At 65.0% G+C, this 53,751-nt stretch carries 50 protein-coding genes, 2 tRNA genes, 1 pseudogene and 1 riboswitch; of the genes and pseudogenes, 23 read left to right on the top strand and 30 right to left on the bottom strand.

Translation table 11 applies throughout. The features are described 5' to 3' along the window. Positions 1-170: pseudogene (locus tag RFN30_RS30285) on the top strand (succinate--CoA ligase subunit alpha); the annotation flags it as partial. Between the two features lie 164 nt (positions 171-334). Here RFN30_RS30285 and RFN30_RS30290 read toward each other — a convergent pair. Beyond that, positions 335-419, bottom strand: a tRNA-Leu gene (locus RFN30_RS30290). Positions 420-746: 327 nt separating this feature from the next. Between RFN30_RS30290 and lipB the strand changes: the two genes are divergently transcribed. Continuing rightward, positions 747-1,490, top strand: coding sequence for a lipoyl(octanoyl) transferase LipB (lipB, locus tag RFN30_RS30295; protein WP_320265673.1), 744 nt, complete (start codon positions 747-749; stop codon positions 1,488-1,490). Positions 1,491-1,500: 10 nt separating this feature from the next. Here lipB and RFN30_RS30300 read toward each other — a convergent pair whose 3' ends face one another. The 23 genes from RFN30_RS30300 to RFN30_RS30410 all read right to left on the bottom strand — a co-directional run bounded on the left by RFN30_RS30300 (position 1,501) and on the right by RFN30_RS30410 (position 26,506). Beyond that, the gene (locus tag RFN30_RS30300; RefSeq protein WP_320265674.1) at positions 1,501-2,751 is read right to left on the bottom strand and encodes a site-2 protease family protein; all 1,251 of its coding nucleotides are present in this window, start codon (positions 2,749-2,751) and stop codon (positions 1,501-1,503) included. Between the two features lie 690 nt (positions 2,752-3,441). After that, entirely contained in the window at positions 3,442-4,125 is a 684-nt protein-coding gene (locus RFN30_RS30305; RefSeq protein WP_192245380.1) for an ABC transporter ATP-binding protein, read from the bottom strand. Next, complete coding sequence (locus tag RFN30_RS30310; RefSeq protein ID WP_320265675.1) at positions 4,122-5,405, bottom strand: lipoprotein-releasing ABC transporter permease subunit; 1,284 nt, start codon at positions 5,403-5,405, stop codon at positions 4,122-4,124. Before RFN30_RS30310 ends, RFN30_RS30305 begins: the two co-directional genes overlap by 4 nt. Then, on the bottom strand, positions 5,405-6,730 hold the full coding sequence (proS, locus tag RFN30_RS30315) for a proline--tRNA ligase (RefSeq protein ID WP_320265676.1): 1,326 nt from the start codon (positions 6,728-6,730) through the stop codon (positions 5,405-5,407). Before proS ends, RFN30_RS30310 begins: the two co-directional genes overlap by 1 nt. Positions 6,731-7,306: 576 nt before the next feature. Then, positions 7,307-7,591 carry a DUF1467 family protein gene (locus RFN30_RS30320; RefSeq protein WP_320265677.1) on the bottom strand — a complete coding sequence of 95 codons (285 nt, stop codon included), beginning with the start codon at positions 7,589-7,591 and terminating at the stop codon, positions 7,307-7,309. Next, positions 7,588-7,992 (bottom strand): methylmalonyl-CoA epimerase, encoded by a 405-nt coding sequence (mce, locus tag RFN30_RS30325; RefSeq protein WP_320265678.1) that lies wholly within the window; start codon positions 7,990-7,992, stop codon positions 7,588-7,590. The genes RFN30_RS30320 and mce overlap by 4 nt, the downstream gene beginning before the upstream one ends. 106 nt (positions 7,993-8,098) lie before the next feature. Next, on the bottom strand, positions 8,099-9,769 hold the full coding sequence (locus RFN30_RS30330; RefSeq protein WP_320265679.1) for a ribonuclease J: 1,671 nt from the start codon (positions 9,767-9,769) through the stop codon (positions 8,099-8,101). 96 nt (positions 9,770-9,865) lie between these two features. Further along, entirely contained in the window at positions 9,866-10,687 is an 822-nt protein-coding gene (locus RFN30_RS30335; RefSeq protein WP_320265680.1) for a biotin--[acetyl-CoA-carboxylase] ligase, read from the bottom strand. 4 nt (positions 10,688-10,691) lie between these two features. Beyond that, entirely contained in the window at positions 10,692-12,128 is a 1,437-nt protein-coding gene (gene nuoN / locus RFN30_RS30340) for an NADH-quinone oxidoreductase subunit NuoN (RefSeq protein WP_320265681.1), read from the bottom strand. Between the two features lie 13 nt (positions 12,129-12,141). Then, on the bottom strand, positions 12,142-13,647 hold the full coding sequence (locus tag RFN30_RS30345) for an NADH-quinone oxidoreductase subunit M (RefSeq protein ID WP_320265682.1): 1,506 nt from the start codon (positions 13,645-13,647) through the stop codon (positions 12,142-12,144). Further along, complete coding sequence (nuoL, locus tag RFN30_RS30350) at positions 13,647-15,620, bottom strand: NADH-quinone oxidoreductase subunit L (RefSeq protein ID WP_320265683.1); 1,974 nt, start codon at positions 15,618-15,620, stop codon at positions 13,647-13,649. Before nuoL ends, RFN30_RS30345 begins: the two co-directional genes overlap by 1 nt. 11 nt (positions 15,621-15,631) lie before the next feature. Further along, a complete protein-coding gene (gene nuoK / locus RFN30_RS30355) occupies positions 15,632-15,940 on the bottom strand; it encodes an NADH-quinone oxidoreductase subunit NuoK (RefSeq protein WP_040969939.1) in 309 nt (102 codons plus the stop codon). 1 nt (position 15,941) lies between these two features. Beyond that, the gene (locus tag RFN30_RS30360; protein WP_320265684.1) at positions 15,942-16,562 is read right to left on the bottom strand and encodes an NADH-quinone oxidoreductase subunit J; all 621 of its coding nucleotides are present in this window, start codon (positions 16,560-16,562) and stop codon (positions 15,942-15,944) included. A 124-nt stretch (positions 16,563-16,686) separates the two neighbouring features. Continuing rightward, entirely contained in the window at positions 16,687-17,178 is a 492-nt protein-coding gene (nuoI, locus tag RFN30_RS30365) for an NADH-quinone oxidoreductase subunit NuoI (RefSeq protein WP_059185258.1), read from the bottom strand. After that, on the bottom strand, positions 17,178-18,221 hold the full coding sequence (gene nuoH / locus RFN30_RS30370; RefSeq protein ID WP_292112181.1) for an NADH-quinone oxidoreductase subunit NuoH: 1,044 nt from the start codon (positions 18,219-18,221) through the stop codon (positions 17,178-17,180). The genes nuoI and nuoH overlap by 1 nt, the downstream gene beginning before the upstream one ends. Positions 18,222-18,223: 2 nt before the next feature. After that, positions 18,224-20,305: an NADH-quinone oxidoreductase subunit NuoG gene (gene nuoG, locus RFN30_RS30375; RefSeq protein WP_320265685.1), complete on the bottom strand. Its 2,082-nt coding sequence runs from the start codon at positions 20,303-20,305 to the stop codon at positions 18,224-18,226. Between the two features lie 77 nt (positions 20,306-20,382). Further along, positions 20,383-21,063 (bottom strand): helix-hairpin-helix domain-containing protein, encoded by a 681-nt coding sequence (locus RFN30_RS30380; protein ID WP_320265716.1) that lies wholly within the window; start codon positions 21,061-21,063, stop codon positions 20,383-20,385. A 72-nt stretch (positions 21,064-21,135) separates the two neighbouring features. Continuing rightward, positions 21,136-22,440 (bottom strand): NADH-quinone oxidoreductase subunit NuoF, encoded by a 1,305-nt coding sequence (nuoF, locus tag RFN30_RS30385; RefSeq protein ID WP_320265686.1) that lies wholly within the window; start codon positions 22,438-22,440, stop codon positions 21,136-21,138. Positions 22,441-22,450: 10 nt separating this feature from the next. Continuing rightward, the gene (locus tag RFN30_RS30390) at positions 22,451-23,758 is read right to left on the bottom strand and encodes an NADH-quinone oxidoreductase subunit E (protein WP_320265687.1); all 1,308 of its coding nucleotides are present in this window, start codon (positions 23,756-23,758) and stop codon (positions 22,451-22,453) included. Then, the gene (locus tag RFN30_RS30395; protein ID WP_320265688.1) at positions 23,759-24,949 is read right to left on the bottom strand and encodes an NADH-quinone oxidoreductase subunit D; all 1,191 of its coding nucleotides are present in this window, start codon (positions 24,947-24,949) and stop codon (positions 23,759-23,761) included. It lies immediately after the preceding gene. Between the two features lie 9 nt (positions 24,950-24,958). Next, positions 24,959-25,564 carry an NADH-quinone oxidoreductase subunit C gene (locus tag RFN30_RS30400; protein WP_320265689.1) on the bottom strand — a complete coding sequence of 202 codons (606 nt, stop codon included), beginning with the start codon at positions 25,562-25,564 and terminating at the stop codon, positions 24,959-24,961. Between the two features lie 4 nt (positions 25,565-25,568). Next, positions 25,569-26,150, bottom strand: a complete 582-nt coding sequence (locus tag RFN30_RS30405) for a NuoB/complex I 20 kDa subunit family protein (RefSeq protein WP_013531090.1) — start codon at positions 26,148-26,150, stop codon at positions 25,569-25,571. Then, positions 26,141-26,506 (bottom strand): NADH-quinone oxidoreductase subunit A, encoded by a 366-nt coding sequence (locus RFN30_RS30410; RefSeq protein WP_027169002.1) that lies wholly within the window; start codon positions 26,504-26,506, stop codon positions 26,141-26,143. Before RFN30_RS30410 ends, RFN30_RS30405 begins: the two co-directional genes overlap by 10 nt. A gap of 336 nt (positions 26,507-26,842) precedes the next feature. Here RFN30_RS30410 and RFN30_RS30415 point away from each other — a divergent pair, with 336 nt between their 5' ends. The 8 genes from RFN30_RS30415 to RFN30_RS30450 all read left to right on the top strand — a co-directional run bounded on the left by RFN30_RS30415 (position 26,843) and on the right by RFN30_RS30450 (position 37,198). Continuing rightward, positions 26,843-28,042, top strand: a complete 1,200-nt coding sequence (locus tag RFN30_RS30415) for a winged helix-turn-helix domain-containing protein (protein WP_320265690.1) — start codon at positions 26,843-26,845, stop codon at positions 28,040-28,042. A gap of 29 nt (positions 28,043-28,071) precedes the next feature. Next, positions 28,072-28,278, top strand: a riboswitch (cobalamin riboswitch). A gap of 37 nt (positions 28,279-28,315) precedes the next feature. Further along, positions 28,316-28,750 (top strand): DUF1636 family protein, encoded by a 435-nt coding sequence (locus RFN30_RS30420; protein WP_320265691.1) that lies wholly within the window; start codon positions 28,316-28,318, stop codon positions 28,748-28,750. Continuing rightward, positions 28,747-29,784: a cobalamin biosynthesis protein CobW gene (cobW, locus tag RFN30_RS30425; protein ID WP_320265692.1), complete on the top strand. Its 1,038-nt coding sequence runs from the start codon at positions 28,747-28,749 to the stop codon at positions 29,782-29,784. The genes RFN30_RS30420 and cobW overlap by 4 nt, the downstream gene beginning before the upstream one ends. A gap of 16 nt (positions 29,785-29,800) precedes the next feature. Continuing rightward, entirely contained in the window at positions 29,801-33,559 is a 3,759-nt protein-coding gene (locus tag RFN30_RS30430; RefSeq protein ID WP_320265693.1) for a cobaltochelatase subunit CobN, read from the top strand. Then, positions 33,556-35,046: a precorrin-3B synthase gene (gene cobG / locus RFN30_RS30435; RefSeq protein ID WP_320265694.1), complete on the top strand. Its 1,491-nt coding sequence runs from the start codon at positions 33,556-33,558 to the stop codon at positions 35,044-35,046. Before RFN30_RS30430 ends, cobG begins: the two co-directional genes overlap by 4 nt. Before the next feature lie 3 nt (positions 35,047-35,049). After that, the gene (locus RFN30_RS30440; RefSeq protein ID WP_320265695.1) at positions 35,050-35,682 is read left to right on the top strand and encodes a precorrin-8X methylmutase; all 633 of its coding nucleotides are present in this window, start codon (positions 35,050-35,052) and stop codon (positions 35,680-35,682) included. Next, the gene (locus tag RFN30_RS30445; protein WP_320265696.1) at positions 35,679-36,437 is read left to right on the top strand and encodes a precorrin-2 C(20)-methyltransferase; all 759 of its coding nucleotides are present in this window, start codon (positions 35,679-35,681) and stop codon (positions 36,435-36,437) included. Before RFN30_RS30440 ends, RFN30_RS30445 begins: the two co-directional genes overlap by 4 nt. Continuing rightward, positions 36,434-37,198, top strand: coding sequence for a precorrin-3B C(17)-methyltransferase (locus tag RFN30_RS30450; RefSeq protein ID WP_320265697.1), 765 nt, complete (start codon positions 36,434-36,436; stop codon positions 37,196-37,198). Before RFN30_RS30445 ends, RFN30_RS30450 begins: the two co-directional genes overlap by 4 nt. Here the strand turns inward: RFN30_RS30450 and RFN30_RS30455 are convergent. Next, on the bottom strand, positions 37,162-37,929 hold the full coding sequence (locus tag RFN30_RS30455) for a cobalt-precorrin-6A reductase (protein ID WP_320265698.1): 768 nt from the start codon (positions 37,927-37,929) through the stop codon (positions 37,162-37,164). The two genes, RFN30_RS30450 and RFN30_RS30455, sit on opposite strands and share 37 nt — an antisense overlap. Before the next feature lies 1 nt (position 37,930). On the opposite strand from RFN30_RS30455, the gene cbiE reads away from it, so the two are divergent. From cbiE to cobT, 7 genes are read left to right on the top strand one after another with little or no spacing between them, the layout of a single operon-like run. Next, positions 37,931-39,172 carry a precorrin-6y C5,15-methyltransferase (decarboxylating) subunit CbiE gene (gene cbiE / locus RFN30_RS30460; protein ID WP_320265699.1) on the top strand — a complete coding sequence of 414 codons (1,242 nt, stop codon included), beginning with the start codon at positions 37,931-37,933 and terminating at the stop codon, positions 39,170-39,172. Continuing rightward, positions 39,169-39,555, top strand: coding sequence for a cobalamin biosynthesis protein (locus RFN30_RS30465; protein WP_320265700.1), 387 nt, complete (start codon positions 39,169-39,171; stop codon positions 39,553-39,555). Before cbiE ends, RFN30_RS30465 begins: the two co-directional genes overlap by 4 nt. Continuing rightward, positions 39,552-40,316, top strand: coding sequence for a precorrin-4 C(11)-methyltransferase (gene cobM, locus RFN30_RS30470; protein ID WP_320265701.1), 765 nt, complete (start codon positions 39,552-39,554; stop codon positions 40,314-40,316). Before RFN30_RS30465 ends, cobM begins: the two co-directional genes overlap by 4 nt. Then, the gene (gene cobA / locus RFN30_RS30475; RefSeq protein ID WP_320265702.1) at positions 40,313-41,128 is read left to right on the top strand and encodes a uroporphyrinogen-III C-methyltransferase; all 816 of its coding nucleotides are present in this window, start codon (positions 40,313-40,315) and stop codon (positions 41,126-41,128) included. Before cobM ends, cobA begins: the two co-directional genes overlap by 4 nt. Continuing rightward, positions 41,125-42,441 (top strand): cobyrinic acid a,c-diamide synthase CobB, encoded by a 1,317-nt coding sequence (locus RFN30_RS30480; RefSeq protein ID WP_320265703.1) that lies wholly within the window; start codon positions 41,125-41,127, stop codon positions 42,439-42,441. Before cobA ends, RFN30_RS30480 begins: the two co-directional genes overlap by 4 nt. Beyond that, complete coding sequence (locus tag RFN30_RS30485) at positions 42,438-43,205, top strand: adenosylcobinamide-GDP ribazoletransferase (RefSeq protein WP_320265704.1); 768 nt, start codon at positions 42,438-42,440, stop codon at positions 43,203-43,205. The genes RFN30_RS30480 and RFN30_RS30485 overlap by 4 nt, the downstream gene beginning before the upstream one ends. A gap of 24 nt (positions 43,206-43,229) precedes the next feature. After that, positions 43,230-44,255 (top strand): nicotinate-nucleotide--dimethylbenzimidazole phosphoribosyltransferase, encoded by a 1,026-nt coding sequence (gene cobT / locus RFN30_RS30490; RefSeq protein ID WP_320265705.1) that lies wholly within the window; start codon positions 43,230-43,232, stop codon positions 44,253-44,255. Positions 44,256-44,384: 129 nt separating this feature from the next. Here the strand turns inward: cobT and RFN30_RS30495 are convergent. Then, a tRNA-Lys gene (locus RFN30_RS30495) sits at positions 44,385-44,460 on the bottom strand. Between the two features lie 161 nt (positions 44,461-44,621). Then, positions 44,622-45,524 (bottom strand): PhzF family phenazine biosynthesis protein, encoded by a 903-nt coding sequence (locus RFN30_RS30500; protein ID WP_320265706.1) that lies wholly within the window; start codon positions 45,522-45,524, stop codon positions 44,622-44,624. A gap of 133 nt (positions 45,525-45,657) precedes the next feature. On the opposite strand from RFN30_RS30500, the gene RFN30_RS30505 reads away from it, so the two are divergent. Genes RFN30_RS30505 through RFN30_RS30515 form a run of 3 tightly spaced genes read left to right on the top strand, consistent with a single transcriptional unit; the run spans position 45,658 to position 48,866 of the window. Further along, a complete protein-coding gene (locus tag RFN30_RS30505) occupies positions 45,658-46,944 on the top strand; it encodes an efflux RND transporter periplasmic adaptor subunit (protein WP_320265707.1) in 1,287 nt (428 codons plus the stop codon). A 3-nt stretch (positions 46,945-46,947) separates the two neighbouring features. Then, the gene (locus tag RFN30_RS30510) at positions 46,948-47,652 is read left to right on the top strand and encodes an ABC transporter ATP-binding protein (protein WP_320265708.1); all 705 of its coding nucleotides are present in this window, start codon (positions 46,948-46,950) and stop codon (positions 47,650-47,652) included. Continuing rightward, positions 47,649-48,866, top strand: a complete 1,218-nt coding sequence (locus RFN30_RS30515; protein ID WP_320265709.1) for an ABC transporter permease — start codon at positions 47,649-47,651, stop codon at positions 48,864-48,866. The genes RFN30_RS30510 and RFN30_RS30515 overlap by 4 nt, the downstream gene beginning before the upstream one ends. Positions 48,867-48,907: 41 nt before the next feature. Here the strand turns inward: RFN30_RS30515 and RFN30_RS30520 are convergent, their stop codons facing one another. Further along, complete coding sequence (locus RFN30_RS30520; protein ID WP_320265710.1) at positions 48,908-49,384, bottom strand: Lrp/AsnC family transcriptional regulator; 477 nt, start codon at positions 49,382-49,384, stop codon at positions 48,908-48,910. Positions 49,385-49,531: 147 nt separating this feature from the next. Here RFN30_RS30520 and RFN30_RS30525 point away from each other — a divergent pair, with 147 nt between their 5' ends. Continuing rightward, complete coding sequence (locus RFN30_RS30525) at positions 49,532-50,605, top strand: 1-aminocyclopropane-1-carboxylate deaminase (RefSeq protein WP_320265711.1); 1,074 nt, start codon at positions 49,532-49,534, stop codon at positions 50,603-50,605. A 4-nt stretch (positions 50,606-50,609) separates the two neighbouring features. Here the strand turns inward: RFN30_RS30525 and RFN30_RS30530 are convergent, their stop codons facing one another. Then, the gene (locus tag RFN30_RS30530; protein WP_320265712.1) at positions 50,610-51,335 is read right to left on the bottom strand and encodes a hypothetical protein; all 726 of its coding nucleotides are present in this window, start codon (positions 51,333-51,335) and stop codon (positions 50,610-50,612) included. Further along, positions 51,335-52,450, bottom strand: a complete 1,116-nt coding sequence (locus tag RFN30_RS30535) for an endonuclease/exonuclease/phosphatase family protein (RefSeq protein ID WP_320265713.1) — start codon at positions 52,448-52,450, stop codon at positions 51,335-51,337. Before RFN30_RS30535 ends, RFN30_RS30530 begins: the two co-directional genes overlap by 1 nt. 165 nt (positions 52,451-52,615) lie before the next feature. Here RFN30_RS30535 and RFN30_RS30540 point away from each other — a divergent pair, with 165 nt between their 5' ends. Next, the gene (locus tag RFN30_RS30540) at positions 52,616-53,206 is read left to right on the top strand and encodes a BA14K family protein (RefSeq protein ID WP_320265714.1); all 591 of its coding nucleotides are present in this window, start codon (positions 52,616-52,618) and stop codon (positions 53,204-53,206) included. A gap of 166 nt (positions 53,207-53,372) precedes the next feature. Next, positions 53,373-53,657 (top strand): PilZ domain-containing protein, encoded by a 285-nt coding sequence (locus tag RFN30_RS30545; protein ID WP_320265715.1) that lies wholly within the window; start codon positions 53,373-53,375, stop codon positions 53,655-53,657. Positions 53,658-53,751 lie beyond the last annotated feature (94 nt).

The following is a 53,751-nucleotide window of genomic DNA, read 5'->3' on the forward strand; positions in this document are numbered from 1 at the left end:
CGAAGGGCCGCCGCATGGGCCACGCCGGCGCCATCATCTCCGCCTTCGGCGAGTCGGCGCAGGAAAAGGTCGAGATCCTCAAAGACGCCGGTGTGGTGATCGTGCCGACGCCCGCCGCGTTCGGCGAGGTCGTGGCCGAGACTCTGGCGCGGACGAAAAAGGCGGCCTGACCGCCGATTGGCGGCTGCGAGATTGCCAAGACACAAAACGGTGGTGTGGTCTCAGCGACCTGCCGCCGTTTTCGTTTTGGTCCTGCGAGAGCCAGATGACCGCGAAAGCAGCGCCTGCTGCCTCAGTCGGGCAGACCACTCGAAAGCGATTTTTCAAAGAGTTTTGGTGCGGTCGAGAAGACTCGAACTTCCACGGGTTGCCCCACAGCGACCTCAACGCTGCGCGTCTACCAATTCCGCCACGACCGCACGTGGTAGGAGCCGGAACCGTCCGGCCCGGGGCCTGTAGCAAATCGTTTCCGGCGAAACAAGTGCGCCGTGCGGAATATTCGCTAATGCATGTCGCCCAAAAGTGCGTAGCGGTTTTGGGCGAACGACATGCATCAGGCAAAGCTGCTGGCACAATGCTCCACAGCCTCGCCGCGAGCCGGCGGAACTGGACGTTTTTGTCGTTTGCCGCCATATGAAGGGCAATTGCATATCGCCCGAAGCCGCTGACGGATTTGGGGGTACGAAACACATCTGAGCCCGCCTGGATCCGGTTCCGATCATGGCGCTCCTCGGAAGAGACGCGCCATGACAGAACGCAGCCAGATCGCCACGTCGTTCCTGCCCCTTCCCGGTTCGGCGCCGGTCGAATGGGTGATCGAGCCCGGCCTTACCTCCTATCCGGATGCGCTTGCCTTCATGGAAGCGCGCGCCGAGGCGATTCGCAGCGGCGCCGCCAGCGAGATGGTCTGGCTGGTCGAGCATCCCCCGCTCTACACCGCGGGCACCAGCGCGCGTATCGAGGACCTGATCGAACCTGACCGTTTTCCCGTCTTTGCCGCAGGCCGCGGCGGCGAATACACCTACCACGGCCCGGGCCAGCGTGTCGCTTATGTGATGCTCGATTTGAAGCGCCGGCGCGAGGATGTCCGCGCCTTCGTCGCGGCGCTCGAAGATTGGATCATCGGCACGCTCGCCGCCTTCAACGTGCGCGGCGAGCGGCGCGAGGATCGCGTCGGCGTCTGGGTGGTGCGGCCGGATCGCCCAGCCCTGCCCGACGGCTCGCCCGCCGAGGACAAGATCGCGGCAATCGGCATCCGGCTCAGGCGCTGGGTGAGTTTTCACGGCATCGCCATCAATGTCGAGCCGGAGCTCGGCCATTTCAGCGGCATTGTGCCTTGCGGCGTCTCCGACCATGGCGTGACCAGCCTCGTCGACCTCGGCCTGCCTGTCACCATGGCCGACCTCGACCTCGCGCTGAAATCAGCCTTCAAGGGCGTGTTCGGGCCTGCGACGGTCCCGGGCGCCGAGCCGACCCGAAAGGCGGGTTAACCCGCTGCGGCTACATCAACTGGGCGGCTGCCCAGAGCACGCCATAGCCGTGAATGGCAAAGACCGCGAGCAGCGCGCCGGCCATGGCCAGGCGGTCGAAGGTTCGGATCGGCTTCAGCTCGTGACGCGGCTTCACACTGCTGCCCACGGTGAGCAGGCTCAGCATCGAAAACACCGCGCCGGCAATGAGCAGGAAGCTGGACGAGAAACCGGCGCGCCAGCCGAGCGCCAGCAACGCTGACAGCAGTAGGAAGGACGCCAGCGCGAGAGCGAGCGGCCCCGGGCAGATCTGGCGCAGCACCTGGCCGCCGTCGAACTTCCACACCGGCACCAGATTGGCGATGTTGAACAGCGACGCGCAGCCGGCAAGCGTTGCCAGCAGCAATGCCGCAAGGCGATGCCCTTCGCTGCCGGCGAAGCCGCTGGCGGCGATCAGCAGAGGTACCAGGAAGGCGGAGAAGCCCGCACCCATCAGCGCCACGAAGGCGACCTCGAAGCGGCTGTCATAGGGCCTGCCGCCCATGGCGATGCCGCCGAGCAGCGGGATGAAGATCATGCGCGCCCGGCGATGCCCCGTCAGCCGGAACGCCGCCATGTGGCCAAGCTCGTGCAAGGCGACCACCGAGGTCAGGATCACGGCCAGCGCCAGCCCGCCAAGGTTGAGGCCGAAGAACGGCCACAGGATGAAGGCCGAGAGCAGGGCAAAGCCGACCTGGCTCACCGGATGCTCGAACCAGCCGCCCCTGCGATATGTTCCGGTCTTCGCCCAGACCTTAAGCTTGGCGAGTTCGCGGCGCATGGCGAAGTAGCGGAACACCAGGAACGCGACGCCGCGATAACGATCGGTCTGGCTGAGTGTGATCCGCGTCGCATCGCCTTCCGGTGCGAGCTCGGTGGTTTCGCGATAGTCGGCCCAGAACGAGGGATCGAGCGCTGTATCCTCGATGACGCGCATCGAGAAGCGGCTGCCCTCCACCACATCGTCGAACCGCGCCCTGCGTTCTATCGGCCGGCCGTCGCGCCCTTCCCACGACAGCTTGATCAGCGCCGTCCCCTCGCCGTCCAGCGTTTCGGCGGAGAGGATTTCACCGGACCAGCCGGCATCGCTGCCGAACGGCCAAAGCGCCTGCCAGAGGCGTTTCCGATCGGCCTCTATCACACGGCTGACCGTAACCGTGCGCAGCCCGAGCGGCACGGTCATCAGCAAAAAGATCAGTCCGAGATTTCCGGCCACGAGAGTGACCGTGGCGATGACCGACACTGCCTTTGGCTCCCCGTCTTGAAGGAGCAGCCTAGCGGCGGCGCGGCCAAGAAAAGCTTAACGACACGGCGGGCTTTTTGCCCGCCCGAACAGTGGCGGCAAGGCCGCCCGATCACATGGCGCCAATCCAGATCGCCATGGAAATGAGAAAGGTGCTCATGCAAACCAGCGAGACGACATCCTGAACCAGATCGGCCATAACTCTCTCCTGTTGTTAGTATGTTCGCAATTTGTTCTAATTTTGTTCGAATGTCAACGATCAGGGAGTGACGCCTCGGGCGAATCCGGCGATCCGTTTAGGCAGGGTTAAGAAAGGTTGACGCCACGAGATGTGCGACTTTGAACTTAAGATGTGTGCCTCTGTCGAGAGGCAGTCGCTCCAGATTGAATTCCTTCCGGGCGTCTGCGCTGCCCCTCACCTGCCTGCCGGCATCCTCTCCCCGTATAGTGACGGGGAGAGGGGCGCTCTCATCGCCGATTTCGCCAATCGCCAGCGTTGCAGGAAGGGAACCGGCATCGCGGCCAGCCCCTTTCTCCCCGTTTACGGGGAGAAATGCCCGGCAGGGCAATGAGGGGCAGCGCCGACTTCGACAGCCCTTCCTTTGTTCGAAGCGAGTGCCCGGAAAGGCCTCGCTAAGGATTGCATAGGCTGCCGTCCGCAGGCCGGCCTCGTCGGAACATCGACTTGCCCTAAAGCGGCACGACCTTCCCCTCGGCCAACGTCACGCGCCTATCCATGCGGGCGGCCAGCTCGTGATTGTGCGTGGCGATGAGCGCCGCCAGCCCCGACTGCCGGACCAGCGCCTCCAGCGCATCGAACACGTAAGAGGCGGTCGCCGGATCGAGATTGCCGGTCGGCTCGTCGGCCAGAAGCACCAGCGGCGCATTGGCGACGGCGCGCGCGATGGCCACACGCTGCTGCTCGCCGCCCGAGAGCTCGGACGGCCGGTGCTGCGCGCGCTTGCCGATCTGCATGTAGTCGAGCAGCTGCGCCGCCCGCTCGGACGCTTCCTTGCGACCGAGCCCCTTGATCAGCTGCGGCATCATGATGTTTTCAAGCGCCGAGAACTCAGGCAGCAGGTGATGGAACTGGTAGACGAAGCCGACATCGTTGCGGCGGATCGCCGTGCGCTCGTCGTCGGAGAGCCGGCCGCAGGCGCGGCCGCTGAGGATCACGTCGCCGGCATCCGGCCGTTCGAGCAATCCCGCCGTATGCAGCAAGGTCGACTTGCCGGTGCCCGAGGGCGCCACCAGCGCCACCATCTCGCCGCGCCTGAGCGAGAAATCGGCGCCGTTGAGGATGGTGAGCTTGCGCGGCCCCTGGACATAGTGCCGCTCGACGCCCTTCAACTCAATAATGGCTTCGGCCATCACTCGTACCTCAGGGCTTCGACCGGATCGAGCCGGGCTGCCCGCCATGCCGGAAACAACGTGGCGAGGAAGGACAGGCTGAGCGCCATGATGACGACATAGGTGGTCTCGCGTGGATCCATTTTCGCCGGCAGCTGGCTGAGGAAATAGAGTTCGGGATTGAACAGTATCCTGCCCGTCATCCAGGAGAAGAACTGGCGGATCGATTCGATGTTGAGGCAGATGACGACGCCGAGCAGCACCCCCGCGATCGTGCCGGTCACGCCGATCGCGGCCCCGGTCATCAGGAAGATGCGCAGGATCGCCCCGCGCGAGGCGCCCATCGTGCGCAGGATGGCGATGTCGTGGCCCTTGTCCTTCACCAGCATGACGAGGCCGGAGATGATGTTGAGCGCCGCAACCAGCACGATCAGCGTGAGAATCATGAACATGACGTTGCGCTCGACCTGCAGCGCCGAGAAGAAGGTCTCGTTGCGCTGGCGCCAGTCGACGAGGTCGATTGGCCGCTGCGCCGCTTGCTCGACCAGCGGCTTCAGCGCATCGACATTGTCGGGATTGTCGACATAGATCTCGATGGTCTGCGCCCGCCCGTCCATGTTGAAATAGAGCTGCGCTTCGGAGAACGGCATGTAGACGATCGAGCTGTCATACTCAGACATGCCGACCTCGAAGATCGCCGCCACCTTGTAGCCCTTCATGCGCGGCGTGGTGCCGAGCGGCGTGACGTCGCCTTCGGGCGAGATCAGCGTGATCGTGTCGCCGAGCACCAAGCCGAGATTCTCGGCCATGCGCTTGCCGATCGCCACGCCCTCGCCGGTGTCGAAGCCGTCGAGCGTGCCCTGCTTGATGTTGCTGGACACAATCGAGATCTTGTTGAGGTCTTCGGCGCGAATGCCGCGCACCAGCGCGCCGACGCCGCCGCCGACATTGCCTTGCGCCAGCACTTGTCCGTCGATCAGAGGTATGGCGTATTTGACGCCGGCAACGCCGCTGATGCGGCTCGCCACCTGCGCATAGTCCTCCAGCGGCGAATCGAGCGGCTGGACGATGAGATGACCGTTGACGCCGAGGATGCGGGTCAGCAGCTCGGCGCGAAAACCGTTCATCACCGCCATGACGACGATCAGCGTCGCGACGCCCAGCATGATGCCGAGGAAGGAGATCGAGGCGATGACCGAAATCACCGTCTCCTTCCGGCGCGAACGCAGGTAGCGCCACGCCACCATGCGCTCGAAGCCTGAAAAGGCGCCTGCCGGCGATCGAGCTGCAGCCGCCTCGTTCATCAGGCGATACCCAGGCGTTTCTTGGCTTCCGCGATCGGCAGCGTCTCGCGCTCGCCGCTGCGGCGGTTCTTGATCTCGACCTCGCCCGCGGCCACGCCGCGCGGGCCGACAATCACCTGCCAGGGCAGACCGATCAGATCGGCGGTCGCGAACTTGCCGCCCGGCCGCTGGTCGGTGTCGTCATAGAGCACGTCCTTGCCGGCCGAAGTCAGCGACGCGTAGAGCTCATCGCAGACGCGGTCGCATTCGGCATCGCCCACTTTCATGTTGATCAGGCCGATGTCGAACGGCGCCACCGCTTCCGGCCAGATGATGCCGTTCTCGTCGTGGCTCGCCTCGATGATCGCCGCGACAAGCCGCGACGGGCCGATGCCGTAGGAGCCGCCCGAAGCGAAATGGTCCTTGCCGTCGGGCCCGGTGACTTTGGCATTCATCGGCTTCGAATACTTCTCGCCGAAGTGGAAGATGTGGCCGACCTCGATGCCGCGCGCCGAAAGCCTGTCGCCTTCGGAGACCTTCTCCCAGGCCGCTTCGTCATGCATCTCGTCGGTGGCGGCGTAAGGCGTCGTCCATTTCTTCACGATGCCGCCGATCTCGGTATCGTCGGCAAAATTCGTGTCCGCTCCAGGCACTTCGAGCGACAGGTAGGCGCGGTCGCAGAACACCTGGCTCTCGCCGGTGTCGGCCAGGATGATGAATTCATGGCTGAGGTCGCCGCCGATCGGGCCGGTGTCGGCGCGCATCGGAATGGCTTGCAGGCCCATGCGTGTGAACGTCCTGAGATAGGACACGAACATGCGGTTGTAGGCCGCTCTCGCGCCTTCGAAATCGAGGTCGAAGGAGTAAGCGTCCTTCATCAGGAATTCGCGCGAACGCATGACGCCGAAGCGGGGGCGCACCTCGTCACGGAACTTCCACTGGATGTGGTAGAGATTGAGCGGCAGGTCCTTGTAGGATTTGACGTAGGCGCGGAAGATTTCGGTGACCATTTCCTCGTTGGTTGGACCGTAGAGCATATCGCGGTCCTGCCGGTCCTTGATGCGCAGCATCTCCTTGCCGTAGTCGTTGTAACGGCCGCTTTCGCGCCACAGGTCCGCCGACTGGATGGTCGGCATCAGGATTTCCAGCGCCCCTGCCCGGTTCTGCTCCTCGCGGATGATCTGGCAGACCTTGTCCAGCACCCGCTTGCCGAGCGGCAGCCAGGAGAAGCTGCCCTGCCCCTGCTGGCGGATCATGCCGGCGCGCAGCATCAGCCGATGCGAGACGATTTCGGCCTCGCGGGGGTTTTCTTTGAGAATGGGCAGGAAGTAGCGCGACAAACGCATGGACTGGTCCGTGAATGAAAAAATTGCGGCGCGTGGAATCGGCGCGCACGAGGCTGCTTGCCCGGGCTTCATAGCCATTTCATGACAGAATGGAAACCCGAGCGCGCCAAAGTGTTGGGGTGTTCTGCGCATGATCAAAAAGGTGTGTTTGGCCGCCAAAGTGCCGCTTCCGGCTGTTTGATCGATTCACAAGCAAGCCTTGCCCCACTATTGTGCAGTGCAGCACGATATTGCCCATTTAGAGGCAAAATTCTTCGTGACATTGTCGCCTGCCTTGGTCTAGTGTGCGCCGATAACCGAGAGGGCGGAGAAAAATCTGCTCTCCTACGCGGTCAAAGTCTTGGGAGGATGCGATCTAGGCGCGGTAACTCGCTGCCGCCGGACACCGGAAACGGATCGGACGCGTTTAAATTGCAAGGCCTCGTGCCTTGCATTTTTTTTGTGCAATCATCTGCTTAGCACGACAGACTGCCAAACAGCATTACCCATCATTAGCCGCGAAAATCGGAAGCCGGCTTCCGATTTCAACCAAAGCGCGCGCCTGCGGCTCAATACTTGCGGAGACTGTGTAGGACTTTAGTGCCCGGCAGTATGACTAAAGTCTGGCACGATGTGCGGAATGTCGTCGAAGCCCAGGCCGAGCCCCCTCGTCAGGCCGTAGAAAATGCCCATCACGATGGCGGTCACGATCGTCGTGCGGATCGCCGCGCGCAGCATGTGCGGTCCCTTGGGAGCGCTCGAAACGGTGCCCAGCGTCACGTCCTTATCCTCGTCCTGGGTGCGCAGGCTGAACGGCAGCACTGCGAACAGCACCAGCCACCATGTGACGAAGAACAGCGCTACAAACGAAACCCAGTTCATGCCTGCTCCAGTTCCACCAGCGTGCCGAAGAAGTCCTTGGGATGCAGGAACAGCACCGGCTTGCCATGCGCGCCGATCTTCGGGTTGCCGTCGCCGAGCACGCGCGCGCCGCTCGCCTTGAGATGATCGCGCGCGGCCAGAATGTCGTCGACCTCGTAGCAGACGTGATGCATGCCGCCCGAGGGATTCTTCTCGAGGAATGCGGCGATGGGCGAAGCATCGCCCAGCGGCTCCAACAGCTCGATCTTAGTGTTGCCGACATCGACGAACACCACCGTCACTCCGTGCTCCGGCAGCGCCTGCGGTGCGCTCAGCCGCGCGCCCAGCGTGTCGCGATAGGCCGCAGTCGCCGCGGCCAGGTCCGGCACGGCAAGCGCGACATGGTTCAGGCGTCCGAGCATACTGCGCTCCGCTTTAGGGAAGTAAGGGAATAGGGAAAACAAGCCAGAAAAAACGCAAACTAATCATTCTTCCCCTACTCCCCTACTGCCTTACTCCCCTACTCCCTCATCTCGTCACAAACACCGTCACCAGCGGCTTCTTGCCCCAGGCTTCGTTGGCGGCGCCGCGCACCGCGCGGCGCACCGCCTCCTGCACCAGGTCGAGGTCTTTTCGGCGCTGGCGGGGGATGGAGTCCACCGCGCCGATTGCCGCATCGAGCATCAGGTCCTCCAGCATCTCGCCGCTGGCGTCGGTCTCGGCGACGCCGATCGCCACCAGATCGGGGTCGCCGGCAAGCTCGTATTTCTCGTCGAGCACGACGTTGACCGCGACATGCCCGGCATAGGACAGCTTGCGCCGGTCGCGTATGCCCATCGCCTGGTCGGAGCCGATCAGAAACCCATCCTTATAGAGGCGGCCGAACGGCACCTGGTCGATGATCGTCGCCGGCCCGGGCCAGAGCTTCAGCATGTCGCCGTCGCGCACTTGCGCCACCTGGCCGATGCCGGACATCGACATCAGCGAGCCCTGCGCCACCAGATGCGCCGCCTCGCCGTGCACTGGCACGCCGATCTGCGGCCGCACCCATTCATACATCTTGCGCAGCTCGCTGCGGCGCGGATGGCCGGAGACGTGCACCAGCGCGTCGCCGTCCTCGATGATCTTCATGCCGAGGTCGATCAGCCGGTTCTTGATCTCGAGGATCGCCTTCTCGTTGCCGGGAATGGTGCGCGAGGAAAAGACGACCGTGTCGCCGGCCGTCAGCGCCACCGATTTCATTTCGTCGCGCGAGAGCTTCGCAAGTGCCGCCAGCGGCTCGCCCTGGCTGCCGGTGCAGATGACCACTAGGTTCTCGCGCGGGATGTAGCCGTAATCTTCCTCGGCGATGAATTCCGGCAGGCCGTCCATATAGCCGAGTTCGGTCGCGACATCGATGACGCGCTTCAGCGAGCGGCCGAGCACCAGGCATTGCCGGCCGGCGTCGCGTGCCGCCTTGGCGATCGAGATGATGCGCCCGACATTGGAGGAGAAGGTGGTGACGGCGACGCGGCCCTTGGCTTTCTCGATGACGCCCTTGAGGCCCTCGCCCACCGCCACTTCCGACGGCGAGTCACCTTCCCTCAGCGCATTGGTGGAATCGCAGATCAGCGCCAGCACGCCCTTGTCGCCATAGGCGCGGAAGCGTGCCTCGTCGGTCATCGGCCCGATCGTCGGTGCCGGGTCGATCTTCCAGTCGCCGGTGTGGATCACCGTGCCCGCGGGCGTGGTGATCGCCAGCGACATCGGCTCCGGGATGGAGTGCGCCACCGGAATTGCTTCGATCTCGAAAGGCCCGATCGTGAACTTCTCGCCGGCCCGGTAGACCGTCGCCGGGATTTTGGGCGCATTCTGCTCGCCCTGCCGTTTGGCCTCGAGCAGCCCGGCGGTGAACGGCGTCATCCAGACGGGCACCTTGAGCTTCGGCCAGATGTCGAGCAATGCGCCATAGTGATCCTCATGCGCATGGGTGATGACAATGCCGCGCAAGCCGTCGAGATTCTCCTCAATGAAACGCGTGTCGGGCAGGATGAGGTCCACCCCCGGATGCGCGGTATCGGGAAAGGTGACGCCGACATCGACGATAATCCACTCGCGCGCGTCGGCCGGCCCGTAGCCATAGAGGGCGAAGTTCATACCGATCTCGCCGACGCCGCCGAGCGGCGCGAAGACGAGTTCGGCGTTGTCTCTATTCGCCATACATTCTTTCCTTCCTGGCCGCTCAGGCCAAGCCGTTGGCGCAATTCCAGGAAAAATGTGTCACGGTTTTCCGTCCGGAATTGTGCAAAAACAAAATTATACCCGCGCCGAGGCAACCGCGCCGAAATGCACGTCGCCGGCCGCGATCGTCAGAACAGAACCATCATCGTCGCGGATCACGAAACGGCAGTCTTCGTCAATGGTCTCGAAGACGCCGCGCACCACATTACCGTCAATTCTGACAGCAACCTCGCCGCCGAGCCCGGCCGCGCGCGCCAGCCAGCGCTTCCTGATGGCGGAAAGCCCGCGCCCCTCGTCCCACAACCTGGCGTTCTCGCTCCAGGCATCCGAAAGCGCCAGGAACAGCGTTTCGGCATCGCAATTGGCGCCCAACGCCTGCAACGATGTCGCCGGATAAGGCAGATCCTCGGGGTAAGCCACGACGTTGACGCCGATGCCGACCGCGACGGCAAAGCGTCCGCCGTCGAGCATCGTCGATTCCAGCAGGATGCCAGCAAGCTTGGCGCCTGAGGCGAGCACGTCGTTCGGCCATTTCAGCTCGAAGCGATTGCGTCCTTCGCTGGCGCCGTCCAGGGCAACGGCGACCCGGCCTCGCGGGACGACGGCGTCGAGCGCGTCGGCGAGAGCGAGCCCGGCGACGAAGCCGAGCGTCGCGGCGAGCCGCAATTCTCCACCGGGGAGCAGAAGCAGCGTCGCCGCCAGATTGCCTTCGGGCGTCGCCCAGGCACGGCCGCGCCGCCCGCGCCCGCTTTCCTGCTTCTTCGAGACGACCCAGAGTTTTCCCGGATCGCCGGCGCGCGCATGCTCCAGAGCCAGCGCGTTGGTCGAGCCGACGCTGTCATGGGCCTCGAGCCGGAACCCCTCCGACGCCGCGGTTGGAGCCAGCCGAAACGCCATCCCGTCAGAAGAAGGTCTTGGCGGCGGCTTCGGCATAGCTGCCGATCGGCCCGCCGATCAGCACGTAGAACAGCACGAAGGCGCCGCTGACGCCGAGAACCAGACGCAATTCGCTCGCCATCGGCACGAAGCCGCCGACCGGCTCGTCGAACCACATGATCTTGATGATGCGCAGGTAATAGTAGGCGCCCACCACCGAGGCCAGCACGCCGATGATCGCCAGCGCGTAGAGATGCGCGTTGATGGCGGCGAGGAACACGTACCACTTCCCCCAGAAGCCGGCGAGGGGCGGAATGCCTGCCAGCGAGAACATCAGGATGGTGAGGATGGTCGCCATGATCGGATTGGTCGAGGCTAGGCCGGCGAGATCGCCGATCTGCTCGACATTGCCCTCCTTGCGTCGCATGGCGAGGATGAAGGCGAAGGTGCCGAGCGTCATCACCAGATAGATCAGCATGTAGATGGCAACGCCGCGCACCCCGGCCTGGCTGTTGGCGGCAAGGCCGACAAGCGCGTAGCCCATATGGCCGATCGAGGAATAGGCCATCAGGCGCTTGATGTTGGTCTGGCCGATGGCGGCGAAAGCGCCGAGCGCCATCGAGGCGATCGAGATAAAGACGACGATCTGCTGCCAGTCGGCGGCGATCGGCTTGAAGGCGCCCATGGTGACGCGCACGATCAGCGCCATCGCCGCCATCTTCGGCGCCGCGGCCAGGAAGGCGGTGATCGGCGTCGGCGCGCCTTCATAGACGTCCGGCGTCCACATGTGGAACGGCACCGCCGAGATCTTGAAGGCGAGGCCCGCAAGCACGAACACCAGGCCGAAGACGAGGCCGAGCTGGCGCTCGCCGCCGCCCAGCGCCGTCGCAATCTCGTGGAAGCCGGTGTTGCCGGTATAGCCGTAGACCAGCGAGATGCCGTAGAGCAGCATGCCCGACGACAGCGCGCCGAGGACGAAATATTTGAGGCCGGCTTCGGTCGAACGGACATTGTCGCGGTTGATCGCCGCCAGCACATAGATCGCCAGCGACTGCAGCTCGAGGCCGAGATAGAGCCCGATCATGCCGTTGGCCGAGATCATCAGCATCATGCCGAGCGTGCAGAGCACGATTAGCACCGGATATTCGAACTTGTCGAAATGCTCCTGCCGGGCGAAGCGCATCGACATGACGAGCGTCACAGCCGAGCCGATCAGCGCCAGCGTCTTCATGAAGCGGCCAAAGGAATCCTGGACGAAGGCGCTGCCGTAGGCAGACCCCTCGCTGGCGGAGAAGGCGAGCCACAGACCGGCGATCACCAGCACGACGACCGCAAGGCCGGTGACCGTCATCGTGTTGTTGGAGCGCGAATAGGCACCCACCATCAGAAGCGCCAGCGCGCCGATGGCAAGGATCAGCTCCGGCGTCGAGAGCGAAAGGCTGGAGAGAAGGTCCGGCGTCATGGTTTTTCCCCAGTCAGTTCGCCGCCGCGGTCTGCGCGGAATTGATGGATGCGGTGACGTTGGTGACGAGCGCCTTCACGGAAGCCGCCGTGGCATCGAAGACCGGTGCCGGATAGACGCCGTAGAAGATGACCAGCACCACGAGCGGATAGACGATCGCCTTCTCGCGCGTCGACAGATCCAAGAGGTTCTTCAGGCTTTCCTTGGTCAGCGCGCCGAAGATCACGCGGCGATAGAGCCACAGCGCATAAGCTGCCGACAGGATGACGCCGGTGGCGGCGAAGAAGGCCACCCAGGTGTTGACCCGGAACACGCCGAGCATGGTCAGGAACTCGCCGACGAAGCCGCTGGTGCCCGGCAGGCCGACATTGGCCAAGGTGAAGATCATGAACACGGTGGCGTATTTCGGCATGTTGTTGACCAGCCCGCCATAGGCGTCGATGTCGCGTGTGTGCATGCGGTCGTAGATGACGCCGACGCACAGGAACAGCGCGCCGGAGACGAGGCCGTGGCTGAGCATCTGGTAGATCGCCCCCTGCACGCCTTCCTCGTTCATCGCGAAGATGCCCATGGTGACGAAACCCATATGGGCGACCGAGGAATAGGCGATCAGCTTCTTCATGTCCTCCTGCATTAGCGCCACCAGTGAGGTGTAGATGATGGCGACGACCGAGAGCGTGAAGATCAGCGGTGCGAACATCTCCGACGCCTGCGGGAACATCGGCAGCGAGAAGCGCAGGAAGCCGTATCCGCCCATCTTCAACAGGATGGCGGCCAGGATGACCGAACCAGCCGTCGGTGCCTCGACATGCGCGTCGGGCAGCCAGGTGTGCACCGGCCACATCGGCATCTTCACCGCGAAGGAGGCGAAGAAGGCGAGCCACAGCCAGGTCTGCATGTTGGCCGGGAAGTTATGCGTCAAGAGCGTCGTGATGTCGGTCGTGCCGGACTGGAAGAACATCGCCATGATGGCGAGCAGCATCAGCACCGAGCCGGCCAGCGTATAGAGGAAGAACTTGAACGAGGCATAGACGCGCCTCTTGCCGCCCCAGACGCCGATGATGATGAACATCGGGATCAGGCCGCCCTCGAAGAAGACGTAGAACAGCACGATGTCGAGCGCGCAGAACACGCCGATCATCAGCGTCTCGAGGATCAGGAAGGCGATCATATAAGCCTTGACCCGCTTCTCGATCGCTTCCCACGAGGCCAGGATGCTGAGCGGCATCAGGAAGGTGGTCAGGATGACGAACAGCATCGATATGCCGTCGACGCCCATATGGTAGGAAATGCCTGAATCCAGCCAGGCATGCTTCTCGACGAACTGGAAGCCGGCCTGCGAATTGTCGAAGCCCTTCCAGATGAACAGCGACACCACGAAGGTGAACGCCGTCGTGATGAAGGCGATCGAGCGGATGTTGCGGCGCGCGTTTTCGCTGTCGTCGCTGATCGGCAGAATTAAGAGAACACCAACCAGCGGCAGGAAGGTGACCAGCGAGAGGATTGGCCAGTCGGTCATCAGAGCATCATCCAGGTGACGAGAGCGGCCACGCCGATCAGCATGGCAAAGGCATAGTGGTAGAGATAGCCGGTCTGCAATTTGACGACGCGGTTGGTGACGTCGACGACGCGCGCCGAGATGCCGTCGGGACCGAGGCCATCGATGATGGCGCCGTCACCGGTCTTCCACAGGAACCGGCCGAGGCGCTTTGCCGGCCGCACGAACAGGAAGTCGTAGAGCTCGTCGAAGTACCATTTGTTGAGCAGGAAGCCGTAGAGCAGGCGATGGTTGGCGGCGACGCTCCGCGGCAGTTCCGGCGAGCGGATGTAGAACTTCCAGGCAACCGCGAAGCCGATCACCATAGCGACGAACGGCGCCAGTTCCACCCACAGCGGCAGCTCATGGATCTCGTGCAGGATGTGGTTCTCCGGCAGCGTGAACAGCGACGCCCTCCAGAACTCGGCATAGCCCTCGCCGATGAAGGAGCCGTGGAAGATGATGCCGGCAAACAGCGCGCCGGCGGCCAGCACATAGAGCGGCACCAGCATCACCGGCGGCGATTCATGCACGTGATGCATGACCTCATGGCTCGCGCGCGGCTCGCCGTGGAAGGTCATGAAGATCAGCCGCCAGGAATAGAAGCTGGTGAAGCAGGCGGCGATCACGAGCAGAATGAACGCAAAGCCCGCCACCGCATTGTGACCGGCGAAGGACGTCTCGATGATGGCGTCCTTGGAGAAGAAGCCGGCAGTGCCGATCACCGTCGCCGGGATGCCGACGCCGGTCAGCGCCAGCGTGCCGATCACCATCATCCAGTAGGTCTTGGGGATGAGGGTTCTTAAGCCGCCCATCAGGCGCATGTCCTGCTCGTCGGAAACGGCATGGATGACCGAGCCCGAGCCGAGGAACAGCAGCGCCTTGAAGAAGGCGTGCGTGAACAGGTGGAAGATCGCCGCGCCATAGGCGCCGACGCCCAGCGCCACGAACATGTAGCCGAGCTGCGAGCAGGTCGAATAGGCGATGACGCGCTTGATGTCGTTCTGGACCAGACCGACGGTCGCCGCGAAAAAGGCAGTGAAGGCGCCGATGAAGGTGACGACGGTGAGCGCCGAAGGCGACAGCTCGAATAGCGGCGATAGCCTCGCCAGCATGAACACGCCGGCCGTCACCATGGTCGCGGCATGGATCAGCGCCGAGACCGGCGTCGGACCTTCCATGGCGTCGGGCAGCCAGGTGTGCAGCGGCACCTGCGCCGACTTGCCCATGGCGCCCATGAAGAGCAGCAGGCAGACCACCGTCAGCGCAGTATGCTTGTCCAGCGCATGGCCGAGGAAGGTGAGCACGGCCGCCCCCTGCGGCGCGCCTTCGGCGGGAAGGAAGGAAGCTGCGTTGGCAAAGACGGTGCCGAGATTGACCGAACCGAACAGCACGAACACGCCGAAAATGCCGAGCGCGAAACCGAAATCGCCGATGCGGTTGACGACGAAGGCCTTGATCGCAGCGGCGTTGGCGGACGGCTTCTTGTACCAGAAGCCGATCAGCAGGTAGGAGGCGAGGCCGACGCCTTCCCAGCCGAAGTACATCTGCACCAGGTTGTCGGCCGTCACCAGCATCAGCATCGCGAAGGTGAACAGCGACAGATAGGCGAAGAAGCGCGGCCGGTCCGGATCGTGGTGCATGTAGCCGATCGAATAGATATGGACCAGCGCCGACACCGTGTTGACGACGACCAGCATCACGGCCGTGAGCGTGTCGATCCTGAGCGCCCAGGCGGCATCGAGCCCGCCGGCCTGGATCCAGCGCAGCACCGGCACGGTGAACACCTCGCCGTGGCCGAAGCCGACGGTGAAGAAGGCGATCCACGACAGCACAGCCGAGATCACCAGGAAGCCGGAGGTGATGTATTCGGATGCCTTGGCGCCGAGCGAATTGCCGAACAGGCCGACAATGAGGAAGCCGAGCAGCGGAAGGAAGACGATGGCCTGGTACATGGTGGTTCCCGTCAACCCTTCATCTGGCTCACGTCTTCGACCGCGATCGAGCCGCGGTTGCGGAAGAAGACGACAAGAATGGCAAGACCGATCGCGGCCTCGGCCGCGGCGACCGTCAGCACGAACAGGGCGAACACCTGTCCGACGAGGTCATGCAGCGCCGCCGAGAAGGCGACGAAGTTGATGTTGACCGCAAGCAGGATCAGCTCGATCGACATCAGGATGACGATGATGTTGCGGCGGTTCAAAAAGATGCCGAACACGCCGAGCGTGAACAGGATCGCCGATACGGTCAGATAATGCGCGATGCCGACGACCATCTCAGATACCCTCGCCCGACTTGACCTTGCGGATTTCCATGCCCGTTGCCGGCGTGCGGCCGACCTGGGCCGCGATCGACTGCCGTTTGACGCCTTCCTTGTGGCGCAGCGTCAGCACAATGGCGCCGATCATGGCAACCAGCAGCACGAGGCCGGCGATCTGGAAGTAATAGAGGTAGTCCGTGTAGAGGATGTCGCCGAGCGCCGCCGTATTGGAGCGCGTGGCGATATCCGGCGTCTGCTTCGCCACCGTGGAGGCAAGCTGCGGCGCGAAGCTGTAGCCGCCGAGCACGACGATCAGCTCCGCCGCCAGGATCAGCCCGACCAGCGCGCCGATCGGTGCGTATTGCAGCGCGCCCTGCTTCATTTCGGCAAAGTCGACGTCGAGCATCATAACGACGAACAGGAACAGCACCATCACCGCGCCGACATAGACGACGAGCAGGATCATCGCCAGGAACTCAGCGCCGGTCAGCATGAAGAGGCCGGCGGCGTTGAAGAAGGTGAGGATCAGGAACAGCACCGAATGCACGGGGTTGCGCGACGAAATGACCATGAAGGCCGACGCCACGGCGATAAAGGCGAAGAGGTAGAAGAAAGCCGCCTCTAGTCCACTCAACATGGGTTCCCCCGGGTTCCTGTCCGAACACGGCACTCAGCGCCTGCTCGATGTCCGCCGCCGCCTCCGGCTGGCAAAAGTTGCGTTTCCTTAGACGAGACCCCTCGCCCCGTCCATGCGTCAAATGTCAGCGATAGGGTGCGTCCAGCGCGATGTTGCGCGCCAGCTCCCGCTCCCAGCGATCGCCGTTCGCGAGCAGCTTTTCCTTGTTGTAGTAGAGCTCCTCGCGCGTCTCGGTCGCGAATTCGAAATTCGGCCCCTCGACGATGGCGTCGACCGGGCAGGCTTCCTGGCAGAAGCCGCAATAGATGCACTTCACCATGTCGATGTCGTAGCGCACGGTGCGGCGCGTGCCGTCGTTGCGGCGCGGGCCGGCCTCGATGGTGATCGCCTGCGCCGGGCAGATCGCTTCGCAAAGCTTGCAGGCGATGCAGCGCTCCTCGCCGTTCGGATAGCGGCGCAGCGCATGCTCGCCACGGAAGCGCGGGCTGGTCGGCCCTTTTTCATGCGGATAGTTGATCGTCTCCTTCGGCGCGAAGAACTGGCGCATCGACAGGAAGAAGGCGCTGACGAAATCCTTGAGCAGCAAGGCCTTTGCGGCCTGGGCAAGAGCGGACATCACGCAAACCCCGTGATCTTGAGGAAGGCCGCGGTGGCGACGACCATGAACAGCGAAATCGGCAGGAAGACCTTCCAGCCCAGCCGCATCAGCTGGTCGTAGCGGTAGCGCGGCACGAACGCCTTCACCATCGAGAACATGAAGAATACCAGGCAGACCTTGAGCACGAACCAGATCAGGCCCGGCACCCAGGTGAAGGGCGCAAAGTCGAACGGCGGCAGCCAGCCGCCAAGGAAGAGGATGGTGGCCAACGCGCACATCAGGACGACGGCGACATACTCTCCCAGGAAGAAGAGCAGGAACGGCGTAGACGAATATTCAACCATATGGCCAGCGACGAGTTCCGATTCCGCCTCCACCAGATCGAACGGCGGGCGGTTCGTCTCGGCCAGCGCCGAGATGAAGAACACGATGAACATCGGGAACAGCGACAGCCAGTGCCAGTCGAGGAAGGTGTTGGGCAGGCCGAGCCGGGTGCCGAGGCCATCCTGTTGCGAGAGAACGATGTCGGAGAGGTTGAGCGAGCCGACGGTCAGCAGAACGGTGACGATGACGAAGCCGATCGAGACTTCGTAGGACACCATCTGCGCGGCCGAACGCAGCGCGCCGAGGAACGGGTATTTCGAATTCGATGCCCAGCCGCCCATGATCACGCCATAGACCTCGAGCGAGGAGATGGCGAAGACATAGAGGATGCCGACATTGATGTTGGCGATCGCCCAGCCTTCATTCACCGGAATGACGGCCCAGGCCGAGATGGCGAGCACCGCCGACACCAGCGGCGCCAGCAGGAAAACGCCCTTGTTGGCGCCGGACGGGATCACCGGCTCCTTGAAAACAAATTTCAGAAGATCGGCGAAGGCCTGCAGTGTGCCCCAGGGACCGACGACGTTCGGGCCACGGCGCAACTGCACGGCCGCCCATATCTTGCGGTCGGCATAGAGAACATAGGCCACGAAGATCAGAAGAACGACGATCAGCACGACCGATTTCAACAGGATCAGCAGCGCCGGCAGCACGTAGAAGGAGAAGAAGGTGTCCATGCTTATTCCGCCGCCTGCTTGAAGCCGCTCTTGGCCAGCGCCGAGCATTCGGCCATCACGGCCGATGCCCGCGCGATCGGGTTGGTCAGATAGAAGTCCTTCACCGGCGAGGTGAAGGCGCCCTTGTTCAGCCGGCCGCCGAGCTTCGCCGCCTTGGCGACGTCGCCGGCGCTGCCGGCCAGGACATGGTCGATGCGGGCGAGATGCGGATATTCGCCATAGAGCTTGGCGCGCAGCTGCGCCAGCGAATCGAAGGGCAGCTTCTTGCCGAGCACATCCGATAGCGCCCTGAGAATCGCCCAGTCCTCGCGCGCTTCGCCCGGCGCGAAACCGGCGCGGTTGGTCTGCTGCACGCGCCCTTCCGTGTTGATATAGGTGCCCGACTTTTCGGTGTAGGCCGCGGCCGGCAGGATGACGTTGGCGCGGTGCGCGCCGGCATCGCCATGCGTGCCGATATAGACGACGAAGGCGCCGCCGGTCCTGGCCATGTCGATCTCGTCGGCACCGAGCAGGAACAGCAGGTCCGTCTCACCCAGCATGCCGGCGACGTTCTTACCGCCCTCGCCCGGCACAAAGCCGACATCGAGGCCGCCGACTCTGGCCGCGGCGTTGTGCAGCACGGCAAAGCCGTTCCAATCGGTGGTGACCGCGTTGACGGCTACCGCGAGCTTGGCCGCCTGGCCGAGCACGGCAGCGCCGTCGGCGCGCGCCAGCGCGCCCTGGCCGACGATGATCAGTGGATGCGTCGCCTTCTTCAGCACCTCGAAGAACTTGCCGTTGCCGTCGGCCAGGTCCTTCAAGGATTCCGGGCTGGCGCCGATCAGCTCGTAGTCATAGCGCGTGTCGCCGATCTCGCCGATGACGCCGATCGGCAGGTTGCCGACGCGCCAGCGCTTGCGGATACGGGCGTTGAGCACCGAAGCCTCGAAGCGCGGATTGGCGCCGATGATCAGCACCGCGTCGGCCTGCTCGATGCCTTCGATGGTCGGATTGAAGATGTAGCTGGCGCGGCCGAGCGATGGATCGAGCGCGGCGCCGTCCTGGCGGCAGTCGATGTTCTTGGAGCCGAGCGCCGCCATCAGCAGCTTGAGCGCGTAGATTTCCTCGACCGCGGCGAGGTCGCCGGCAATGGCGCCGATGCGCTCGGGTGCCGTCTTCGATACTTCGTCCTTGATCGCCGCGAAGGCTTCAGCCCAGCTTGCCGGAGCGAGCTTGCCGTTCTTACGAACATAAGGACGATCGAGGCGCTGCGTGCGCAGACCGTCCCAGATGAAGCGGGTCTTGTCCGAGATCCACTCCTCGTTCACCGCTTCGTTGACGCGCGGCAGGATGCGCATCACCTCTCGGCCTCTGGAATCGACGCGGATCGCCGAGCCGACGGCGTCCATGACGTCGATCGATTCCGTCTTCGTGAGTTCCCACGGCCGCGCCTGGAAGGCGAACGGCTTGGAGGTCAGCGCACCGACCGGGCAAAGGTCGATGACGTTGCCCTGAAGCTCCGACGTCATCGCCTGTTCGAGATAGGTGGTGATCTCGGCGTCCTCGCCGCGGCCGATCAGGCCGAGCTCGGAAATGCCGGCGACCTCGGTGGTGAAGCGGACGCAGCGCGTGCAATGGATGCAGCGGTTCATCACTGTCTTGACCAGCGGGCCGATATACTTGTCTTCGACCGCGCGCTTGTTCTCGTGATAGCGCGAGGAATCGACGCCGAAGGCCATCGCCTGGTCCTGCAGGTCGCATTCGCCGCCCTGGTCGCAGATCGGGCAATCGAGCGGATGGTTGATCAGCAGGAACTCCATCACGCCTTCGCGGGCCTTCTTGACCATCGGCGTGTTGGTGAAGATTTCCGGCGGCTCGCCATTGGGGCCGGGGCGCAGGTCGCGCACGCCCATGGCGCAGGAAGCCTGCGGCTTGGGCGGGCCGCCCTTCACCTCGATCAGGCACATACGGCAATTGCCGGCGATGGACAGCCGCTCGTGGAAGCAGAAGCGCGGCACTTCCGCGCCGGCGTCCTCGGCCGCCTGCAGCAGCGTGTAGTGGTCGGGTACCGTGATCTCTTTCCCGTCGACCTTGAGCTTTGCCATTCGCCTCAAACCCTCGCGGATTTCCCGCAATCTCTCTTTCCGGGCGCGACTGGTGCCGCGCCCGGCATTTCATCTCACTACTTGGCGGCCAGCGCCGCCGCCTGACCGGTCCAGTCGTCACGGCCGATGCGGCCGGCGAGCGACAGGTAATCCTCGACCCAGGCGATCTCTTCCGACGTCCAGGCAGCGATCTGGTCGTACGACCAGATGCCAAGGCCGTTCAGCACTTTCTCGAGCTTCGGCCCGATGCCCGAGATCGCCTTCAGGTCGGAAGGCTTCCCCGGCTTGTCGATCGACTTGGGCTGCCTGAAATCCTCCGGCATCAGCCCGGTCGCGGCCGTTCCGGCAACCGTGTCGGCGCCGGTCGCGTCGAGCGCCTTCTCGGTGGCGTTCGCCGCGATATCTGTTACGTCCCTGGCGAAGGTCTGCGCCTCGGCGATCAACGTCTCGGTCGCCTTGCGCGCCTTGGACGAATTGTTGGCGGCTTCGGTCCGCGCCTCGAGATCGTCGGGCAACGGCTGGAACATGCGCTGCGAGGCTTCGACCGCGCCGGAGAGCGCGCCCATCCAGACGCCCAGGGCCTGGTTGGCGAAGCCGATGCCCAGCGCCGACATCGCGGCCGCGCCCGCGACGGGATGCGCCATGAGGTTGATGGCGCTGGCCATCTCCCTCGGCATCATCTTGGTCAGGTCCTGATTCATCTTCTCGAGTTGGTCCCAATAAGGCATCAGCGGGTAGGCTATCGAATACGGCGCCATAGACATCTCCTGGTCGTTCCTCGTACGCCCCGCCCCTGCTTTTCCGTCCCGGGCAATGCCCGTATTCCAATCCTATTCCGCCGCCACCATCACCGGCTCGACCCGGTGGGCGTTGCGCGAAAACTCGTCGATGCGACGCTCCACCTCGCCCCGGAAGTGCCGCATCAGGCCCTGGATCGGCCACGCCGCGGCGTCGCCCAGCGCGCAGATGGTGTGGCCCTCGACCTGCTTGGTGACGTCGAGCAGCATGTCGATCTCGCGCTTCTGCGCCTCGCCGCGCACCAGCCGCTCCATCACCCGCCACATCCAGCCGGTGCCTTCACGGCACGGCGTGCACTGGCCGCAGCTCTCGTGCTTGTAGAAGTAGGAAAGCCTGGCGATCGCCTTCACGACATCGGTCGACTTGTCCATGACGATGACGGCCGCAGTGCCGAGACCGGATTTGAGGTCGCGCAGCGCGTCGAAATCCATCGGCGCGTCGATAATCTGCGCCGCCGGCACCAGCGGCACCGAGGCGCCGCCCGGGATGACCGCGAGCAGATTGTCCCAACCGCCGCGGATGCCGCCGCAATGCGTGTCGATCAGCTCGCGGAACGGGATCGACATCGCCTCTTCGACGGTGCAGGGATTGTTGACGTGGCCGGAGACGCAGAACAGCTTGGTGCCGGCATTGTTCGGTCGGCCGAAAGATGAGAACCAGGCTGCGCCCCGGCGCAGGATGGTCGGCGCCACGGCGATCGATTCGACGTTGTTGACCGTCGTCGGGCAGCCATAGAGGCCGACATTGGCCGGGAACGGCGGCTTCAGCCGCGGCTGGCCCTTCTTGCCTTCGAGGCTTTCGAGCAGCGCCGTCTCCTCGCCGCAGATATAGGCGCCGGCGCCATGGTGCATATAGACGTCGAAGTCGTAGCCGGACGTGTTGTTCTTGCCGATGAGCTTCGCCGCATAGGCCTCGTCGATGGCGCGCTGCAGCGCCTCGCGCTCGCGGATGAACTCGCCGCGCACATAGATGTAGGCGGCGATCGCGCCCATGGCGAAGCCGGCGACCAGCGCGCCCTCGACCAGCGTGTGCGGGTCGTTGCGCAGGATGTCGCGGTCCTTGCAGGTGCCGGGCTCCGATTCGTCGGCGTTGATGACCAGATACGCAGGCCGGCCGTCGCTCTGCTTGGGCATGAACGACCATTTCAGGCCCGTCGGGAAGCCGGCGCCGCCGCGGCCGCGCAGCCCGCTCGCCTTCATCTCGTTGACGATCCAGTCGCGCCCCTTGGCGATGAGGCGGGGCGTGTCGTCCCAGATGCCGCGCGCCTGCGCCCCGGCCAGCGACTTGTCGAACAGGCCGTAGATGTTGGTGAAGATACGGTCTTTGTCCTGGAGCATTGTTCGTCCCTCAGACCGGCTTCTTGCCGAAGACGCGGATGTATTCGGCGACACCGCCCTTGGCGAGCGCCTTGGCTTGTTTCACCCAGTCGTCGCGCTCGATACGGCCGCGGAAATTGAGATAGCCATCGACCCATTCGCGCTCGGCCTTCTTCCAGGAGGCGACCTGGGCGAAGGTGTAGATGCCTATCGAATGCAGGGTGACCTCGATCTTCGGTCCGACGCCGGAGATCAGCTTGAGATCGTCGACCGCTGCCGGGCGCTCGATGCCGGCGGGACGATTCTTGTCCTCGAGCGACGGCTTCGCCGTCTTAGCCGCTGGCTGCTTGGTTTCGGGCGACTTGAAGACGGAAGCCGGCTCGGCCTTGGCGATCGGCCCGCTGCGCGGCTTCGAAACCCCTTCGACCTCCGGCGAGGCCTGGTTGGCATTGGCGGCGGAGTGGCGCGGCGCCCTGACGCTGGCCGCCTTCTCGGTGGCCGGCGAAACCTTGACCGGCGACGGTGTCGTCAGCGCCGGGCTGGTTTCCGGCGCATCGGTTTTCGGCTTGCTGGACTTCGATGGTCCGACCGGGGCCGATGCCACCGGCGCGGTCGGCGCCTGGGAGACGACAACGGCGGGCGCTGCAGCCGGCGCCGAGGCCGCAGCCTCCCTGGCCGCCTTCGCCGCTGCCTTGGCTTCCTTGTCGCGGGTCGACTTCAGGATAGCTTTCTCGCTCTTCAGCGTCGTCAGCCCGGCTGCCGGCTCCGAGCCGGTTCGGCCGTTCTGCGGACCCGGCTTAACGTCTGCGCCCTTGCCGGCCTCATAGAGATCGATGATCTCGGCCAGCCGTTCCGGCGTCAGGTCCTCGAACGTGTCCTTGAAGATCATCACCATCGGCGCGTTGACGCAGGCGCCGAGGCACTCGACCTCCTCCCACGACAGCGTGCCCTTGTCGTTGGTGTGGAATTGGTCGTGATGGATCTTCGAGCGGCAGACGTCCATCAGCGCTTCGGAGCCGCGCAGCATGCAGGGCGTGGTGCCGCAGACCTGGATATGGGCGCGCGTGCCGACCGGATTGAGCTGATACTGCGTGTAGAAGGTCGCGACTTCGAGGCCGCGGATGCGCGGCATGCCGAGCATGTCGCAGATCGCCTCAATCGCGGCCTTCGTCACCCAGCCTTCCTGCTCCTGCGCGATCATCAGCAGCGGGATGATAGCCGACTGTTCGCGCCCCTTCGGGTATTTGGCGATCCACTGCTGCGCCGCCGCCGCGTTCGCCTTGTTGAAGGCAAAGGAGGCTGGCTGGACGCTGGCATCTGCGAGACGGCGGACTGACATTTAGCGATCGACCTCCCCAAACACGATGTCGAGCGAACCCAATACGGCGGTGACGTCGGCCAGCATGTGACCGCGGCACAGGAAATCCATGGCCTGCAGATGCGCGAAGCCGGGGGCGCGCAGCTTGCAGCGGTAGGGCTTGTTGGTGCCGTCTGAGACCAGATAGACGCCGAACTCGCCTTTCGGCGCCTCGACGGCCGCATAGACCTCGCCGGCCGGCACGCGATAGCCTTCGGTGTAGAGCTTGAAGTGATGGATCAGCGCTTCCATCGAGCGCTTCATCGCCGCGCGCTTCGGCGGCACCACCTTGCCGTCGAGGTTCGATACCGGACCGGCGCTTTCCTTGCCGAGCAGCAGGTCGACGCACTGGCGCATGATCTTCGCCGACTGGCGCATCTCTTCCATGCGCACCAGATAGCGGTCGTAGCAGTCGCCGTTCTTGCCGACTGGAATGTCGAAATCCATCTCGGAATAGCATTCATAGGGCTGCGCCTTGCGCAGGTCCCAGGCAGCGCCCGAACCGCGCACCATCACGCCCGAAAAACCCCAGGCCCAGGCGTCTGCTAGCGACACGGTGCCGATATCGACATTGCGCTGCTTGAAGATGCGGTTGGGCGTCAGCAGCGCGTCGAGGTCGTCGACCGACTTCAGGAACGGGTCGATCCACTTGCCGATGTCCTCGATCAGCTGCTGCGGCAGATCCTGATGCACGCCGCCGGGACGGAAATAAGCGGCATGCATGCGCGAGCCAGAGGCACGCTCATAGAACACCATCAGCTTTTCGCGCTCGACGAAGCCCCACAGCGGCGGGGTGAGCGCGCCGACGTCCATCGCCTGCGTCGTCACATTGAGGATGTGCGACATGATGCGGCCCATTTCGGAATAGAGCACGCGGATCAACTGGCCGCGCTTCGGCACCTCGATGCCGAGCAGCCGCTCGGCGGCCAAAGCGAAGGCGTGCTCCTGGTTCATCGGCGCGCAATAGTCGAGTCGGTCGAGATAGGGCACGGCCTGCAAATAGGTCTTGGCTTCGATCAGCTTCTCGGTGCCGCGATGGAGCAGCCCGATATGCGGATCGACGCGATCGACAACCTCGCCATCCAGCTCCAGCACCAGGCGCAAAACGCCATGCGCCGCAGGATGCTGCGGACCGAAGTTGATGTTGAAGTTGCGGACGGAGGTTTCAGCCATCGTGGCGCCTCAATTCGTCTTGGCTTTCTCATCCCCCGGCAGGACGTAGTCCGTCCCTTCCCAAGGAGAAAGAAAATCGAAATTGCGGAATTCCTGCTTGAGCTCGACCGGCTCGTAGATCACGCGCTTGGCCTCGTCGTCGTAGCGCACTTCGACGAAGCCGGTCAGCGGGAAATCCTTGCGCAGTGGATGCCCGTCAAAGCCGTAGTCGGTGAGGATGCGCCGCAGGTCCGGATGGTCCGAGAACAGCACGCCGTAGAGGTCATAGGTCTCGCGCTCGTACCAGTCGGCGCCCGGATAGACGGCGGTCAGCGACGGCACCAGCGTCTCCTCGTCGGCCTGGACTTTCAGGCGGATGCGGACATTCTGCTTCGGCGACAACAGGTGGTAGACGACGTCGAAGCGTTTGGCCCGCGACGGGTAGTCCGCGCCGCAGATGTCGATGATCGAGATGAACTGGCAACGCGGATCATCGCGCAGGAAGGTCGCAACCTCGATCAGATTGCCCGGCTCGACAGGGACCGTCAGTTCGCCATAGGCAAGCACCGGCTCGCCGATGCGGCCGGAAAGCTTCTCGCCGAGATAAGTGGAGAGTTCGTTCAACGCCAGGGTCATTGGCTCACCGTTCGATCGTGCCGGTGCGGCGGATCTTCTTCTGCAACAGAAGAATGCCGTAAAGCAGCGCTTCCGCGCTCGGCGGGCAGCCGGGCACATAGATGTCGACCGGCACGATGCGGTCGCAACCGCGCACCACCGAATAGGAATAATGGTAGTAGCCGCCGCCATTGGCGCAGGAGCCCATCGAGATGACGTAGCGCGGCTCCGGCATCTGGTCGTAGACCTTACGCAGTGCCGGCGCCATCTTGTTGGTCAGCGTGCCGGCGACGATCATGATGTCGGACTGGCGCGGAGACGCGCGCGGCGCGACGCCGAACCGCTCCGAGTCGTAGCGCGGCATCGAGGTGTGGATCATCTCGACCGCGCAGCAGGCGAGGCCGAAGGTCATGAACATCAGCGAGCCGCTGCGCGCCCAGGTGATCAGCGCTTCGGTGGAGGTGACAAGAAAACCCTTGTCGGCCAACTCGTTGTTGATTTCGAGGAAGAAGGGATCGTCCTCCCCCACTGGCCTGCCGGTGTTGGGGTCGATGATGCCCTTGGGCTTCGGCGCGACGAGGGTGCCTGAACTGTCGTTCAATCCCATTCCAGCGCTCCTTTTTTCCATTCATAGGCAAAGCCGATGGTCAACACCGCCAGGAACACCATCATCGACCAGAAGCCGAGCATACCGAGCTTGGAGAAGGACACCGCCCAGGGAAACAGGAAGGCGACCTCGAGATCGAAGATGATGAACAGGATCGACACCAGGTAGAAGCGGATGTCGAATTTCATGCGGGCGTCGTCGAACGAGTTGAACCCGCATTCATAGGCGGAAAGCTTTTCCGGATCGGGATTGCGGTAGGCCACCAGGAACGGCGCGACGATAAGCGCGAGACCGACGACCATCGCCACTGCGATGAAGAGGACGATGGGCAGGTACGAACTTAGGAGTGCGCTCATGCGCCGACTTTCCTTTGGCGGGCCAATTCACTTTGATTACAGCAACGGACTCTAATGCGGAAGCGTGACAGTTTAACCGCTGAACCGTTTTAAAGGGGCCCATGCTGCAACGCGGCGAGGGTTAGCGCAGCGGTTTCGGCGACGCAAGTCAAACCTTGTTCAAAATCCGGCCCTGGACGCCATATCGGAAGAAACTGGTCCGATCCGCTCCTGTTTGATTTCCTTCATTTTTTACTCCACTTTTCTCTCCTGACATATCTCCCGCCATTTGGCTGCTAGCATGGCCGGAATCACCCGCCGGAAGTCAGGTAAACGGATCGAGGCAAAGGCCCCTTGATGAAGGAAAAAATCTCTCTTCGCATGGCAAGGCGCATCGCGCTCGGCGCGCAGGGCTTTACGGACCCCCGCCCGGGCGGCGAGCCCAACCGCAGGCATCTCGCCCGTGTGCTCTCTCGCACCGGGCTGCTCCAGATCGACTCCGTCAGCGCGGTGGTGCGCGCCCACTACATGCCGCTATATTCGCGCCTCGGCCCCTACCCGCTTGCCTTGCTCGACAACGCGGCCGTTACCCGAAAGCGCGCCGTCTTTGAATACTGGGCACACGAGGCCTCCTTCCTGCCGGTCGAGACCTACCCGCTGATGCGCTGGCGCATGCAGCGCGCCGAGCAGGGTGAGGAAATGTATCTCGGCCTCGCCAAATGGGGCCGCGAGCGCAAGGAGATGATCGACGAGATCTACAGGGAAGTCGCCGATCGCGGGCCGATCGCCGCCTCCGACATCGAGGGCCATAAGGGCAATGGCGGCTGGTGGGGCTGGAGCGAGGCCAAGCACGCCTTCGAATGGCTGTTCTGGGCAGGGCGCATCACCACCGCCTACCGGCGCGGCTTTGAACGTTACTACGACCTGCCGGAGCGTGTTCTGCCGCAGGCCGTGCTCGACCTGCCTGTACCTTCGGTCGAGGACGCGCATCGTGAGCTGCTGCGCATTTCCGCCCGTGCCCACGGCATCGCCACCTATGGCGACCTGCGCGATTATTTCCGCCTGGCGCCCAGCGACACGAAAGACAGGATCGAGGAACTGGTCGAGGCGGGCGAGCTACTGCCGGTGCGCGTCGAAGGCTGGGACAAGGCCGCCTATCTCCACAAGGACGCCCGCTTCCCGCGCCGGATCGAGGCGCGCGCCCTGCTCGCTCCCTTCGATCCCGTGGTTTTCGAACGAACGCGCGCCGAAAAACTCTTCGACTTCCGCTACCGCATCGAGATCTACACGCCGGCCGAAAAGCGCCAGTATGGCTATTACGTGCTGCCGTTCCTGCTCGGCGACCGCATCGTCGCCCGCGTCGATCTGAGGGCGGACCGGCCTGCCGGCGTGCTGCGCGCCCATGCCGCCTATGCCGAGGCCGATGCTCCACCGGAAACTGCCGCGCAGCTCTTCGAGGAGCTGAAACAGATGCAGGCATGGCTCGGCCTGGAAGCGATCGAGGTGACGCCGGCCGGCGACCTCGGTCCGGCGCTGGCCGACATCCGGGTGTCGTAGCCGCGCGTTGACAGGCGCATAGACGTAAGCCTAAATCCGAGCCAGACGGTCTCCTCCCGGCAAAGGGAGGAGCCAAGAGGGAATGCGGTGCGGGCTAGAAAAATCCCCAAATCCGCGGCTGTCCCCGCAACTGTAAGCGACGAGCCTTAGCCGAAAACCACTGGGATGTTCCCGGGAAGGCGGCGCCAAGGCGATGACCCGCGAGCCAGGAGACCTGCCGTCTGAGACTGAAAATCCGATCGCCCGGCGGGTTTTCCGGGCAAGGAGCCTGTTTTGGATCGCAACGGCAGTTTCTCGGCTAATATCGCGGACATTCCGTCCGAGCGCGATGACGCGCTGGCCGACGTGACCGTCATCGTCTGCTCTTCCTGCCGCGACGAGACCGGCTCGGATGCGCATCCGCGCGCCGGCACCCTGCTCGCCGAAGACGCCCGCCGCGCCGCCTCGGGCGAAAACATCCGCATCCGCACCGTCGAATGTCTCGGCAACTGCAAGCGCCGCTTGAGCGCGGCACTGCTGCGCGACGGCTGCTGGAGCTACGTCTTCGGCGATCTGGAAACAACCAGCGGCGCCGACCTCATTGCCGGCGCAAAGCTCTTCGCCACCTCGACCGACGGCCTGATCCCTTGGCGCGGCCGGCCCGATTCTCTCAAGCGGGGCCTGGTTGCCCGCATCCCTCCTCTCGACCTCCTGAAGGACCGACCATGAACGCTTCCGTTTCCCGTGTCCCTTGCACCGTCGTCACCGGCTTCCTCGGCGCCGGCAAGACGACGCTGATCCGTAGCCTGCTCGAGAACGCCAAGGGCAAGCGGCTGGCGATCATCGTCAACGAGTTCGGCGATGTCGGCATCGACGGCGAGATCCTGAAGGGCTGCGGCATCGACACTTGCCCGGAGGAAAACATCGTCGAGCTCGCCAATGGCTGTATCTGCTGCACGGTCGCCGACGACTTCGTGCCGGCGCTCGACCAGATCCTGTCGCGCACGCCGAAGGTCGACCACATCCTGATCGAGACCTCCGGCCTCGCTTTGCCGAAGCCGCTGGTTCAGGCTTTTCAGTGGCCGACGGTCAAGAGCCGCGTGACCGTCGACGGCGTCATTGCCGTTGTCGACGGCCCGGCGCTGGCCGACGGCCGCGTCGCTTCCGACATGGACGCGCTGCAGGCGCAACGCGCCGCCGACGACTCGTTAGATCATGACGATCCGGTCGAGGAAGTGTTCGAGGACCAGATCGCCTGCGCCGACTTGATCATCCTGTCGAAGAGCGACCTGATGGACGCAGCCGGTGCGACCCGCGCCAACGCCGTCATCGGCGAGCATGTGGCGCGCGCCGTCAAGGTCGTGCCGACCACGCAGGGCAAGGTCGACCCGTCGGTGCTGCTCGGCCTCGGCCTTGCCGTCGAGGACGATATCGAGAACCGCAAGACCCATCACGACGACGAGCTCGATCACGAGCACGACGATTTCGACTCCTTCGTCGTCGATATCCCGTCGATTGCCAATCCGGACGAACTGGCGAAGCGCGTCGCCCTCGCCGCCGAGCAGGAAAACGTGCTGCGCGTCAAAGGTTTCGTCGAGGTCGGCGGCAAGCCGATGCGGCTCCTGCTCCAGGCGGTCGGACCGCGCGTCAACCACTATTACGACCGCGCCTGGACCGCGGAAGACGACCGCCGTTCGCGCCTCGTCGTCATCGGCCTCAAGGGGCTGAACCGCCCGGCGGTCGAGCGTATCCTCGCCGGCTGAGGCTAACCGACACGCGATGCATATCCTCACCACGACATCCGCCTCGCTCGACGACCTCGCCGAGCCGATCGACCTCAGGCAGACGCCTGCGGATGTCGTGGCCCTGTCCTTCACCGACAGCGATCTCTCCGGCCTGGCCGCCGCCTGGAAGGCGGACGCGGAGCGCCTACCGTCGATGCGGTTGGCTGCCCTTCGAGACCTCCGCCATCCGATGTCGGTCGACCTGTGGATCGACAGCGTCGCCCGCCATGCCAAGGTCGTTCTGGTCCGCATCCTCGGCGGTTACGACTGGTGGCGCTACGGCTGCGACCAGTTGGCGGCGGTTGCGCGCGACCGCGGCATCAAGCTGGCGCTGCTGCCCGGCGAAAGCCATGACGAGGACCAACGATTAATTGAAGGCTCGACGTTGTCGCGGGCCGAGCTCGACGCGTTGCTTGGCTATTTCCGCGAAGGCGGACCGGCCAATATGAGCGCGCTGGTGCAAAGATTGGCGAGGCTGGCGGGATCTGATGCGACCGTGGCCGAACCGGTCAGGGTGCCGAAGGCGGGGTACTATCAGCCGGGTGTCGGCGTGGTGGAGAAGCCTGACCTCTCAGATATCGGCGTTCCTTCGCACCCCCCTCTGTCCTGCCGGACATCTCCCCCGCAAGGGGGGAGATCAGCCGTCACCGGCCCCGGCGCCTCTTCTGCTAACTCAACAATAAAACCTTCTGCAGCATCCGCGATTGGCGAAATCGTCGATGACAGCTCAATCTCCCCCCTTGCGGGGGAGATGTCCGGCAGGACAGAGGGGGGTGTGACGGAGCTCGACCTCGACAACATCGACTCCGCCATCATCCCCATCCTGTTCTACCGCTCTATGCTGCTGGCAGCCGACGTCGCCCCCATCGACGCGCTGGTCGAAGCGCTGCGGCAGCAAGGGATGATGCCCATACCGATCTTCGTTTCCAGCCTGAAAGACCCGGCGTCTCTAACCTTCGTCGAGAGCGCCATCGCCTCGCTGCACCCGTCCGCCATCGTCACCGCCACCGCCTTTGCCTCCGGCGCCGAGCCGGGCGCCGAAACGCTCTTCGACCGCGCCGGCGTGCCTGTCTTCCAGGTCATCGTCGCCACGACGCGGCGCGAGGTGTGGGAGAAGAACCAGCGCGGCCTGGCGCCGGCCGATCTCGCCATGCATGTCGTGCTGCCCGAGCTCGACGGCCGCATTCTGGCCGGCGCGATCTCCTTCAAGGGCGAGGTCGAAACCGATCCGGCGCTGGCTTTTCGCGCTTTCGCCAACCGGCCGGAAGCCGATCGCGTCGCGCAGGTCGCCAAGCGCATCGCGGCGTCCATTCGTCTGCAACGGACTGAGCGAGCCGAGCGCAGGCTGGCGATATTGATCCCGGATTATCCAAGCGCGCCCGGGCGGACCGGCTACGCCGTTGGGCTCGACGTGCCGTCGAGCGTGCTCGCCATGCTGCATGACTTTGAGGAACAGGGCTATGCGGTTGACGGGATTCCGCAATCGCCGCGTGCACTGCTGGATTCGGTGGAGGTGGGTGGGCAGGGCCTTGCCTTGGAGGATTACCTCGCACTTTCGTCCGAACTGCCCGAAGCCGCGCGCGATGCGATGGAGGCAGCATGGGGACGAGCTAATGACGAAGCTCATGTCAATGCGCCCCCCTCTGTCCTGCCGGACATCTCCCCCACGAGGGGGGAGATCAGCAGTTCCGCCGCCGGCTCTCTCCCCCCAGCGTCGGAGATTGGCGAAAGCGCAGATGAGAGAGTAATCTCCCCCCTTGTGGGGGAGATGTCCGGCAGGACAGAGGGGGGCGCGAAGGAACGCAGCGCCTCAAAGTCAATCGACAAAACACGCTTCCCCTTCCGCGCCGCCACCTTCGGCAACGTCACCGTGGCACTCGCCCCGGATCGCGGACGCTCGGCCGACCGCCGCGCCGACTACCACGACCCGACGCTGCCCCCTCGCCACGAACTGATCGCCTTCGGCCTCTGGCTCCAAAGGTCGCTCGGCGTCCACGCCATCATCCATGTCGGGGCGCATGGCACACTCGAATGGCTGCCGGGCAAGACGGTCGCGCTCTCCGACACCTGCTTTCCCGAGATCGTCACCGGCGCCCTGCCGGTCATCTATCCCTTCATCGTCTCCAATCCCGGCGAGGCGGCGCAGGCCAAGCGCCGCATTTCGGCCGTCACGCTCGGCCATCTGCCCCCGCCGCTGACCGGTGCCGGCCTCGACGAAGCTCAGCAGAAGCTCGAACGGCTGGTCGACGAATATGCCCAGGCCGACGGCCTCGACCGCCGCCGACGCGACCGTCTGGCCCGGCTCATCGTCGAAGCGGCGCAAAAATCTGGCTTGGCCGCCGAAGCCGGCGTCGCCGGCACCGACGCGCCCGACGAAGCGCTGCGCCGCATCGACGCGTGGCTTTGCGATCTCAAGGATTTCGCTGTGAAGGACGGGCTGCATGTCTACGGCCGCGCGCCGCAAGACGAAACCGATCCGCTGCGGAAGCAAAGCGCAGAGGCCGAAAAGACGGCCCTGCTGGCAGCACTCGACGGCCGTCACATCAAGGCCGGACCGGCCGGAGCGCCGGCGCGCGGCCGCTCCGATGTGCTGCCCACGGGACGCAACCTCTTCACCTCCGATCCGCGCACCATGCCGACGCCGACCGCCTATGACCTCGGCCAGGCGGCGGCGGAAGAAGTTGTGCGCAGCTACATGCAGAGCCATGGCGACTGGCCGCGCTCGCTGGTCATCGACCTCTGGGGCTCGGCCTCGTTACGCACCGGCGGCGAGGAAATCGCGCAAGGGTTGGCGCTGATGGGCTGCCGGCCGCAATGGGATGCCGCGACCGGTCGCGTCACCGGTATCGAGGTGCTGCCACCGGCAGCGCTCGGCCGCCCGCGCGTCGACGTCACCTGGCGAATTTCCGGCCTGTTCCGCGACATGTTCCCGACCCAGATCGCGCTGATCGACGCCGCCGCCAACGCTGTTGCGAGCCGCGACGAGGACGATTCCGAAAACCCGCTCGCCGCCGCGACCCGCGCCGAGGGTAAAGTCGCCCCGCGCATTTTCGGCACCTCGCCCGGCACCTATGGCGCGGGGGTCGAGGATTTGCTGTCGCGTGGCGAATGGGGCGTGCGCGAAGAGATCGGTCGCGCCTATCTGGATGCGACCTCCCATGCCTATGGCGGCGCCGACGGCGAAGCGATCTCGGCGCCCGGTGCCTTCGAGGGCCGCATCGCCGAGGCCGACCTGCTCGTCCACACCGGCGATGATCCCGGCCGCGACATCCTCGAAGGTTCGGCCGATGTCGCCTTCATCGGCGGGTTTTCGGCCGCCCTTGCCGCGCTCGGCCGGAACGCCGATGTCATCGTGCTCGACACGACCGATCCGAAGAAGCCGAAGCCGCGCTCGGTCGGTGAAGCGGTGTCGCGGGTGGTGCGGGCGCGCGCGGTCAACCCGCGCTTCATCGCGGGCCAGATGCGCCACGGCCCGCGCGGCGCCTCGGAATTCGCCGAGACGGTCGACCGCCTCGTCGGCTTCGCCGAGACCACCCATGCCATTTTGGGCGCGCTGATCGAGGCGGTACACGACGCCTATCTTGGCGATCCTGACGTCCGCGCCTTCCTCCTGCGCGAGAACCCGGCCGCGGCGAAGGTCATTGCCGAGCGGTTCCTTTCGGCGCGGCGTCGCGGCCTTTGGCACCCGCTCCGTAACTCCATCGACGACGATCTTGCTGCGTTGATCGCCGAGGCCCAGGGGATGGCGGCATGAACGCCTTCTCGCGCCGCGGCGCCTGCCCTGCCCTCAGCGCCCCGATGCAGACCGGCGACGGACTGCTGGTGCGGCTCAATCCGGTCGCTGGAGGACTTACCCCCAAGGCACTGATCGGACTCTGCGAATCCGCCTTGCGCCACGGCAACGGCATCATGGAAGTGACCGCGCGCGGCAATCTGCAGATCCGCGGCCTGACCGCGGAAAGCGCCAGGCTGCTGGCGGCGGAAGTGGACGCGCTGGGAATTGTAGTGCGAAGCGGTGTGCCGGTGGAGACCGGACCTCTGGCGGGCATCGACCCTCAGGAGATTGAAGATCCGCGGCCTGTGGCTGAATGGATCAGGGCGGCGATTGAAGAGGCCGGGCTGACGCCGCGGCTGGGACCGAAGGTGTCGGTGGTTGTCGATGGCGGCGGACAGCTGACGATGGATGCGGTGACGGCCGATGTGCGGGTGAGCGCGGTGCGGGCCACCGCGCGCGTGCAGTGGAGCGTGTCGGTTGCCGGCGACGCGCGGAATGCAAGGCCGCTCGCAACGGTCGATGCGGATGCCGCGCGGGACATTGCCGTGGGAGCACTCAGGATGGTCGCCGAGAAAGGCCGCGAGGCGCACACGCGGGATTTGACAGATCGGCAATTAGCGTCCCTCGCAGGCTGGCATTCCTTCGCGCCCCCCTCTGTCCTGCCGGACATCTCCCCCACAAGGGGGGAGATTGACCTATCGCCGTCGGTTTCGCCAATCGGCAAGGTCGCACCAAGCGTCGGGGTGGCAAGTAGAACGCCGCCGGCCCAGCTGCCAATCTCCCCCCTAGTGGGGGAGATGTCCGGCAGGACAGAGGGGGGCGCCGTAGAGCACCTTCGCTCGCCCATCGTCCTCTTCGACCTGGCTAGCACTCACGCCCTTGGCATCGGCCTGCCCTTCGGCAGCATGCCGGCGCAATTCCTCATCGAACTCGCCACAGCAGCTTCCAAACTCGGCACCACCGAAATCCGCCTAGCGCCCGGCCGCGCCCTGCTCTTCCTCGGCCTCTCCGCATCCGCCTGCGACTCGCTGCAAGCCTCAGCCGCCGCCCTCGGCTTCGTCACCTCCCCCGCCGACCCCCGCACCCGGATCGCCGCCTGCCCGGGCGCGCCTGCTTGCGCCTCAGGCCGCATCGCCACCCGCGCCATCGCCGAGACGATCGCCAGCGGAAGCGCCGACCTCTTCGATCCTTCGCTTACCCTCCACATTTCCGGCTGCGCCAAGGGCTGCGCGCATCCCGGCCCGGCAGCGCTCACAATCGTCGGCGACGAAAACGGAGCCGGACTTGTCGTGGGCGGGACGGCAAAGGCCCTTCCTGCCGGATACAGGCCGGGCTATGACGCCGCGCGCGGGGTCACCGGCATCCTTGCCGCGGTGCGTGCGCAAAGACATCAGGGCGAAACCGTTGCCGCTTGCCTCACATGGCTTGGCGCGGCCGGCATCGCCGAACTCTATCGACGGAACTGAAGAATGGCCGCCTACGACTATATCCATGACGGAATGGCGATCTACGAGCGCTCTTTCGCCATCATCCGCGCCGAGGCCGACCTGGCGCGCTTCTCCGAGGCGGAAGCCGATGTCGCGATCCGCATGATCCATGCCTGCGGCCAGGTCGAGGCCGCCGGCCATTTCGTCTTCTCCAGCGATTTCGTTGCCGCCGCCCGGACCGCCCTTGCCGCCGGCGCGCCGATCTTCTGTGACGCGGAAATGGTCGCTCACGGCGTCACCCGCGCGCGCCTGCCGGCCGGCAACGAGGTGATCTGCACGCTGCGCGACCCGCGCACCACCGAGATCGCCAAGGAAATCGGCAACACACGCTCGGCAGCGGCCATCGACCTCTGGGGCGAACGCATGGCCGGCTCGGTCGTCGCCATCGGCAACGCGCCGACCGCGCTCTTTTATCTGCTCGAAAAACTGCGCGACGGCGCCCCGAAACCGGCCGCGATCATCGGCATGCCGGTCGGCTTCGTCGGCGCGGCGGAGTCGAAGGACGCGCTGGCCGAGAATTCCTATGGCGCGCCCTACGCCGTCGTGCGCGGCAGGCTGGGCGGCAGCGCGATGACGGCGGCCGCGCTCAACGCATTGGCGAGGCCGGGACTGTGAACGCAATTGTGAAAGGCCGCCTCGTCGGCGTCGGCACCGGACCCGGCGATCCGGAGCTTTTGACGCTGAAGGCCGCGCGGGCATTGGCTGAAGCGGATGTCGTCGCCTATTTCGCCAAGCGCGGCAACAACAGCAATGCGCGCGCCATCGTCGAGGCACGCTTCCGGCCGGACATGATCGAGCTGCCGCTGCTCTATCCGGTGACGACCGAGATCGACAAGGACCACGACGACTACCGTTCGCAGATCACCGATTTCTACGAGCAGTCCGCCGAACAGGTCGCCGGGCATCTCGGCGCCGGCAGGATGGTCGCCGTGCTGTCCGAAGGCGATCCGCTCTTTTACGGCTCCTACATGCATCTGCATGTGCGCCTGGCGCACCGCTTCCCGACCGAAGTCATTCCCGGCATCACCGCCATGTCCGGCTGCTGGTCGGCGACCGGCCTGCCGATCGTCCAGGGCGACGATGTGCTCACCGTGCTGCCGGGCACGATGAGCGAGTTCGAGCTGACGCGCCGGCTGGCCGATACCGATGCCGCCGTCATCATGAAGGTCGGCCGCAACCTGCCGAAAATCCGCCGTGCGCTGGAGGCAACCGGCAAGCTGGCGAAGGCTATCTATGTCGAGCGCGGCACCATGCCGGGCAGCGTCTCGATGCGGCTTGCCGAAAAACAGGACGACAAGGCCCCCTATTTCGCCATCGTGCTGGTCGCCGGCTGGTCGGCCCGTCCTGGAGCCCCCGGAGCAAAGCCATGAGCGGCCGCCTCACCGTCATCGGTCTCGGCCCCGGCAACGCCGATCAGGTCACGCCGCAGGCAAGCCGCGCCGTGGCCGAGGCTTCCTTCTTTTATGGCTACAAGCCCTATCTCGACCGGCTCGTGCTGAGGGACGATCAGACCCGCATCGCCTCAGACAACCGCGAGGAGCTTGCCCGCTCCAACGAAGCGCTGGCCAAGGCAGCCGAAGGCCATAGCGTTGCGGTCGTTTCGGGCGGCGACCCCGGTGTTTTCGCCATGGCGGCGGCGGTCTGCGAGGCGATCGAGGCCGGCCCGGCCGAATGGCGCGCCATCGACATTTCGGTCGTTCCAGGCGTCACCGCCATGCTGGCGGTCGCCGCCCGCATCGGCGCGCCGCTCGGCCACGATTTCTGCGCCATCTCGCTCTCGGACAATCTGAAGCCGTGGGATCTGATCGAGCTGCGCCTGTTGGCCGCTGCCGGCGCCGGCTTCGTCATCGCGCTCTACAATCCGATCAGCAAGGCCCGCCCCTGGCAGCTCGGCCGCGCCTTCGAATGCCTGAAGGCGATCCTGCCCGGTACCACGCCGGTGATCTTCGGCCGCGCCGCCGGACGGCCGGACGAGCGCATCGAGGTATTTTTGCTGGCGGATGCAGATGCGGAGAGGGCCGACATGGCGACCTGCATCATCATCGGCTCGCCCGAGACCCGCATCATCAAGCGCGGCGAAAAACCCGCGCTGGTCTACACGCCGCGTTCGGCAACAGGGCCGAAAAAATGATCGACCATCTCGGCCAGTTGATCGACGGTTTCAGCCGAGGGAACGTCCGGCAAGGGCGACCGGCGCACCATGATCACCTCGATGCCGAGCGCCCGCGCCGCGGCGATTTTGCCATAGGTCGCCTCCCCGCCGCTGTTCTTCGAGACGATGGCATCGATGCCGTGCGTTTCGAGCAGCACCCGTTCGTTGGCTTCCGGAAACGGCCCGCGCGACAGGATATAGGTCGCATCGGGCACCGCCAGCTTCGGCTCGACCGGATCAACGCTGCGGATCAGGTAGCGGTGCTGTGGCGCGACCTCGAAGGCGCTGGCCTCCTGCCGGCCAATCGCGAGGAAGACGCGGCGCGGCGCCGCACCAAGCGCTTGCGCCGCTTCAGCGACACTGTCGACCAGCGTCCACCGATCACCCGCAACAGGCTCCCAACCGGAGCGACGCAGCGCAAAGATCGGCACGCCGGTTTGGCTGGCCGCCTCAGCGGCGTTAGCCGAGATGCGCGCTGCGTAAGGATGCGTGGCGTCGATCAGCAGGTGGATGCGTTCTTGGCCGAGGTAGGCAGCCAATCCTTCCGCGCCGCCGAAGCCGCCGGTACGCACGGGCACGCCCTGCGCGACGGGGCTTTCTGTACGCCCGGCAAGCGACAGCGTGACCGACAAATCCGCGCGACGAGCCAGTTTGCCGGCCAGTTGCCGGGCTTCCGTCGTTCCGCCAAGGATCAGGATACGGTGGGTCATCATGCCTGCTAAGGGTCCGCGCGGCGCCAAGCTCACCCAAAGATGGCTTACCATCGTCGGCATCGGCGAGGACGGTGTAGCGGGTCTCGGCGACGAGGCCAAGCGAAGGATCGGCGAGGCCGAAGTCATCTTCGGCGGCAAGCGGCACCTCGCCCTTGTCTCATCCCTGGCCAAGGGCGAGGCGCGCCCGTGGCCGACGCCATTCGATGCCGAAATGCGCGACGTGCTCGCGCTCAAAGGCAAAAACGTCTGCGTGCTTGCTTCCGGCGATCCGTTCTTCCACGGCGTCGGCGTCACCCTGGCGCGCAAAGTTAAGCCGGAGCAAATGATGGTCCTGCCCGCGCCATCGTCGCTGTCGCTGGCGGCCTCCCGTCTCGGCTGGGCGCTGCAGGATGTCGAGACCATCTCGCTGCATGGCCATTCGATCGACCTGATCCGGCCCCTGCTCCATCCCGGCGCGCGCATTCTGGCGCTGACCTCCGACGGCGACGCGCCGGTAGCCATCGCCGCACTGCTCGATGAACTCGGCTTCGGCCCTTCGCGGTTGACGATCCTCGAAGCGCTCGGCGGTGCGGATGAAGCGCATCGAACCGCCCGCGCCGACGTTTTCGATCTCAAAAAAATCAATCCGCTCAACGTGCTGGCGCTCGAAATTGAAACGACGGCGGACGCGCGCATCCTGCCCTTGACCGTCGGTCTTGCCGACCATCTGTTCGAGCATGACGGCCAGATCACCAAGCGCGAGATTCGCGCCATCACGCTGTCGGCGCTGGCGCCACGGCGCGGCGAATTGCTGTGGGACATCGGCGCCGGTTCCGGCTCGATCGGCATCGAGTGGATGCTTGCGCATCCTTCGACGCGGGCGATTGCCATCGAAGCCGATAGTGAGCGCGCCGCCCGCATCGCCCGAAACGCCGCGCATTGCGGCGTGCCGGGCCTTGTCGTGATCGAAGGCTCGGCGCCGAAGGCGCTGGCAAAATTGGAGACGCCAGACGCCATCTTCATCGGCGGCGGCGGCAGCGATGCCGGCGTGCTGGACAAGGCGATCAAGGCGCTGCGTCCGGGCGGTCGTATGGTCGCCAACGCGGTGACGCTGGAGATGGAGGCGCTGCTGCTCGACCAGCACAACAGGCGCGGCGGCGACCTTACCCGCATCGCGCTTTCGCGCGCGGCGCCTGTCGGATCCATGCAGGCCTGGCGTCCAGCGATGCCGGTGATGCAGTGGAGCTGGGTAAAGCCATGATGATCGCGGGCATCGGCTGCCGGAAAGGCGTGACGGCGCGCGACGTGCGCGCCGCGATCGAGACCGCGCTCGAAGCGCATGGGCTGGCGATGACTGCTCTTTCGGCGCTGGCGACCAGCGAAGTCAAGCGCAACGAGGAAGCGATCTTCCTTGCTGGGCGCGACCTCGACCTCCCTGTACTCGTCATCCCCAACGACGCATTGCAAGCCGTCTCGTCGAGCACGATCAGCCGATCCGAAGAGTCACAAGCGCATGCCGGCACGCCCTCGGTTTCGGAAGCCTCGGCCCTGGCCGCGGCAGGCAAGGGCGCAAGACTGCTTGGGGCCCGCACCGTCCTCGGCCCGGTGACTTGCGCCATAGCCATCAGCGGAGACGCGCCATGACCGTCCACTTCATCGGCGCCGGGCCGGGCGCGGCCGACCTCATCACCTTGCGCGGCAGCCGGCTGCTGGCGTCCTGTCCCGTGTGTCTTTATGCCGGCTCGATCGTCGCACCGGAACTGCTCGAACATTGCGCGCCCGGCACCAGGCTGATCGACACCGCGCCGATGTCGCTCGACGAGATCGAGGCCGAATATGTCGCCGCCCACCAGGCCGGCCAGGATGTCACCCGCCTTCATTCCGGCGACCTGTCGGTCTGGAGCGCGGTGGCCGAACAGATCAGACGGCTGGAAAAGCGCAACATCCCCTACACGCTGACGCCGGGCGTGCCATCCTTTGCCGCCGCCGCAGCAGCGCTGCGTCGCGAGCTCACCATTCCCGAGCTTGCGCAAAGCCTGGTGCTGACCCGCGTCTCCGGCCGTGCCTCGAAAATGCCTCCCGGCGAAACGCTGGCCGGTTTCGGCCGCACTGGCGCGACACTTGCCATTCATCTCGCCATCCACGCCATCGACCGCATTGTGGCAGACCTCACACCGCTCTACGGCGCCGAATGCCCGGTCGCTGTCGTCTTCCGCGCCTCTTGGCCGGACGAGCGCATCCTGACCGGCACGCTGGGCACCATCGAAGCGCAATTGGCCGAAAACCCGATGGAGCGCACGGCAATCATCTTCGTCGGCAGTGCCTTGGCCGCGCAGGACTTCGGCGAAAGCTCACTTTACGACGCCCACTACCAGCGGCGTTTTCGTGGACGGGACGGATTGTGAACGACATCGCCAACAGAAACGGACGGGCCACGGTGGAGCAGGCGCTGGCGCGGCTGAACTTCAAGCCGCGCGCGCTGGAGCCCGGCCATGTCTGGCTGGCCGGCGCCGGTCCCGGCGATCCCGGCTGCCTGACGCTGGAGGTGCTGGCGGCACTCGGGCAATGCGATGCGCTGGTCTATGACGCGCTGGTCTCGCCCGATGTCGTGGCGGTCGCCGAAGGTGCTGAACTTTTCTACGCCGGAAAACGCGGCGGCCAGCCCTCGATGAAGCAGGACGCCATCAACGCTCTGCTCGTGCGGCTGGCGCGCGAGGGCCGCCGTGTGGTGCGCCTCAAAGGCGGCGACCCCTATATTTTCGGCCGGGGCGGTGAAGAGGCTTTGGCGCTCGCGCACGAAAACATTCCGTTCCGCGTTCTCTCCGGCCTGACCTCCGGTCTCAGCGCGCTTGCCGCCACCGGCATCCCCGCCACCATGCGCGGCATCAACAAGGCGGTCATCCTCGCCACCGGCCATGCGGCGGGCACCGATGACGACATCGACTGGGCTGCTATCGCGCGCACCGGCCAGCCGGTCGTCGTCTATATGGGCATGGCCAACCTGCCGGCCATTGCCGCCGCCCTGCTCAAGGGCGGGCTCGCGCCCTCGACCCCGGCGGCGGTGATCGTCGCCGCGACCACGCCGCAAGAGCGCATCGTCGTCGCCACGCTCGCGACAATCGCCGAGGAAGCGGCAGCCGCCGGACTCGCCTCGCCGGCGCTGATCGTCGTCGGCGGCATCGTCGCCATGCGCGCAGCACTGGCAGGCGCGACATGACGGCGCGCGCGATCATCATTGGCGCGCCGCGCTCCGGCTCGGGCAAGACCAGCGTCACCATCGGCCTGCTGCGCGCGCTTGCCCGGCGCGGGCTGAAGGTGCGCGGCGCGAAATCCGGACCGGACTATATCGACCCCGGCTTCCACGCCGCCGCCACGGGCCTGTCCGGCGTCAATCTCGACAGCTGGGCGATGTCGCCTTCCCTGCTCAACGCGCTGGCCAGTCAGGCAGCGGACGATGCCGAATACGTCATCCTCGAAAGCGCGATGGGTCTGTTCGACGGCATCCCCGCGCCTGAAGGCCGTTCGGGCTCCGCCGCCGATCTCGCCCGGCTCTACGGCCTGCCCGTGCTTCTGGTGCTCGACGTTTCCGGCCAGTCGACCACGGCGGCGGCCGTCGCCAAGGGTTTTGCGACCTACGATCCGGATGTGCGCATGGCTGGCGTCGTGCTCAATCGTCTTGGCAGCGAGCGCCATCGCCGGCTGTCGGGCGACGCCATCGAGGCGATCGGCCTGCCCGTGGTCGGCGCCATCATGCGCGATCCGACGCTCAACCTGCCGGAGCGGCATCTCGGCCTCGTCCAGGCCGGCGAATACGAGAACCTGATGGCGCATCTCGACCGGCTGGCCGACATGGTCGAGAAGTCGCTCGACATCGATGCCGTCCTGGCGCTGGCGAAACCGCTGGAACCCACTGCTGGCCATTTTGACGACGCGTTGCAGCCGCCCGGACAGCGCATCGCGCTGGCCGAGGACGCCGCATTCACCTTCCTCTATCCGCATGTCGCCACGCACTGGCGCAAGGCAGGTGCCGAGATCGTCCCCTTCTCGCCCCTTGCCAATGAGGCGCCGGTCGAAGACTGCGACGTCTGCTGGCTGCCCGGCGGCTATCCCGAATTGCATGCCGGCAAGCTCGCGGCTGCGGAGACCTTCCGGGCCGGAATGGCTCGCTTCGCCGCGACGAAGCCCGTGCATGGCGAGTGCGGCGGCTTCATGGTGCTGGGCGAAGTGCTGGAGGACGCGGACGGCGAGAGCCACCAGATGCTCGGCCTGCTTGGACACTCGACCAGCTTCGCCAGGCGCAGGATGAACCTCGGCTATCGCGAGGCCCGCCTGCGTGCCGCTTGCCCCTTGGGGCCTGAGGGCACGCTGATCCGCGGCCACGAATTCCACTACGCGCAGGTGACCGCCACCGGCAATGACGAGCCGCTGGCCGACCTTGCCGACGGCCAGGGCAACGCGCTGGGCGCGTCAGGCTACCGGCGCGGCCATGTCAGCGGCACTTTCTTCCACGCCATTGCGAGGGGCGCATGAGCGGTCTCTCCGAACCCCGGCAATTGCTTGACGATATCGGCCTCAGCCTTGTCTTCTTCACAAGGTTGCGCCTGCCGTCGGGCGATTTCGGTGGCCGCAGCCTTGCTGACGCGATCTGGGCGGCACCCTTCGCCGGTCTCGCCGTCGCCGTTATCGGCGCGCTTGTCTACGCCATTGCTTTCGCCCTGGGTCTTGCCGGTGGTCCGGCCGCGGTGCTCGCGCTTGCCGCGACGATGCTTGTCACCGGCTGCCTGCACGAGGACGGATTTTCCGACATCGCCGATGGCTTCGGCGGCGGCAGGACACGCGAGAAAAAGCTGGAGATCATGCGCGACAGCCGCATCGGCGCTTATGGCGCCGCGGCGCTCGGCATCTCGCTGCTCATCCGCTGGAGCGCGCTTTCGGAACTGGCCGGACCCGGCCATGTCTTCCTGGCGCTGCTTGCCGCGCATGCCGCCTCGCGCGGCATGTTCGGCGCTTTCATGCATCTTTTGCCACCGGCCCGCGCCGACGGTCTGTCGGCGAATGCCGGCGCCGTAGCCTTCGAGACAGCTGCTATCGGGGCAGCGCTCGGCGCCGTGTCGCTGCTGGCGCTCGGCCTTGGCGGCGCCATCGTCGCGCTCATCTTGCTCGGCCTGTTGTTCGCCGCGTTCCGCTCGCTTTGCCTCAGCCAGATCGGCGGCCAGACCGGCGACACGATCGGCGCGCTGCAGCAGCTCGGCGAGATCTCGGTGCTGCTTACCGCTTCCGTTTGCCTTTCCTGATTCTCTTTCGGAGACCTTGCCCCCATGTCCTCCCAATCAACTTCTTTCAAATCGCTCGAAGACCTTCGCGCAGCCTGCCTCGATCTCCCTGCCGGCAGTGACGCCGCCGCCAGCGCCGTAGCAAAACGCCAGGACACGCTCACCAAGCCGCCGGGCAGCCTCGGCCGGCTGGAGACGATCGCTGCCTGGCTGGGCCGCTGGCAGGGCCGCGACATGCCCAAGCTCGATGCCGTGAAGGTCTTCGTATTCGCCGGCAATCACGGCGTCACCGCGCAGGGCGTTTCGGCCTATCCGTCGGAAGTCACCGTACAGATGGTGGCGAATTTCGCTGGCGGCGGCGCGGCCATTAACCAGCTTGCCCGCATCGCTGGCGCCGGGCTCGATGTCATCCCGCTCGACCTCGACCGTCCGACCGGCGATTTCACGCAGGTGCCGGCAATGGACGAGCAGGCATTCCTCGCCGCCGTCTCTGCCGGCTACGACGCTGTGACCAAGGACCTCGATCTCGTCTGTTTCGGCGAAATGGGCATCGGCAACACCACGCCGGCGGCCGCGATCTCGACGGCGCTGTTCGGTGGCGGCGCGGAAAAATGGACAGGACGAGGCACCGGCGTCGACGACGCCGGCCTGCAGCGCAAGGTCGTGGCGATCGAGGCGGGACTCAAGCGCCACGCTGATTCGCTCTCCGATCCGCTGAAGATCGCCGCGGCACTTGGCGGGCGCGAGCTTGCCGCCATCTTCGGCGCCACGCTTGCCGCGCGCCACAACAACGTGCCGGTGCTGCTCGACGGCTTCGTCTGCACCGCCGCCGTGGCGCCGCTGGCCAGGCTGCACCCGACGGGGCTGGCGCACACCATCGCCGCCCATGTCTCGGCAGAGGCCGCCCACCGCCGCTTGCTCGAAGCCCTCGGCCTGCCGCCGCTGCTCGACCTCGGCATGCGGCTCGGCGAAGGTTCCGGCGCCTGCCTGGCCGTCAACATCGTGCGCTCGGCGCTCGAGTGCCATGCCAGGATGGCGAGTTTTGCCGAGGCGGGTGTCTCGGAAAAGTAATAAACAAAACGGCGGGTTGCCCCTCACGGGCGACTCGCCGGTCAAACTTCAGCGGCCTCATATCCCAACGCCGCCTGAGCAGCCGGCCGCTTCGAGCGGAGGGTTTTGCATCGAATTTAAGAGGAAAAATGGTGGGTGTGCACAGGATCGAACTGTGGACCCGCTGATTAAGAGTCAGCTGCTCTACCAACTGAGCTACACACCCACACCGCCGGAAACCCAGCGTCGGCGGCGCATATAGCCGCCGGATTCGGCGATGTCTAGCCCTGCAGGATCATTTCCCGACAAATCGGCACGGCATGATCCCGAAAAGTGGATTCCCGGTTTTCGGAAAAGATCATGCCCGCTCGAAAAAGGCCGCAGGCGTCAGACAAACAACCTGCCTTCCGCGACCTTGATCGCATGGCCGCCGATGCGCGCGGAGGCCAGTTTTCCGCCGTCGACATTGAGTTCGAGCCGGATGCGCGAGGGCCTGCCCATTTCCAGCCCCTGCTCGATCCAAAGCTGCGAGATTCCGTCCGTCGGAGCATCGAAATGCATGATGGCGCCGGCAAAGGCGGCCGCCGCCGAGCCGGTCGCCGGATCTTCGTAGGAAGGGGTACCGGGCACGATCATGCGGACATGGAAGGCGCTGTCGTGATGCACCGACTCGCGGCAATAGACATAAGGGCTGGCGAAGGCCCATTCGCTCTTGCGCGGCGCAAGTTCCGACCACGCCTGGTTGTCGAGCCTGATCTTGGCCGCCGCCTCAAGATCCGCAACCGGAATGGTCACGTAAGGCACGCCGGCCGACCAGAAGGCGACGCGGTGATTCTCGAAGCCGAGCTCGTGCGGGGCAAGGCCGAGCGCCGCGCCAATCGCTTCGGGATCGGCCTTGAGCTCTAACGGTTCCGGCAGTTTCGCCAGGTCGAATTCGGCGAATGTGGCGCCATCATGCGTGCTGACCGCGCAGCGTACCGGACCGATATTCTCCTCCAGCACGAAGACGCCCGCCGGCGCCCCTGCCAGTTCGGCAAGCGCGATCGCCGACCCGACCGTCGGGTGGCCCGCGAACGGCATCTCGTAGTCGGGCGTGAAGATGCGGATACGGTTGCGGTGCTTGAAATTTTCGGGCGGCAGCACGAAAACCGTCTCGGACAAGTTGAATTCGCGTGCGATCGCCTGCATGGCGGCCGTGTCCAGCCCCTCGCTGTCGAGCACCACGGCGACCGGATTCCCGGCCAGCCGCTCGGTGGTAAACACATCGTAAAGCAAGTAGTTGCGCGCCATCGAGAAAACCTTCCGCCTCGCCCCGAATTTCTGCCTCAATCCCAACATGAGGGAAATTTAATTTGAAATTCGAACCTTAAGGCCTGATCTGTGCATGGATAGGGACATCAATTTTTCGCTATAGGGGTCCGGGGTGGACCAGGTTGTCAATCCGCCAAACGCAGAATCCGATACTTCCATCGAGACGGCTCTCGGACTCGACCGCAAAGGCGTGAGACGCAAGCGCCGGCGCGGCTGGCTTTACGCGCTGCTGGCGCTGGCGATCGCGGCGGCCGCGATCGGCGTCTACCGGTGGAACGCCGCCTCGCCGCCCCGAATCGAATACACCACCGCGCCGGCGGCAGTCGCCGACCTGATCGTCCAGGTGTCGGCGACCGGCACGCTGCAGCCGCTGACGCAGGTCGACATCTCCAGCGAGCTTTCCGGCATCGTCCGCTCGGTCGCGGTCAACGAGAACCAGCAGGTCAAGAAGGGCGACGTGTTGGCAACGCTCGACACCGCCAAGCTCGAGGTCCAGATCGAGCGTGCTACCGCCTCGGCCAAGGCGGCAGCGGCGGCCGTCGAGGACGCCAAGGTGACCTTGCAGGAAAACGAGAACGCGGTGGTCCGCGCGAGCGCGCTCACCAGGCGCGGCATGGCGACGGACCAGTCGCTCGAGGCGGCGACCGCGACGCGCGACCGCTCCACGGCGGCACTCGACAGCGCCGAGGCCAATCTCGCCATCGCTGAGGCCGACCTCAAGGCGCAGCAGACCGACCTTGCCAAGAGCACCATCTACGCGCCGATCGACGGCATCGTGCTCACGCGCTCGGTCGATCCCGGACAGACGGTCGCCTCTTCCCTGCAGGCGCCGGTGCTCTTTGTCATCGCCGCCGATTTGCGGAACATGGAGCTGCAGGCGGCGGTGGACGAGGCCGATATCGGCCAGGTCAAGCCCGGCCAGCATGCCCGCTTCACGGTCGACGCCTTCCCGGACCGTCCCTTCGACGCCGAGATCCGCGACATCTCCTACGCCTCGGTCACCACTGACGGCGTCGTCACCTACAATGCACGGCTGGAAGTCGACAACAGCGAGCTTCTGCTGAGGCCGGGCATGACCGCCACGGTCGCCGTGGTGACCAGGCAGGCCAAGGGCGTGCTCACCGTGCCGGCCACAGCCTTCCGCTATCGCCCGGCCCAACAGGCGGCACGCGGCTGGAGCCTGAGCGACCTGTTCACCGGCCGCATGGGCCGTCCCAACTGGCAGCGCGAGGCGACCAAGGTGCCGGCCGACGGCTCGCGCACCCTCTATGTGCTGGAAAACGGTCGGCCGCATCCCATCAATGTCAGGATCGGCTCGACCGACGGCGAATTGACCGAGATCACATCCGGCCTCGCGGAAGGCGCCGAGGTCATCACCGGCTCGCAGCAGCGGAGCTGACTCGTGTCCGCTCCCCTGCTCATCACCTTCGACAAGGTCTGGAAGAGCTATGGCGAGGGCGAGGCGCGCGTGCATGCGCTTGCCGGCGTCGATCTCGGCATCCGCAGAGGCGAGTTCGTCGCCATCATGGGGCCGTCCGGCTCTGGCAAGTCCACGGCCATGAACATCATCGGCTGCCTCGACACGCCGACGGCCGGAACCTACCGCTTCATGGGCGTCGATGCGGGCCGGCTCGACCGCAACCGCCGCGCCCTGCTGCGCAATCTCTATGTCGGCTTCGTCTTCCAGGGCTACAACCTCCTGCCGCGCACCACGGCCGCGGAAAATGTCGAGCTGCCGCTGATCTATCGCGGCGTTTCAGCCCGCGAGCGCCGACACCTGGCCATGCAGGCGCTAGCCCAGGTCGGGCTGGTCGGGCGCGAGCATCACACGCCGGGGGAGCTCTCGGGCGGCCAGCAGCAGCGCGTCGCGATCGCGCGGGCCATCGTCACCAGGCCAACGCTGCTCGTCGCCGACGAGCCAACGGGAAATCTCGATACCGCGCGTACGCACGAGATCATGGAATTGCTGACCAGGCTGAATGCCGAGCTCGGCCTCACCATCGTCATGGTCACGCACGAGGCAGATGTCGCCGACTATGCCGAGCGCACAGTGCGCTTCCTCGACGGCCACGTCGCTTCGGATACAGCGGAAGCCGAGGCAGCATGATCTGGGAAACCGTCCGCCTTTCGCTGATTTCGATCCGCCGGAACGTGCTGCGCTCGTTCCTGACCTTGCTCGGCATCGTCATCGGCGTCGCCGCGGTCATCGCCATGCTCACCATCGGCTCGGGCACCACCGAGAAGGTCAAGGCCGACATTTCCAAGCTCGGCAGCAACCTGCTCGTCGTCCGCTCCGGCCGTCCCGCCGGCCCCGGCGGGCCGGGCGGGCTCGATCAGGTCACCCGACCGCTGGCCGCCAAGGATGTTGAAGCGCTGGTCGCCCATCTCAGCGGCGCCCGCGCCATCGCGCCCGCCTCGCAGAAGCAGGTGCGCGTCATCTTCGGCACGGAAAGCCTGACGTCGGGCGTCACCGGCACCGACAGCGCCTATCTCGACGCGCGCGACTGGAAGCTGGTCTCGGGCCGCCCCTTCAGCGATTCCGAGACCCGCGCCGGCGCCGGCGTGTGCCTGATCGGCGAGACAGTGCGCCAGCAGTTCTTCGGCGCCGGCGATCCGGAAGGCGAGATCATCCGCGTCAACCGCACCTCCTGCAGGATCATCGGCCTCTTGGAGCCCAAGGGCTATACCGGCTTCGGCCAGGACCAGGACAATGTCGTTCTGATGCCCTTAGCTGCATACCAGCGGCGCATCGCCGGCAACCGCGACATCGACAACATTTACATCGCCGCCGACGACAGGACGCCGACCTCCGAACTGCAGCCGCGCGTCGAGGATATTTTGCGCGACACGCGCCGCATCACGCCGGACCGCGATCCCGATTTCTCGATCCGCGACATGACCCAGATCGCCGACGCCATGGCCAGCGCCACCACGACGATGACCGGCATGCTGGGTGCCGTCGCCGGCGTTAGCTTGCTTGTCGGCGGCATCGGCATCATGAACATCATGCTGGTGTCGGTCACCGAGCGCACGCGCGAGATCGGCATCAGGCTGGCGATCGGCGCGCACGAAAAGCACATCCTGATCCAGTTCCTGGTCGAGGCGACGGTGCTGTCGCTGCTCGGCGGCATCATCGGCATCCTGATCGGACTGGCGCTCGCCGGCCTTGCCTCGGCGACGTTGACGATACCTTTTGCGCCGAGCTTGGCGGTCATCCTGCTCGCCGTCGGGTTCTCGGCACTGATCGGCATGGTGTTCGGCTTCTTCCCGGCCTTGCGCGGCGCAAGGCTCGACCCGATCGACGCGCTCCGGCACGAATAAAGCCCATGGGGCTTTTGCCGCGCCTTGGCTTGCAGGGCCTGTCAGAACGGAAGCCGCGCGTTCTCCTTGACCTCCTTCATGACGAAGAAGGTCCGCGTCTGCCGCACGCCCGGCAGCGCGATCAGCTTCTGCCCGTGCAGCTTGTTGAAATCGGCCATGTCCCGAACTCTTATCTTCAGCAGATAATCGAAGTCGCCGGCCACCAGATTGCAATCCAGCACCTCCTTGAGCTTGACCGCGGCCTCCTCGAAGGCGGCGAAGCTTTCCGGCGTGGAGCGGTCGAGCACGACGCCGACCATCACCAGCGCGCCAAGCCCTACCGCTGCCGGCGCGATCTCCGCCCTGACTCCTGTGATGTAGCCCTCTTCGAACAGGCGCTGCATGCGACGGTGGCATGTTGCGGCGCTGACATTCACCCGGATCGCCAGCTCCGTATTGGTCAGCCGTCCTTCGGACTGGAGGGCCCGCAGGATCTTGACGTCGATGCGATCGAGAGCCGGAGTGGAAGATTCTTCCATTTCCGCCCGCCAAGTTGAATGAATATATCTATGTTAGCGCAATTTTGGAGGAAAGTGCAAAACTTTGAGTGCCCGTTCGAGAGCACCTTTCGCGGGAATTGGTCTATCCTTTGCCCATCGAAAACGACCACGGTGGAGGGCAAATCGATGTCACTTCTCGACAAGTTTGAACGCTATCCGCTGACCTTCGGCCAGACGCCGATCGAGCATCTGCCGCGCCTGAGCGCGGCGCTGGGCGGGAAGGTGCAAGTCTACGCAAAGCGTGACGACTGCAATTCCGGTCTCGCCATGGGCGGGAACAAGTTGCGAAAGCTCGAATATATCGTGCCCGACGCTCTTCGCGCCGGCGCCGACACGCTGGTATCGATCGGCGGCGTCCAGTCGAACCATACGCGCATGGTCGCCGCGACGGCCGCCAAGATCGGCATGAAATGCGTGGTCATCCAGGAGAAATGGGTGCCGCATTATGATGCGGTCTACGACCGCGTCGGAAACATCCTGCTGACGCGCCTGATGGGCGCGGACAGCCGTCTTGTCGACGACGGCTTCGACATCGGCATCCGCAAGAGCTGGCAGGACGCGATCCAGTCGGTGATAGACGCGGGCGGCAAGCCTTATCCGATCCCGGCCGGCGCTTCTGTGCACAAGTTGGGCGGGTTGGGCTATGTCGGTTTCGCCGAGGAGGTCGCCAGGCAGGAGGCCGAATTCGGCTTCACCTTCGACTACATCATCGTCTGTGTCGTGACCGGGTCGACGCAGGCCGGCATGATCGTCGGCTTCGCCGCGCAAAACCGCGCCGACCGGGTGGTGATCGGCATCGACGCCTCCGGGACGCCGGAACAAACCCGCGCGCAAGTTCGCCGCATCGTCGACGACACCGCCGCCCTCGTCGAACTGGGTCGCGCCGTCCGCGAGGACGAGATCGTGATCAATCCGGACTATGCCTATCCGGCCTACGGTATTCCGTCGCAAGCCACGAACGACGCGATCCGGCTGGCGGCCCGCACGGAGGCCATGATCACCGATCCGGTCTATGAGGGGAAATCGATGCAGGGCCTGATCGATCTGACCAGGAAAGGCTTTTTCCCCGAGGGATCGAAAATCCTCTACGCGCATCTTGGAGGCGCGCCGGCCATCAACGGCTACAGCTATTACTACAAGGACGACGGCGGCGCCGCGAAAGGAGGGCTCGACGACGCGTTGCCGCCGCTCTTTCCGTGAAGACTTAGGCGGCGTCGCCACCGCCGGCGAAATGCCACTCGATAAGCGGCTTCATATGCCCCATCAGCCCGTCGGGAAGGTCGGCGGCATTACGAATGACCACCGGCCCATCGATCTCCGGCTCGCTCTCGGCGGCAACGAAGGCGCTGATACGCCGAGCGATCTCTTCGGCCGGCTCGGCAACATGATAGCGGCGGAAGATGACCGTGCCGCTCGGCGTCGACAGCGCGTGATAACGTCTGCCCCGCTGAGCCGTTGACAGATCGATCCCGGTCTCCTCGCCCACCTCGCGGATCATGTTGAAGTCGACATCGACGAGGCCGTCGCGGAAATCGATCGGCTCGAAGGAGCCGGCGGCGAAGTAGACGCGGCCGGCGTTCACCGTGTGCGAGCCCATGCGGATCGCCACCAGCGCATTGTCGCCGGCGACCAGCACGGCATGCGCATAGGCATGTTCGGCGCCGCTGAGCTCCCTGTTCTTGCGCCACAGCATGAAGGTCGAGTACCTCACCGCATGGCAGCGGCCTATGAGCCGGCTGTCGCGATAGGCGAGCGCCGAAAGCAACACCACCGTGCCGTCGTAGAGTGCCGGCTTCGCCGCCATTTCGCGTTGCCAGTTCTCGGCGATCGCCGGCTGGTTGTCTCGTTCGAAGGGATGAGGACTTGGGTCGAGCCGCACGTCGACTGCGTCGACCGGCAAGATGACGTTGCGCGGCAGGTCGAAACTCATCAGGAGGCCATGTCCAGGGTGATCACCACCGGGCAATGGTCGGAGGCCTTCGGCCTGTCCCACCCGGCCCGCGGGAAACGTTCGACTTCCTGACCGGACGGAAAAATGGTGCGCCAAGGCTGGCCGTGGCGGATGATCTCCGGAACCGCGGTGGCGTTCTTCGCCGCCAGCGCCTTCGACAGCAGGATGTAATCCAGCTGGCAGAGATGCCGCTCTTCCGGCCCGCGCGTGTGATAAAAACTCCAGCGGTCCATCTCGGGCCGCCGCTCCACGACATTTTCGCAAAAGCCGCCGGCGGTCAGAACGTTGATCGAGGACTGGGCTTCGTCGACGACCTGGAAGCGATAGCCGTCGAAGCTATCGCCTTCGATCTTCACGCGCTGCCGGTAGTCGTTCATGTCGCCGCAGATCGCCCAGCGTTTGTCGGCAGCATGGTCCTTGCCGAAACGATTCTCGATGATGCGGCGCACGGCCTGCGCTTCGGCGATGCGCAGCGGCATCGTCGCCTCGCGGCCGTCGAGTCCGTTGCGCGGCGAGCCCATCGACTTGAAATGCACCAGGTAGAGCGTCAGCGGCACGCCGCCAACCGTCAGGTCGATTTCCAGGCAGTCGCGCCGGAAGATGCGTTCGTTGGCCAGATGCCCCAGCGCCGCCAGCTCCGGCGTGAACAGTCCGAATTGCTCGAACGTGACATAGGCATGGCTGGTCATGCGCACGAATTCGATCGGCTGCCCCTGCGCGGTCTCGTTGCGCATCATCACGGCGACGTCGATGCCGCGCGAATCGTTGCCGGCGGTGGTGTATTTCTGGCGATAGCCCTGCCCGATCATCTTGAAGAGATAGCCATATTCGAAGGCCTTCAGCGCCTCGATGTTGTCGACCTCCTGCATGCAGATGATGTCGGCGCGGGTCGCGGCTATGGCGAGCGCGGTAAGCTGGCGGGTGTCATCGGACTGGGCGATGATGCGCGCCTGTTCGAGCAGCCTGTACTCAGCCTCGCTCCGGATATCGAACAGCGCCAGCGTGCGGTCCTCGTTGAGCTGGTTGCGATAGCCGGAGAAATCGAACCTGTTCATCAGGTTCTCGACGTTGAAGGTGGCGAGGCGCAGCGACATGGCCGAGACCTTTGCCCGCAAGCGAAGGCGAACACAAGGGCCGGCGCATGCGCGTTATGGTTGACGGAACCTTTCCGTTCATCCTCCGTTCAGACGGAAAGTCCCATCAATAGGCCTCTTCCCGGGGTATGCTGGGCGTGGGGCCTGTACTCCTTGGAGAGTGAAATGAAACCGCTCTTGTCTTCCCTTGGATCCGGCCTCGTGACCCTGGGTCTCCTTGCGGGCCTGACGGCGCCGTCGATTGCCGGCCCGATCCTGCAGCCGGATCTCTCGACCGCCACCAGCACGGCGGCACCTACGATCATACCTGTCCGCGACAGCTGGGCCGGCGGCAACAACTACTCGCCGCAGATGTATGACTGGCGCTGGCGGCGCGGTGGCGACTGGCGGGGCCACGATTTCAGATGGCGCGGCGGCGACTGGCGCGGCCGTCATTTCTCCCGCGACTGGGATGGCGACGACTGGCGCTGGCGGCATCATCGCCATCATCGGCATTTCGATAGCGGCGACGCGGCCCTTCTGGGGCTGGGCCTGGGCCTTGGCCTGGGCAGCCTAGCCTACAACAGCTATTACGATCCCTACTATTATGACCCCTATCCGCGCTACTACCAGCCGCGGCGCATCTACCGGACGGAGCGGCTCCCTAGGGCCCATGTCCAATGGTGCTACGACCGCTACCGGTCCTACCGGGCCTGGGACAACACCTTCCAGCCCTACTACGGCCCGCGCCGGCAGTGCATTTCGCCCTATATCTGAGCCGGTCGGCAGCAAGAATGAGACGGCGCCCATCGCGGCGCCGTTTCTTTTTCGGCAAAAGCATTCGCCTGCAGGGCAATAACCTTAAATTTAGCGGGGGCGTCTATTGGTGGTGCGGTGCCCCACATAAGGATCGCGTGCCGCGATCCGCTAGGACATGCCCGCCATGGCTGAGAACGAGTTGAGAGGCAAGCACAGGCAACGCGTGCTGAAAGGCGCGGCGATCCTGACCGGCATCAACAATTCCGAGGTCAAGTGCACGGTGCGCAACATGCATCCCGGTGGCGCCGAGCTGAAGGTGCCGATCGAGGCCCGCGTGCCCGACGAATTCCTGCTTTACGTGCCGACCGACGGCATCGGCTACAAGGCGATCGTCCGCTGGCGCCGCGACGGCCGCATCGGCATCGAGTTCACCGGCACCGGGCCGAAGCCGCATTGGCACTATGGATGAGAGAACGGTCGGCGTTGGACCAGAGCAATTCCAGGAAAAGTGTGTAACGGTTTTCCGTCCGGAATTGCGTAAAAACAAAGAGATAGAGCGGTTC

Source organism: Mesorhizobium dulcispinae (assembly GCF_033977345.1).
Classification (GTDB): Bacteria; Pseudomonadota; Alphaproteobacteria; order Rhizobiales; family Rhizobiaceae; genus Mesorhizobium; species Mesorhizobium dulcispinae.

Coding starts and splice junctions, on each gene's coding strand:
- lipB (WP_320265673.1), top strand. CDS start 747: ATGACAGAACGCAGCCAGATCGCCACGTCGTTCCTGCCCCTTCCCGGT.
- RFN30_RS30310 (WP_320265675.1), bottom strand. CDS start 5,405: ATGAACGAGGCGGCTGCAGCTCGATCGCCGGCAGGCGCCTTTTCAGGC.
- proS (WP_320265676.1), bottom strand. CDS start 6,730: ATGCGTTTGTCGCGCTACTTCCTGCCCATTCTCAAAGAAAACCCCCGC.
- RFN30_RS30320 (WP_320265677.1), bottom strand. CDS start 7,591: ATGAACTGGGTTTCGTTTGTAGCGCTGTTCTTCGTCACATGGTGGCTG.
- mce (WP_320265678.1), bottom strand. CDS start 7,992: ATGCTCGGACGCCTGAACCATGTCGCGCTTGCCGTGCCGGACCTGGCC.
- RFN30_RS30330 (WP_320265679.1), bottom strand. CDS start 9,769: ATGGCGAATAGAGACAACGCCGAACTCGTCTTCGCGCCGCTCGGCGGC.
- RFN30_RS30335 (WP_320265680.1), bottom strand. CDS start 10,687: ATGGCGTTTCGGCTGGCTCCAACCGCGGCGTCGGAGGGGTTCCGGCTC.
- nuoN (WP_320265681.1), bottom strand. CDS start 12,128: ATGACGCCGGACCTTCTCTCCAGCCTTTCGCTCTCGACGCCGGAGCTG.
- RFN30_RS30345 (WP_320265682.1), bottom strand. CDS start 13,647: ATGACCGACTGGCCAATCCTCTCGCTGGTCACCTTCCTGCCGCTGGTT.
- nuoL (WP_320265683.1), bottom strand. CDS start 15,620: ATGTACCAGGCCATCGTCTTCCTTCCGCTGCTCGGCTTCCTCATTGTC.
- nuoK (WP_040969939.1), bottom strand. CDS start 15,940: ATGGTCGTCGGCATCGCGCATTATCTGACCGTATCGGCGATCCTGTTC.
- RFN30_RS30360 (WP_320265684.1), bottom strand. CDS start 16,562: ATGTTGAGTGGACTAGAGGCGGCTTTCTTCTACCTCTTCGCCTTTATC.
- nuoI (WP_059185258.1), bottom strand. CDS start 17,178: ATGTCCGCTCTTGCCCAGGCCGCAAAGGCCTTGCTGCTCAAGGATTTC.
- nuoH (WP_292112181.1), bottom strand. CDS start 18,221: ATGGACACCTTCTTCTCCTTCTACGTGCTGCCGGCGCTGCTGATCCTG.
- nuoG (WP_320265685.1), bottom strand. CDS start 20,305: ATGGCAAAGCTCAAGGTCGACGGGAAAGAGATCACGGTACCCGACCAC.
- RFN30_RS30380 (WP_320265716.1), bottom strand. CDS start 21,063: ATGGCGCCGTATTCGATAGCCTACCCGCTGATGCCTTATTGGGACCAA.
- nuoF (WP_320265686.1), bottom strand. CDS start 22,440: ATGCTCCAGGACAAAGACCGTATCTTCACCAACATCTACGGCCTGTTC.
- RFN30_RS30390 (WP_320265687.1), bottom strand. CDS start 23,758: ATGTCAGTCCGCCGTCTCGCAGATGCCAGCGTCCAGCCAGCCTCCTTT.
- RFN30_RS30395 (WP_320265688.1), bottom strand. CDS start 24,949: ATGGCTGAAACCTCCGTCCGCAACTTCAACATCAACTTCGGTCCGCAG.
- RFN30_RS30400 (WP_320265689.1), bottom strand. CDS start 25,564: ATGACCCTGGCGTTGAACGAACTCTCCACTTATCTCGGCGAGAAGCTT.
- RFN30_RS30405 (WP_013531090.1), bottom strand. CDS start 26,150: ATGGGATTGAACGACAGTTCAGGCACCCTCGTCGCGCCGAAGCCCAAG.
- RFN30_RS30410 (WP_027169002.1), bottom strand. CDS start 26,506: ATGAGCGCACTCCTAAGTTCGTACCTGCCCATCGTCCTCTTCATCGCA.
- RFN30_RS30415 (WP_320265690.1), top strand. CDS start 26,843: ATGAAGGAAAAAATCTCTCTTCGCATGGCAAGGCGCATCGCGCTCGGC.
- cobW (WP_320265692.1), top strand. CDS start 28,747: ATGAACGCTTCCGTTTCCCGTGTCCCTTGCACCGTCGTCACCGGCTTC.
- RFN30_RS30430 (WP_320265693.1), top strand. CDS start 29,801: ATGCATATCCTCACCACGACATCCGCCTCGCTCGACGACCTCGCCGAG.
- cobG (WP_320265694.1), top strand. CDS start 33,556: ATGAACGCCTTCTCGCGCCGCGGCGCCTGCCCTGCCCTCAGCGCCCCG.
- RFN30_RS30440 (WP_320265695.1), top strand. CDS start 35,050: ATGGCCGCCTACGACTATATCCATGACGGAATGGCGATCTACGAGCGC.
- RFN30_RS30450 (WP_320265697.1), top strand. CDS start 36,434: ATGAGCGGCCGCCTCACCGTCATCGGTCTCGGCCCCGGCAACGCCGAT.
- RFN30_RS30455 (WP_320265698.1), bottom strand. CDS start 37,929: ATGACCCACCGTATCCTGATCCTTGGCGGAACGACGGAAGCCCGGCAA.
- cbiE (WP_320265699.1), top strand. CDS start 37,931: ATGCCTGCTAAGGGTCCGCGCGGCGCCAAGCTCACCCAAAGATGGCTT.
- RFN30_RS30465 (WP_320265700.1), top strand. CDS start 39,169: ATGATGATCGCGGGCATCGGCTGCCGGAAAGGCGTGACGGCGCGCGAC.
- cobM (WP_320265701.1), top strand. CDS start 39,552: ATGACCGTCCACTTCATCGGCGCCGGGCCGGGCGCGGCCGACCTCATC.
- RFN30_RS30480 (WP_320265703.1), top strand. CDS start 41,125: ATGACGGCGCGCGCGATCATCATTGGCGCGCCGCGCTCCGGCTCGGGC.
- RFN30_RS30485 (WP_320265704.1), top strand. CDS start 42,438: ATGAGCGGTCTCTCCGAACCCCGGCAATTGCTTGACGATATCGGCCTC.
- cobT (WP_320265705.1), top strand. CDS start 43,230: ATGTCCTCCCAATCAACTTCTTTCAAATCGCTCGAAGACCTTCGCGCA.
- RFN30_RS30500 (WP_320265706.1), bottom strand. CDS start 45,524: ATGGCGCGCAACTACTTGCTTTACGATGTGTTTACCACCGAGCGGCTG.
- RFN30_RS30515 (WP_320265709.1), top strand. CDS start 47,649: ATGATCTGGGAAACCGTCCGCCTTTCGCTGATTTCGATCCGCCGGAAC.
- RFN30_RS30520 (WP_320265710.1), bottom strand. CDS start 49,384: ATGGAAGAATCTTCCACTCCGGCTCTCGATCGCATCGACGTCAAGATC.
- RFN30_RS30525 (WP_320265711.1), top strand. CDS start 49,532: ATGTCACTTCTCGACAAGTTTGAACGCTATCCGCTGACCTTCGGCCAG.
- RFN30_RS30530 (WP_320265712.1), bottom strand. CDS start 51,335: ATGAGTTTCGACCTGCCGCGCAACGTCATCTTGCCGGTCGACGCAGTC.
- RFN30_RS30535 (WP_320265713.1), bottom strand. CDS start 52,450: ATGTCGCTGCGCCTCGCCACCTTCAACGTCGAGAACCTGATGAACAGG.
- RFN30_RS30540 (WP_320265714.1), top strand. CDS start 52,616: ATGAAACCGCTCTTGTCTTCCCTTGGATCCGGCCTCGTGACCCTGGGT.
- RFN30_RS30545 (WP_320265715.1), top strand. CDS start 53,373: ATGGCTGAGAACGAGTTGAGAGGCAAGCACAGGCAACGCGTGCTGAAA.